Here is a 56960-nt window from a genome sequence, read left to right on the forward strand (position 1 = left end):
TGGTTGATGTCATGCGCAACGCCAATCCTGCCTTCCGGTTCGCTCGGTCACGTTGCCGAAATCACCGGTCACGATCCCGAAACGGCCGGTCACGTTCGGCCGAAATACGCAGTATCGAAGGACTTCGTCTTGTCGCCCACCCACAGTCCGGTGGATGGATCGTTTCGGAGGTCCTCGCCAAAAATAACGCCGACGTAGTCGAACTCGAACCCTTGCGCTGTGTAGACGCAGCCCACCTGATTGATCCCCGTTGGGTGATAGGCCCAGAGGGAGGATTTGGGTATGCCCGCCGCGAGCCTTCCTGCGTCCGGTTTGGCATTCCACGGCCTCTGGAAAGTACCGAGGGTAACGTCATTCACTAGCGTTCCGTCGTTGTTTGGGGATGACCAAGGCCAACAAAAGCCAGCCACAAGCCGCCCGGTGTGGTCCTCGTCGACCCTAGCTTTGATTAGCGCCTCGAGATCCTCCGGCGAGGGGACAATGCGGAAATCGAAGCCATGCACCTCAGCTAGTTCAAATGGCTCGCTTGCCTCTTCTATGCCAAGTAGCGCGTTCGTCCAGCGGACAAATGCGTCAGAGCCATTGCAGCGGAACTGCGCTTCAAGTTCGAGCTCATGGATGACGCAGCCGTAGAGCTGTGCGTATTCCTTAATATAAGACGCGGCGCCAATCTCGCCAGGGCGGACCACCTGATGGTCGTCGATCATGAACACCGACACGCGCGCAGCGCGAATCAGTTCCTCAACCTGCTTCAGACCAGACTTCTTGTCTGCAGGCGTGAATCGATTGCTGCTGACGTCGCGGATGCGGTGCGCCTCATCGGTGACGAGCACATCGACAGAGTCTGGTTCCACTGCTACGTAACCGTTGGTGTACGTGAATAGATCTTGCCCTCGTGGGCCGATAACCTTGCGCAGGGTTTCGGTGAAGGCTTTGGACCCGGTCACATAGTGCGTTGAATAGTGCCTGGCAAGTAAGCTCCCCACCAGATTAATGGCAAGCACCGACTTGCCCGTACCGGGCCCGCCCTTGACGATGACTACATGCTTGCGTCGGTCGTGAACACCGCCCTTAGCCGCAGTCATGACGGCGTCGAACGCGACAAGCTGCTCGTCTAGAAGCGTGTACTCTGGCCTGTCCTTAATGACTGACGCCACGTGCTCCATGAGCTTCTTGCTCGCACGATAACGGTTCTCCTCAAGGCGGCTGAGTACTTCTAGGCCGTCCCCCTGGCCGACGTGTTTCGTAACAAACGCAACGAACGCATCAATGTCGTCAGCCGTGAATAGCGGGGCGTCTTCCCGCGCGTCAGCAAACTTGGGGGCCAATAATGGATCGTTCTGTTTAGCGAAGTAGTTATGAAGATAGGCGCATGCCTTGACCTTGATGGGGTTGGAGTCGACATGACATGCTTCATGATTGTCCCGAAGGAATTCGGCGTACCTACCGACTTGAACGGAAGGGTGAAGGACATCTCGGACACAGCCGCCCACAAAAGTCGCAACTTCGTGATCGCCAGCGGAGTCCTCGCACGTTTCCCATTGCTTGAGCTCGATTGCAATGGCGGTCGGGACGCCTTCGGACCCATACCCACTCAGAAGACAATCCACGCGTTTTGACGTCAATGGGAGTTGAAACTCCAGCATGACACCTTGATTCGTTAAGCTTGCCCTTGAAAAAACCATGGCCAAGGTTCGCAGCGAATTTCGCCAGGATTGAACCTCGGCTGGGCTCGGCGAGTAGCCAAATGCTTCACAGAATCCTTGACGGAGCTTCTCGGAGATCTGGTTGCGTTCGCAGTCTTCGATGAACGTCTTGCAGTGGTTTGCGTATAGCCGCATTTTCTTTTTGTGTGGTCGATGCTCTGGTGACGCCAAACGGGGATGGCGGTGGGCTCATTCAGACGGTCTCCGTCGTGGCTGCCCGTCGGGTATCTCACGCTGGCTGGAGTCACTCGTTTGCAGCGCACTCAACCTGTAGGCTGAGCGAGGGGGCGCAAGGGAGTTCGCTTGCAAATGGTGAATCGCTATTCTCGAAACTCTCGCACAATCCCGGCACCCCTCTCGGGGAGGGTGAAAGATTCGAGTTTGGCAGGTCGCTGTTAGGTTGGAGCCCATACCTCCTATTGAAGAGAGCTCTTTTTTCGATTGTCCGTCTCCAATCTCCACGCACAATGCCGATATCAAATTGCATCGCGACTGAGTAACCCAGTGAGGCACAATGGATATCGATACATTCGCGAAGTTGGCTATCCCGCTCTTTACCGCCGCAACGGCCGTCATTTTTCAGCTGCCGGGAATTCGAAAAGCTTGGGATGAGGTGAAGCATCTACGTAAGGACAGGCGAAAGAAGGAGGCAGAATTTGCGGCCAAGTTCTTCGAACATTGTGGTGATCCTCACGTAAAGCGATACGCGGAGCATCTTGGCTACGCCGCCTTGGTAGGTGATAACACCCTCAATCATGACGAGAGGCGCTTCTTGCTGTCGACAGTTGACCCTCAGCGAGCGATTGAGCTGTACTTGCGCGCATTCCCGTGGATTCGAATCGATCTGGACGAAGGACGGATAGGTTGGAAGCGGCGGCGCCACGAATCAGGCTTCTACCGCATCATCGCCAGCGTTGGGTACTTGCTTGCATATGTAGCGTGGGCGTTCTTTGCGGGCGCTCCTGTGATTTTTCGAGACGACTACGATCCTCAGCATAAGCTCGGCTTCGTGGTGATCACCATACTCGCAGCCTACTGTATGACCATCGGCTTGCCGCTCTCGCTTATTGGTCTGCGCCGGTTCTTCCATCTGCAAAGTGCAAGAGAGCTTGTGCAAGGTTGCGATTACCCGGCCCGCGCCCAGCCACAAGCACTCCACCCTCTGACCGATGAACAAATGTCGGACGACGCTCGCGCCCAGACTCTCGTTCGCTCCGCTAAGTGTTAGCTGATTTGCTCGGGTTTTATCGCAGCATGTTTGAGAACCGTTAGCGCCGCTCTGCGTCTGCACTGACATTCGCTGCGCCGTCGCGAATCCTCTCGCTTCAACCTTGCTTCGCCGCCGCGTGGTCGAGGATTAGCGCGAAGCGTTCGAAGGTGAACGCGACTTCGGCGAATCGCAAGGCTATAACGTAAAAGAGTCCCGCGATGGCTGCAGCAGTGCACCACCATAGATACGTCGTGCCGCCTTTATTAAAATTAGCCAAGGCAAATGCTGTTGTGCCTACTAGAGGGATAGCGCCGACCTTGTCGAACGCCCCGATGATGAACGCAAGCCTTCCACGCAGTTGGGATGCGACCTCCGACACGTATCGTTTGGCGAACGACAACTGGTCTTGCGTGTAAGTCCTCCGAATATGCAGAATGGCGGTATGCCAGCGAGCTAGATTTTTTCCCACCGCGGCAATTGTGTCCGCTTCGAGCGTTCTCCATTCGCGGATTGATCGAATCGCGGACGGCGCTCCGAGGATGACGGTCGACACCACTCCGCATACGAGGATTAAGAGCGCCCAGGGCGCCAGTTGGGGGGAGTAGCCTAGCGAAGTCAGCACGGTCGCTAGCCAGCCTGCTATGAGTGTGATGACACTGAGCCGGTGGAAGAGCCCGGCTCTCTTTGTGGATTCGAGTGACTCGGCTTGAGCTTCGATCACTACGCGATGTAGCTCGGCGAGGAGGCCATCGATGGGGGGCGACCCTTGATCGGATATGTGGTCGCGAAGGTGAGGCGCGGCAAGAGACGTGTGCGCGTTTAACATGGGACCTCTGTTCTACGACTGTTCGAAGCCGTGGCGATCGCGATGCAGCGCCATGTACCTTCGATTCTCAGCCGTGATGTGCCGTAGCTTTGTGTACTTATCCAGCGCGAGCAGTTCGCAGTCTCCCTGTTTAAGCGTTGGACTAATCAGCAGTTGGCCGTCATCGTCGAACGAAATCAGTCCTCGATCAAATAATCGATCGATGTGAGGCGCGAGCAGCAGCCCATTGTCCGGATCGATCCGCTGGTCGTTGTCGCTTAACGTCCAAGCATGGATATGCGAAGCGATGAGAAGGTCAGTGTTTGATAGGCCCGTAAGGGAGCATTTGCGATTCCACCTACGGAGTAGATCCGCCCGGAAGGGGCCTTGGCCGATGCGGGCCCTAACTATCGTCTCTTTAGTTGTCTTACTCAGCTTTCTTTTGGCGACAACTCGATCCACAAAATCCGCTTCGAACTGCTTCATAAGATCGGCGAGCTCAAGCAAGTACACCCCTGCTTCCTTTGGCAGCATAGACATATAGATCTGCGTGATAGTGGCGTCGCGCGTGAAGATACTGGGTTTGCACTGCTGATCGTAGAGGGATACGAACCCAGCGGCTATGTCATCTCGGTGTATTGGAGTCTCCAGCTTATGGAGTTCCACGTCGACGCGGTTGCCGGTCTTTTCCCATTCAGAAAAGGATCGCGTTGCAGGGCGTTCTTTCGAATACGCGTTGTGGGTCGCTTGTGCGATGTGACTGATTACTTGGTCATGGCAACAGAAGATGATATCGCCAGATCTCACTGTTGCGACGTTATCCCAATGTTCCAGACGCCTCGGCTTGCCGGATTTTGTCCTGGACTCTTTTGGCGCCCAGAGGAAGCTGCCCTTCAGTACCTCCTTGATCGTCTTTCCGACATTGACCCAATAAAAGGCTATCGCTCCGTCGCGTTCCAGCTCTTGTCCCATACCCGTTGTCCTTAGCTTGTTCTTATTTGGCCCAGATTGCCGTTCAACAGCGAGCCGAACTCGGAAAACTCCGATCTTAGCCTAAGACAAATCCCACCCTTTGTGACTCCCCTCTGTCACATTGATGTAGCCCTTCAATCACGCCCCTGTCACAACCCCTCCCTAAACTCCACCCCGCCTTACATGTCCCTCCCATAAAACATCCCAACACGATTGACCTGATCAATCGCCCGACACCATGTTTGTCCGTCTCTCTCTCAAGACATTGCTCGCCTCACTGTTCGTGACGGCGGTGCTCGCCGCCTGTGGCGGTGATGACAGCGCGCCGACCGCTCCGGCGGCGCCTAACCAGCCCAATCAGCCTGCCCAGCCGGCAGCCACCAAGAGCTGCGCGCCCGACTGATCGGAAAACAGGCCGGGTCGCGCCCGAGATCGCGTACCCATCCCTGCGCTGCACCCCATCCCCGCAATCCCTCGCACGAAAGACGAGCAATGAATTCACGTCGCAATTTTCTGAAGACGGCAGCTGGTGGCGGTATCGCCGCGGCTACGCTGGCTGCGTTCCCGCCGGCCATTCGCAAGGCGCTGGCCATTCCCGCTAACAACGCCACGGGCACCATCAAGGATGTCGAGCACGTCGTTATCCTGATGCAGGAGAATCGTTCGTTCGATCAATACTTCGGCACGCTGCCAGGCGTCCGGGGCTTTGGCGATCGGATGACGATTCCGATGGTCAATGGTCGCAAGGTGTGGCAGCAGGCGCGCGCCAACGGCACGCTGATTACGCCGTATCACCTCGACAGCACGGCCAATAACGCGCAGCGCGTTGCCGGCACGCCGCACTCGTGGGCCGATAGCCAGAATGCGTGGGACTCCGGTCGGATGAGCAACTGGGCGCAGTTCAAGAACGACGCCTCCATGGGGTACTTCAAGGAGAAGGAAGTCCCGTTCCATTTCGCGCTCGCCAATGCGTTCACGCTGTGCGACTCGTATCACTGCTCGATGCACACGGGCACCGACGCGAACCGTACGTTCCATCTGACTGGCACCAACGGCCCGACCGCGCAGAACGTTTCGTATGTGGTCAACGAATGGGACGCCATCGATGGTCTGCCTGCTTCGGCCAATACGGGCTACACGTGGAAGACTTACGCCGAGCGTCTGGAAGAAGCCGGTGTGAACTGGATCTGCTACCAGAACATGCCGGACGAGTGGGGCGACAACATGCTCGGCGCGTTCCAGCAATTCCGTAAGGCCAATCTGGCTTCCGGTTTCCCGGTTTCGAGCGGCGGTTCGCCGAACACGCCTTACGCCAACACGGGCCAGGCGCTGCCGTACAAGGCGTACAACGCGGCTACCGACAATCCGGGCAATCCGCTGTACAAGGGCGTTGCCAATACGCTGCCGGGCACTACGCCGGACACGTACCTCGACGCGTTCAAGGCCGATATCGCGGCGGGCAAGCTGCCGCAGGTGAGCTGGATCAGCGCGCCGTCGATCTACTGCGAGCATCCGGGGCCGTCGAGCCCGGTGCAGGGTGGCTGGTTTATCCAGCAGATCCTCGAAGCGCTGACGGCGAACCCTGAGGTCTGGAGCAAGACCGTGCTGCTCGTCAATTACGACGAGAACGACGGCTACTTCGATCACGTGCCGTCGCCGTCGCCAGCGTCGCGCAATCCTGATGGCTCGCTTGCAGGCAAGTCGACGCTGTCCGACGACGACATGAAGTACGAGTACTACAACTTCGAACCGCCGGTTGGCAGCACGAATCAGCCGAAGCGCGATGGCAAGGTGTTTGGGCCGGGTCCGCGTGTGCCGATGTTCGTGATTTCGCCTTGGAGCCGTGGTGGTTGGGTGAACTCGCAGGTGTTCGATCACACGTCGGTGCTGCGTTTCCTCGAGGCTCGCTTTGGTGTGAAGGAGCCGAACATCAGCCCGTTCCGTCGCACGGTTTGCGGCGATCTGACGAGCGCGTTCAACTTCGCGACACCGAATGCCGAGGCGCTCACGGGGCTGGGTGGCAGTATCAACCGTTCTACGGCTGACACGCTACGGAATGCGCAGGCTGCATTGCCGGCCGTGCCGGTGCCGGTAGAGGTGCGGCTGCCGGTGCAGCCCACCGGTACGCGTCCTTCGCGGGCGTTGCCGTATGAGCTGCACACGACCGCGCATGCCAGCGCCCTGGGGACGGTCGAGCTGGTGTTTGCCAACTCGGGCAAGCAGGGTGCCGTGTTCCACGTCTACGATCGTCTGAACCTCTCGCGTTTGCCGCGTCGTTATGTGGTGGAAGCGGGCAAGACGTTGGCGGATACGTGGAATGCGCGTGCTGACAACCTTGGGATGTATGACCTGTGGGTGTTGGGGCCGAATGGTTACCACCGTCACTTCAAGGGCGATCTGAACCGCCTCGTGGGCAACGTCGCGCCTGAGGTTCGGGTTTGCTACGACACGAATGGTGATGTGTATGTCGACCTGAAGAACGCTGGTAAGGCGGGTTGCACTTATACGGTTACGCCGTTGGCGTATCGCAGCGAAGGTCCGGTGCAGGTGGCTGTGGCGGCTGGGGCGGTGGTGACGCGCCAGTGGTCGCTGGCGGACAGCGGGCACTGGTATGACTTTGGTGTGACGTGCGATAGCGACCCGGCGTTTTATCGTCGTTTTGCTGGCCGTGTTGAGAATGGTCAGCACACGGTGAGTGATCCGGCGATGGGGATTGTGCAGGGTTGATTGAGGCGGGGGTGGGCCCTCACCCCCGGCCCCTCTCCCCGAGGGAGAGGGGAGAAAACACTAGAGTGAGATCGATACCCCTCTCCCCCGGCCCCTCTCCCCAAGGGGAGAGGGGAGAAAACAGTAGGTAGGTTGATCTCACCCTCTCCCCCGGCCCCTCTCCCTCTAGGGAGAGGGGAGCAGACCGTTTGTGTGCTGGCCCTCAACGCATACGAGTAATCGTTGGCAGCTCGCTTGGCCTTAACCCAGCTCCAACGCTCGGCACAATGCCGTCAGATCGGACACGATCAGGTGCGGTGCTGGCGTGTTGCGTTCCCATTTCGCTGGTGTTGCGGTAGCGCCTGCTTCCGCGCGCACGACCCATGCGGCGTGCATGCCTGCGCTTATTGCTCCCACTACATCTAAATCGGCATCGTCGCCGACGTGCAGGATTCGCTCGGGCGCTACGCCTACCGCTTCCGCGGCTGCATGGAAGATTGCCGCTTCGGGTTTGCCGCTGCCGAAGGTCTGCGCGCTGAATGCCGCTTTGAAATACTCATGACCGCCCGTCACCTGCAGGTTGGCATTGCCATTGGAAATCGCCACCAGCGGATAACGTTCGCTCAGCCATTGCAACGCCGGTAACGCGTCCTCGTAGAACGCCACGCGTTGGCGTGCGGCGAAGAATACGTCGTACGCGGCTTCGGCCAGGGCGATGTCTTCTTCGGCGTGTTCGAGTGCCCAGCGGATCGAGCCGAGGCGCAATGCGCGCATATCGTGCCCAAGATCTGGTCGCTCTTCCTGAAACCTGATGCGCAGCTCGCGCAGGGTTTGCGGCGTGGTCAGCGTGCGGGAGGTGCCCGGCGCGTTCGTCAGCAACCAGTCGTGGAGCGCCTGCTCGGCACCTAGCACTGCGGGCAGAAATGGCCACAGCGTGTCGTCGAGGTCGAGGGAAATGGCGGCGATGTGTTTCAGAGGCATGCGGTGACGATACTGAGTCGGCGCCGAGGGCAGGCACCGTTGCAGGAAGCGGAAAAGCATCGACAGTGTAAACGTTTAAGGATTGCCCGATGGATTGCCTCTGGCGTGCTCCCTAGAGTGGAAGCATTTTTTCCAGAGGGCGGCCATCAGCAGTGCCGTTACATCAATGTTCGGCAAGCTTCCGCTGTTGTTTCTGATCGCTTCGGCGTCTTTCGTGGCCACTTCGGCCTTTAGCAAGGATTACTGGAAGTATCTGCTGCGTGCGATGGCGTCGTATCGCCTGTCATGCGCGTGGGCGCGTTTCGTTGTTGGGGACGCGCGCATGCGCGAGATTGCCCGGCATGAACCGTCGCTGATGTTTCGGTTGCAGCGCCCGTATCTGCGGGCCGGGCTGACCAAGACGCAGAAGCTTCGTTGTCTGACCGAGCACTATCGATGGCTGCTCGACGCGTGGCCGCAGACCTTGCTGACCGCGTTGTTGCATAAGGGGCGTGTCACGCTGGCGCGGATTCAGTGCGAGTCCGATTACCGCTATCGCATCGATTTGATGCCGGCGGGTCGCTATGGCAAAGAGGGCGAGCTCACAATGGCGTTGATGATCGACGACGAGCCGCTGATGCTCGCCGCGTTTGCGGTGCATCGCCTCGGACTTGGCCAGGCCCTGAATATCGGATGCCTGCAGGGCATTCGGCATGACGAGGCGCGTGCACTGCAGAGGCAGGCTACGCGCGATATGCATGGGTTGCGGCCGAAGCAGGCATTGCTTGTCGCGCTGTATGCGTTTGCTGAGCACCACGACATTCGCCAGATTCTCGGTGTGCCCAATGATGCGCATATCTATCAGGGCAACGCGCGCACGTGCGACCGGGTCCGCGCGGACTTCGATGACTTCTGGATCGAGATGGGGGCGTTTCGGGAAGGCTTTCACTTCCATCTGCCACCGACCCTGCCGCGCAAGCCGATCGAGGCCGTGCCTTCCCATAAGCGCGCGCAATATCGGCGCCGTTACGCGCTCGAGCAGTCGATGCAGGTGTCGATTCAGGAAAGCCTCGCGGCCGCGGCGATGGGCGTCGAGTGGACGCATGCTGTTGGATTATTGCCTCACCGCGCAGCCGCTTAAGTTCGCTGCCGCACCTTCCGTAAGACTCCCAATACATAATCGATCCCCAAATACCGGCGACCCATCCCGCGATCCCTGCGGACGACAGGATGGGCATTCACTATTCGGGGTTGTTATCGAAGGGGCGTTATGTTTGGCAAATTGGCAGGCCAGGCCTTGGTGTGCCTGGCGGGCGCGTGCGTCAGCACTGCGCTGACCGCCTGTGGCGGTGGCGGGGATGATTCCGGCGGCTCGACGGTGCGCGTCAGCGATACGTCAGGGGCGAATTCGGGTGCGACCTCCGGTGCCTCGAATGGCAGCGGAAATACCGGCAACACCGGTAACGGGACCAATTCCGGTAACGCCGGCAATACCGGCAACTCGGGTAACACCGGAAACCAGCCGACCACCTCGCGCTGGGCACCGCAGCTTGGCGATACGTGGCAACTGCAATTGCAGGGCACGGTCAATATCGCCTACAACGCGGCTGTGTACGACGTGGATATGTATGACACCCCGCAGGCCACGATCAACGCGATGAAGTCGCAGGGCAAGCGCGTGGTCTGTTATTTCTCGGCAGGCAGCAGCGAGAACTGGCGGGCGGACTTCAGCCAGTTTCAGCCGAGCGATATGGGCAACGGTCTTTCGGGTTGGCCCGGCGAGCGCTGGCTCGATACGCGTTCCGCCAATGTGCGCGCGATCATGGCCGCGCGGATGGACATGGCCAAGGCCAAGGGGTGCGATGGCATCGATACTGACAACGTTGATGGCTACACCAACAACACTGGCCTGCCGCTGACTGCGGCCACGCAACTCGACTACAACCGCTATCTGGCCGCGCAGGCGCATGCGCGCGGCATGGCCATCGGGCTCAAGAACGACGTGGATCAGGTGGCGCAACTGGCGTCGGACTTCGACTTTGCGGTCAACGAGCAGTGCTTTCAGTACAACGAGTGCGGCGTCTACTCGGCGTTCACGACGCAGGGCAAGCCTGTGTTCCAGGTGGAGTACGACACCAAGTACAAGGTCGATGCCACGCGTGCACCGTTGTGTTCGTCGGCCCGCGCGCAGAACCTGCGCACGCTGGTGCTGCCGCTGAGCCTCAACGACGCTTATCGCTACAGCTGCGATTAAGCCGTCGTATCTGAGCCCTTGCTCTGCGTGCTCTCGAGTTCGCGCCATGCCAGATACAGGCGGGTGTCGAACTCGAGCTGATGGTAGTGCGGCTCCATATGTTCGCAGAGCCGGTAGAACGCCTTGTTGTGATCGCTCTCTTTCAGGTGAGCGAGTTCATGCACGACGATCATGCGCAGGAACTCCGGCGGCGCGTCCTTGAATAGCGACGCTACGCGAATCTCCTTCTTGGCCTTGAGCTTGCCACCCTGCACACGCGAGATCGCGGTATGCAGGCCGAGCGCATGCTGCGCGGTATCGAGCCGCGCGTCGTACCCCACCTTGTGCAGCGGCGGCGCGCTGCGCAGGAATTCCTGCTTGAGCTCGGTGGTGTAGTCGTAGAGCGCACGATCCGTCTGTACGGTGTGCCGCTGCGGATAGCGCCGCGCGATATGCGCACCGAGCTTGTCGGCAGCCACCATCGCGCGAACCTGGTCGAGCACGTCCGCCGGATATCCCCCGAGAAAACGCATCGGATCTTTCGCGGTGGCGCGCCAGGGTTCAGTTACACCCGCGGTCACGGTCGGCTGCTGCTTAGTGGTGGTGATGGTGGTGGTGCATCCAGCTGTTGTCGAACGAGTTCACGAACGACTCCACAGCGTCCTTGTCACCGGTGGCATGACGCATCAGCTCGCCACACTTGCAGATGCCCTGATAGGGCGTGATATGCGAGCAGGCGGAGGTCTTTTGCAGATACAGCGTGACGGGCTTCGTGCACTTCTTGCACTTGAACTTAAGGGTCAGGGCGGGCTTCATTGAGTGTGTCGTGTGATGCAGATCAAAAATTCAACGGATCGTATTGTAATGGGGGCGGGCGATCGTTGACGCAAGGGCGCTAGGTCACCTAGGCTCTCTGAGCGATGCATTGGGCATCTTTCATGTGGAGGGACATTGATGTGCTTTGATCTGCGACCTCCGGGCTGGTGATCGGCCCGCGAGCCGCTGCACCACAGCGGCTCGGCATATGACCTGCCTTCACGATCCAACGAGTCGGGCGAACTTGCGCATATCTGCCCTCCGTAGGGATGCCAGATCGGGGTCCTTCAGTGCTGTAGCACAGATGCTAGGCAACTTCTCCAGCGACCTTTCCAGAAAACGAAAGCCATCGGCAATGTTCCCATTCGCCGCGTGATAGCAGCCTAGGTTGTAAAGGATATAGGGGTCCTGCTCATTGAGTTCGAGCGCCTTCATCAGATGAATGATTGCCAGCTCGATCTTGCCCTGCCGCTTTGCACACCAGCCAAGCGTGAGATAAATCCGGGATTTCGCCAAATGGCGTATCGGAGCATTGTCCGTCGAGTCATATTTCCCCTGTGGACCGCCGAGCGACGCTAGCACTTGCTCGCTCACACTATCGACGAGCGTTAGTGCTGTCTCCAGATGCTCGACTGCACCGTTCATCAGTGCGGCCATATCGCCGATGAGAGTGGCCTTCTCGATTTCAAGCTTCGCCAGCGCTTCGTTCCGCCTGATCGTTATGCAATGGGTTGACCAGAGCATCTCGCGACATCGGCGGTGTGAACAGGAGACGATTCTCAAAATGCGCTCTGCGGCTCGCCTGCTACACTTCGGCCATTGCAATTCCACCCAATACCGCTGCCATGGCTCAGTACGTTTTCACCATGAATCGCGTGGGCAAGATCGTTCCGCCCAAGCGTCACATTCTCAAGGACATTTCGTTGTCGTTTTTCCCGGGTGCCAAGATTGGCGTGCTGGGTCTCAACGGCTCCGGTAAGTCCACGCTGCTGAAGATCATGGCGGGCATCGATCAGGAGATCGAGGGCGAAGCGACGCCGATGCCTAACCTGAACATCGGCTATCTGTCGCAGGAGCCCGAGCTCGATCCCGAGCAGACCGTGCGTGAGTCCGTGGAAGCGGCGCTGGGCGGTGTGTTCGAGGCGCGCAAGAAGCTCGACGAGATCTATGCCGCGTATGCCGAGCCCGATGCGGACTTCGACGCGCTGGCGGCTGAACAGGCCAAGTACGAGGCGATCCTCTCCGCCAGCGATGGCAACAACGCCGAACTGCAACTCGATATCGCCGCCGACGCGCTGCGTCTGCCGCCGTGGGAAGCCAAGGTCGGCAACCTCTCCGGTGGCGAGAAGCGCCGCGTGGCGCTGTGCCGCCTGCTGCTGTCGCGCCCCGACATGCTGCTGCTCGACGAACCGACCAACCACCTGGACGCGGAATCCGTCGATTGGCTCGAGCAGTTCCTCACGCGCTTCCCTGGCACCGTGGTCGCGGTGACCCACGATCGCTACTTCCTCGACAACGCGGCCGAGTGGATTCTCGAACTCGACCGTGGCCATGGCATTCCCTGGAAGGGCAACTACAGCTCGTGGCTGGACCAGAAGGAGAATCGTCTCAAGCAGGAAGAGTCGAGCGAGTCCGCGCGTCAGAAGGCCCTGCAGAAGGAACTGGAGTGGGTGCGCCAGAACCCGAAGGGGCGTCAGGCCAAGTCGAAGGCGCGTCTGGCGCGCTTTGACGAGCTGAACAGCCAGGAATACCAGAAGCGCAACGAGACCTCGGAAATCTTTATCCCGGTCGGCGAGCGTCTGGGTAACGAAGTCATCGAGTTCGATGGCGTGAGCAAGGCGTATGGCGATCGGCTGCTGATCGACAACCTGAGCTTCAAGGTGCCGCCTGGCGCGATCGTCGGCATCATCGGGCCGAACGGCGCCGGTAAGTCGACGTTCTTCCGCATGATCACGGGCAAGGAAACGCCGGACAGCGGCGAGATCAAGATCGGGCCGACCGTGAAGCTCGCATACGTGGATCAGAGCCGCGATGCGCTGGTGGGCGACAAGACCGTGTTCGAGGAAATCTCGGGCGGTGCGGACGTGCTGACGGTGGGCCGTTACGAAACGCCTTCGCGCGCGTACATTGGCCGCTTCAACTTCAAGGGCGGAGATCAGCAGAAGCAGGTGGGCACGCTGTCGGGCGGTGAACGCGGCCGTCTGCATATGGCCAAGACGCTGATCGCCGGCGGCAACGTACTGCTGCTCGATGAACCGTCGAACGATCTCGACGTGGAAACGCTGCGCGCGCTGGAAGATGCGTTGCTGGAGTTCGCGGGCTGCGTGATGGTGATCTCGCACGATCGCTGGTTCCTCGATCGTATCGCCACGCACATCCTCGCGTTCGAAGGCGATTCGCACGTCGAGTTCTTCCCGGGCAACTATCAGGAGTACGAGGCCGACAAGAAGCGCCGCCTCGGCGAGGAAGCTGCCAAGCCGAAGCGTATCCGCTACAAGCCCATCACGCGCTGACCAGCCGCACCTTTGTGATCTCCGACGGGGCACCGAAACGTTTCGGTGGCCCCCAGTAGCCGGTACCCCGGCTCACGTAGATCCACATCCGTTCGTGCCGTTTGAGGCCGTGCACATACGGCTGCTGCATCGGCACAAACAGGTTCCATGGCCAGAACTGGCCGCCATGCGTGTGGCCCGACAGCTGGAGGTCGAAGCCCGCGGCCGCCGCTGCCGGCGCGCTGCGCGGTTGATGAGCCAGCAGCACGCGTACCGCCGCGGAAGCCGGCGCGCCCGCCAATGCCTGGACCGGATCGCTGCGATGACTCGCGATGAACTGTCCGGCCGTGAAGTCCGTTACCCCACCCAGCACCAGCGACGCCCCGTCGCGCTCCACCACCACGTGTTCATTGAGCAGGACGCGCAGGCCCATGCGCCGCAGCTCCTCGATCCACGCTTCCGCGCCCGCGTAATACTCATGATTGCCCGTCACGACGAACGTGCCGTGGCGCGATGCCAGTCGTCCGAGCGGCGCGGTATGCGGCGACAGGTCGCGCACGCTGCCGTCGACGAGGTCTCCGGTAATCGCCACCGCATCGGCTTTCAGGCTGTTCACGCGATCGACGATGCGATCGATATAAGGCCCCTTGATGGTCGGCCCCACGTGAATATCGCTGATCTGCGCGATGGTGAAGCCGTGCAGTGCCTGCGGCAGGCCGGCGACGGGCACATCTACCTCGACCACTTTCGCCACACCGCGCGCGTTGAAGAAGCCAATCAGGCTGACCACCAGCGCCAGCACGGGTGGCACCACCGCGCTGTTCGCGAGCAGCGTCGGCGTGTGCCAGCCGGCGAGCAGCGTCACCAGCAGGAAGATGTCACGCAGGAATGTGAGCACCAGCAGCGATGAGAACAATCCCATCGTCAGCATGCCGATCCAGCTGATGCGGTCCGCCCAGGGCGGCTCGTAACGGCGCGCGCGCATGCCCAAGGGCACGAGCAGCGCGGAGATCGCGAGCCAGATCGCAAATGCGATCTTGAGCCACAGCGGTCCGGGGAGATCGGGCACGAGCCGGAAGCCGATATAGGAGTGCAACAAAATCGGGGTCAGCGCGGAGAACAGAATCGCGCGGCGCGGACGCATGGAGCTCATGGTGCTTCCACGAGAGGAGACATTCTGCGTAGATGAGGCCGCGTATGGGTGGCTTCAAGGGGATACCCGAATTTGTCTGAGGCGAGGGACCGTGTCGCTGGCCCCGCACCCCTGGCCGCACCGGTTTGGCGCCGATTGAAACAAGCGCGTGGCGATCTGTCGGTTTTTGGGCAGGGTCTGAAGTTTTTTATGCCTCATTGTTCCGAAATGCACGCTAATTTAGATTGAGCGGGCGACATATCTTGTGTCGCGGCACTGTCTATGGGAGCGCCATTTCGTATGTCTCGTTTCTATCGCCAACCTCCCGTCTATGCGTGCCTGATGGCTGCACTGCTCTGGCTGACGCCGCCGTTCGCCACAGCCGCACCGACCGCAAAACCAAGCGCCACAGCGGCGCGCGCGTCGTTGCAATGGCCACGCCAGTTCGATGCCGCGGGCCAGCATATCGAGGTCTATCAGCCGCAGATCGAACGCTGGGAAGGCAACCGCCTTGGTGGCCGGGCTGCGGTGGCTGTGGGCCCGAAGGACGGTGCGCCCACCTATGGCGTGGTTCAATTCTCGGCCACAGCCGATATCGACAAACCTACCGGGCTGGTGCAACTGTCACAGCTCCGTATCGATAGCGTGGAGGTGCCCACGCGGCCCGATGCGGCCGACATGGTGCGCCAGGCGTTGAATGCGCAGTTGCCGCCCCAGGGGCTGACGGTGCCGCTCGAGCAGTTGCAGGCCAGCTATGCGGTAGCGCAGCAGATTGCGCAAAGCCAGCGCGTACCGGTGCGCAACGAGGTGCCGCAGATCCTGTTTGCGACCACGCCGACGGTGCTGGTGCTCGTCGATGGCGATCCGGCGTGGCGCAAGGTGGCCGGTACCGATTTCGAACGCGCGATCAACAGCCGCGCGTTGCTGATGCGCGATGCGGGCGGCGAGTTGTTCCTGCAGGCCGCGGGCTATTGGTATCGCTCCGAATCCGCGGGCGGCGCGTGGGAGGTGTTGCAGACGCCAGCGGCGTCGCTGATATCGGCAGCGAGCAAAGCTGCGGGCGGCACCCCGAAGCCCGATCCTATGCTGCCCGCCAACGGTCGCAAGCCCGCCACCGCGCCGGCGGTGCTGCTAGCCACGCGGCCGGCCGAGCTGATCGTCACCAACGGCGCGCCGCAGATGATGCCGGTGGATGGCGTGGGGCTGCTGACCGTGGCCAACTCCGATCACGCGGTGTTCGTCGATCCCAGCTCGAACCTGTCCTATGTGTTGCTGTCGGGCCGCTGGTTTCGCGCGCCGATGCTGACGGGGCCGTGGGAGTACGTGCCCGGCGAACAGTTGCCGGCCGCGTTCGCCAGGATTTCGCCGAGCGATCCGAAGGCCAATGTGCTGGTGTCAGTGCCGGGCACTCCGCAGGCGCGCGAAGCGGAGATCGCCGCCAATATTCCGCAGACTGCCTCGGTGTCGCGCGCGAAGGCCTCGCTGACCATCGCCTATGACGGTGCGCCGCGGTTCGAGGCGATCGACGGCACTTCGCTCAAGTTCGCGGCCAATACCGGCACGCCCGTGATCGATGCCGGCGGTCGCTACTTCGCGGTGGCCAATGGCATCTGGTTTGTCGCGCCGACGCCATCAGGTCCGTGGAGCGTGGCCACCGAAGTCCCATCGGCGATCTATACGATTCCGCCGAGCTCGCCGCTGTATTACGTGACCTACGTGCGCATCTACTCGTTCACGCCCGAGACCGTGGTGGTGGGTTATACGCCGGGCTATATGGGTGTAGTGGTCGGGCCGGGCGGCACCGTGGTCTACGGCACTGGCTATGTATATCCGCCCTACGTGGGCGCCGTGTATTACGGCTATCCCGTGACGTACGGTTATGGCGCCGGGTTTGGCATCGGCATGGCGGAAGGGTTTGCGTTCGGCTTTGCGGCGGGCGCGATCTGGGGTTCGGCGTCGCCTTACTGGGGACCGTACTGGGGTGGCGCGTATGGTGGCAATTTCGTCAACGTGAATCAGACCAATGTGTATGGCCGCTGGGGGCAGGGCACCGTTACGCATGCACAGGGTTACAACGCGTGGACCGGCACGCAATGGCGCGGCTCGGCCGCATCGGGCTACAACCCCGCAACGGGCGCGCAGTTTCAGGGCAGCCGTGGCGCCGCGTTCAATCCGTACTCGGGCAACTATGCGGCGGGGCGGCAGGGTTCGTTCTCGAATCCGTCCACCGGCAGCGCGGGCGCGGGGCGTGGTGGCGTGGTGGGCAATGCGGCCACCGGCGACTATGCGGCCGGACGACAGGTGGCGGGCTACAACGCGCAGACCGGGCGCGTCGGTGCCGCGGAAGCGGGCGTCACCGGCAACACGCAGACCGGCGTGCAGAGCGCGGGCAGCCGCGGCGTGGTGGCCAATCCGGGCAAGGACAACGCGGTGGCCTGGAACAACGGCAACGTCTATGCGGGGCACGATGGCAATGTCTATCAGCACACCGATGACGGCTGGCAGAAACACACGTCGAGCGGTTGGGAACCGGTGCAGCCGAATAGCGAAGTCAATCGCGAAACCACCAGCGGGCTGAACGCGCAGCAGCAGGCGCGCGACCTCGGAAGCCAACGCACCGCGGGCGCATCGCAGGGATGGCAAGGGCGGTTCGGCGGCGGTGAGGGTGGACGATTTGGAGGCGGCGGTGGCGGAAGATTTGGCGGCGGCGGCTTCCACGGCCGGCGTTAATGCGACCCCCGCAGCGTCGAAACAATTTAACTCGATACCGAAAGTTTTGAATGGTGGCACGGGCGGCGCGGACGTAACCTCGACAGGTGCGAGCGCGGGCTCGGCGTTACCCAATTGCCGCGCCGAATAACGAGGGAGCGGTCAATGAAGCGGCAAGTCCGATCGGCGCCGGTAGCACAGGCAATGCGCGCTGGCGTGGCTTTGCGTCTGCGCCTGCGTCTGTGCATGCTCGGTTGCGTGGCATTGTGCATCAGCGCTTGTGGCAAGCAGGAGCCGCCTGCGGCCGCCGCGCAGGCGGTACCGGTCCAGGTGTTCCAGACCCGCGCGCAGGACATGCCGGTGACCTTCGAGTTTGTCGGTCAGACACAGAGCGATCAGGCCGTCGATGTGCGCGCCCGCGTGGCCGGTTTTCTGATCAAGCGCAATTATGTGGAAGGCGCGATGGTCAAGGAAAACCAGGTCCTGTTCGAGATCGACCACAAGCCGTTCCAGGCGCAGCTCGACGCCGCGCAGGCGCAATTGTCACAGCAGAAGGCGCGGCTCGACGTGGCACGTTCGAACCTCGCGCGCGTGAAGCCGCTGGCTCAACAGAATGCGCTGTCGCAGAAAGATCTCGACGATGCCACCGGGCAGTTCCACTCGGCCGCCGCCGGGGTAGAGCAGGCCACGGCCGAGGTGGAAACGCAGAAACTGAACCTGTCATATACGTACGTGCGCGCGCCGGTCGATGGCGTATCGAGTTTTGGCGTATTGCCGGTAGGCGCCTATGTCAGCACGACCAATAGCCTGCTGACCACGGTCTCGACGCTGACGCCGATGCGCATCAACTTCAGCATCTCCGAGCCGCAGACGCTCGAGTTCCGCGCGCAGCAGCAGAACAAGTCGCTGACGGTGCCGCCGGACCGCCACTACGCGGTATCGATCGTGCTGGCCGATGGCACCGAGTATCCGCACAAGGGTCGCATCACGTTCGCCGATGCCACTTACAGCCCGCAGACCGGCACCTTCCTCGTGCGTGCGGAGATGCCGAATCCGAACAAGGAGTTGCAGCCGGGTCAGTTTGTGCGCGTGCTGGTGGGCGGCGCCACGCGACCCAATGCGATCGTGGTGCCGCAGCGTGCGGTCATGCATGGCCCCAAGGGTGACCTTGTGTTTATCGTCGACAAGGAAGGCAAGGCACAGCCGCGGCCAGTGACGGTGGGCGAGCTGTCAGGACCGATGTGGCGCATCGCGCAGGGACTGAATGCGGACGAGACCGTGGTTGTCGACGGCGCGGGCAAGCTGACTGCGGGCGCGCCCGTGAAGGTCACGGGCGAAGCGCCGCTCGCGGCGGTGGGGGCGGGCAGCACACCGGTGGGGACACCGGCGGCGGCGTCCGGTCCTGCCGCGGCACCGCCTGCCTCCGCACCCGCCTCGACTCCCCAACCCGCGCCAACGCGCTAGGCCCAAGCCACCATGATCTCCGCCTTCTGCGTCCGGCGCCCGATCTTCGCGATGGTGCTGTCGCTGATCATCGTCATTGGCGGTGGTGTGGCGATGTTCGCGTTGCCCATCGCGCAATATCCCGACATCACGCCGCCTCAGGTCACAGTCACCGCCACCTACGCGGGCGCCGATTCCGAGACGGTGGCCCAGACCGTGGCCGCGCCGATCGAGACGCAGGTCAACGGCGCCGACAACATGATCTACATGCAGTCGACCTCGTCGCCGACCGGTTCGATGACGCTCAATGTGTTCTTCGATATCGGCACCGACCCCGATACCGCGCAGGTGCAGGTGCAGAACCGCGTGAACCTCGCGCTGCCCCAGTTGCCGGATACCGTGCAGAAGACCGGCATCAACGTACAGAAGCGGTCGTCGAGCTTTCTGCTGCTGATTGCGGTGCATTCGCCCGATGGTCGCTTTGACCAGCAGTACATCAACAACTACTCGAACCTGTACGTGCTCGATGCGATCAAGCGCATCAACGGCGCCAACCAGGCGCAGATCATGGGCTCGGCCGACCTTGCCATGCGTATCTGGCTCAAGCCCGATCGCATGGCCGCGCTGAGCATCACCGCGCAGGATGTGCAGCGCGCGGTGCAGAGCCAGAACGAGCAGTTTGGCGCGGGCAGCGTCGGCCAGGCACCGAATGCGCGCCCGGTGGAGCTGTCGTTCCCGCTCGTCACGCCGGGGCGGCTGACCACGCCCGAGCAGTTCGACAACATCATCCTGCGCGCGGACAACACCGGCGCGGCGATCGTGCGGCTGCGCGATGTGGGCCACGCCGAGGTGGGGCAGCAACTCTATACGTTGCGCTCTTCGCTGAATGGGGCGCCCGCGACGATCATCGCGGTCTATCAGCAGCCTGGCTCGAATGCGATTCAGGTGGCCAAGGATGTGCGGCGCGCGCTCGACGATATGTCGAAGACGTTCCCGCCTGGCATCGCGTACAAGGTATCGCTCGATACCACCGAGTTTGTCAGCGCATCGATCGAGGAGGTCGTGCACACGCTGGCCGAGGCAGTGATCCTCGTGGTGCTGGTGGTGTTCATCTTCCTGCAGAACGTGCGCGCGACGGTGATCCCCGTGCTTGCGGTGTTCGTGTCGATCATCGGCACCTTTGCCGGGCTGCTCGCGCTTGGCTTCTCGATCAATCTGCTGACGCTATTCGCATTGGTGCTGGCGATCGGAATCGTCGTCGACGATGCGATCGTGGTGGTGGAGAACGTCGAGCGCAATATGGCCGAGTTCCATCTGTCGCCGCGTGACGCGACGTTGCGCGCGATGGAGGAAGTGACCGGTCCCGTGATCGCCATCGTGCTGGTGCTGTCGGCCGTGTTTATTCCGGTGGCGTTCGTATCGGGCACCACGGGTCAGTTGTATCGGCAGTTCGCGCTGACGATCGTGGTGTCGGTGGTGATCTCGGGCTTCTGCGCGCTGACGCTATCGCCGGCGCTGGCGGCGATGATCCTCAAGCCCGGACATCACACACCATGGCGCGGCTTCGTCTGGTTCAACAAGAAGTTTGACCGGCTGGTGCAGCATTACGGCAACTGGGTACGCGCGTTTATGCGGCGCGCGGTGGTGGCGCTGCTGGTGTTCGTGATCATGCTGCTGGCGGTGTGGCAGTTGTTCGCGCGCATTCCCACGGCGTTCGTGCCGCCGGAGGATCAGGGCTACCTGCTGGTCGCCGTGATGATGCCGGACTCGGCCAGCCTCGATCGCACTGACAAGGTCACGCAGCAGGTGGCGGCGTTGTTCCGCGAGCATCCCGCGGTGGAGGACGCGTCGGCGCTGTCGGGCTACAGCTTTATCGACAGCCAGTACAAGACCAACGCGGGCACGGTGTTCGTCGGGCTCAAGAGTTTCAAGCAGCGCGGCACTCGCGATCTGTCGGTGCGCGCGGTGATCGGGTCGTTGATCGGCAAGCTACGCGCGATTCCGGAGGCGGTGATCATTCCGGTCAATCCGCCATCGATCCCGGGGCTCGGGTCGCAGGGCGGCTTCGAGTTCTGGATCCAGAATCGCGGCACCGGCAATTCGGCTGAGCTGGAAGGCGTGACGCGTAACTTCATCAAAGCGGCGGCGGAGCATCCCGAGCTCGGGCGACTGACTAGCACGATTCAAGCTGCATCGCGGCAGATGCGCGTCGAAGTCGACAAGGAAAAAGCCGAGACCATGGGCGTGCCGATTGCCGATGTCTACGGCACGCTGCAGACGCAGTTCGGCTCGCTCTATGTGAGCCAGTTCTCGCAGTACAGCCGCGTGTGGCAAGTGATTCTTCAGGCGGAGCCGCAATATCGCGCGAATCCAGATGATCTACAGTTCCTGTATGTGCGACAGGCCAGCGGCAAGATGGTGCCGGTGACGGGCCTGCTGAAGACGCGTTATGCGAGCGGCCCCGATCTGCTGTCGCGGTTCAACAATTTCCCGGCGGCCAAGATCACCGGCGATGCGGCGGCGGGCTACAGCTCGGGGCAAGCCCTGGCCGCGATGGAAGCGGTGGCGCGCGAAACACTTCCCGCGAGCTACAGCTTTGCGTGGAGTGGGGAGGCGTTCGAACAGAAGAAATCCGGCAACACGACGACGATCGTGTTTGTGTTTGGCATCGTGATGGTGTTTCTGATTCTGGCCGCGCAGTACGAGTCATGGTCGCTGCCGGTATCAATCCTGAGCGCGGTGCCGTTCGGCATTTTTGGCGCGTTGCTGGCAATCCTGCTGCGCGGACTGTCGAACGACGTGTACTTCCAGATTGGCATGGTCACGCTGATCGGGCTTGCGGCGAAGAACGCGATTCTGATCGTCGAGTTTGCCGTGCTCAAGCAGAAGGAAGGCATGTCACATGCGGACGCCGCGGTGGAAGCGGCCAAGCTGCGCCTGCGACCGATCGTGATGACGTCGCTGGCGTTTATTCTCGGGGCGGTGCCGCTGTTTATCGCGGCGGGCGCGGGTGCGAATTCGCGGCATTCGATCGGCACCGGCATCATCGGCGGCATGCTTGCCGCCACGACGCTGGCGTTGCTGTTCGTGCCGCTGTTCTCGTGGCTGATCGGCACCGGAGTGGACAAATGGAGTGCGCGGGCCGGCAAGACTGCGGCTGCGTCACCGGTGGTGCCACCGACGGGAGAAACATCATGAACGATCATCATCACCATCATGCGCTGCAGGTGGCGGTTGTCGCCACCGTGCTGGGGGGCTGTGCGATCGGTCCCGATTACCAGCGGCCCGAGGTGGCCTCGCCGCCTTACTATCGGCTCGATACCGGCGCGCTGACGATCGAGGCGGACAACGCATGGTGGAACTCGTTCGACGACCCGGTGCTGACCAGGCTCGTCGATACCGCGCTGCGCAACAGCTATGACGTGCGCATTGCCACCGCGCGCATCGACGAATTTCGCGGGCAGTTGATGGTCGCGCGTTCGGCGTTCTTCCCGCAGATCAACGCCACGGCATCGGCCGCGCGCCAGCGTACCGGTGCTTTCAACACGCTCGGCGGAACGCCCTTCTCGGCCTTCAGCGGTCCGCACAATAACTACCAGATGCTGGCCAACGCAAGCTGGGAGATCGACGTGTGGGGCCGCATCCGCCGTCAGGCCGAGGGCGCGGAAGCCGATCTATGGAACGCGGAGTACACGCGGCGCGGCACCGTGCTCGCGCTGGCGGCATCGGTGATGCAGGGCTATGCCACGCTGCGCGGACTCGATGCGCAGCTCGACATCGCGCGGCAGACGCTGGAGGTGCGCGCCAAGGCGACCGATATCTTCCGGCAGCGCTACGAGGGTGGCGTGGTGTCGCAGGTGGAACTGGTGCAGGCAGAGAACGATTACTACGCGGCCGAGGCGTCGATCCCGCCGATTCGGACTTCGATCTCGCAGACCGAGAATGCGTTGTCGGTGCTGCTCGGCGTGGAGCCGGGGCCGATCGAGCGCGGCAAGCCTTACGATGCGCTGCTGGCGCCGGCTGTCGGCCCCGATATGCCGGCGATGCTGCTCTCGCGCCGGCCCGATGTGCTGGAGGCCGAGCAGGCCGCGGTGGCCGCCAACGCGCGGCTGGGCGCGGCGGAGGCGCTCTATCTGCCGGCCGTCGACCTGTCCGCGATGTTCGGCGCGATTGCCGCCACGCCTGCGGGGTTGTGGCAGAGCGCGTCGCGCGTATGGGGTGTGGGTGCGGGGCTCACGCAGCCGATTTTTCAGGGCGGCGCGATTCGTGGCCAGGTGCAGAGCGCGGGTGCCGTGCGCACGCAGGCGATGCTCGCATATCAAGCCAGCGTGCTCAATGCGCTGGCGGATGTGAACAACGCGCTCGTGGCCAATATGGAAGCGCGCATTCGCGTAGCAAGCCTGAGGCGGCAGGAGCAGGCGCTCGAGATCTACGCGGATCAGGCCAACGCCCGTTACGAAGGTGGCTACACCAGCTATCTGGAGGTCACCGATGCGCGCGAGAAGCTGTTCAATGCGCAACTTGCCGCGGTGCAGGGGCAGGTCGATGTGCTGACGGGTGTGGCCGCGTTGTACAAGTCGCTCGGTGGCGGTTGGCCCGCGGTGCCGGCCGAGGTGCGGGATGGGGGCATGGTCGGCGATGCGCGGCAGTTGCCGGCGTCATCGCAGGCGACAAAACCCCCAACGCAGCCAACCACGCAGCCAACCACGCAGCCCACGCTGCAGACTAGTCCGCAGGCCGCAACACTGACCACGCGCGAACGCCAGGCGTCGCGCTGAGGTTATTCGTCGTCGGTGGTAAATGCGGCGGCCACTGCGGCGGTGTCATTGAACCGTTCCAACTCATGCCGAAACACCTTGGCGCCCGGTCCCGGCACGATCTCGACGTCGCCGAGCGTGATCTCGCTGCCATCGCGTCGCAGCAGCCGCGGCGGCGCGATTTCGCTGCCGTCCTGACCGTCGATCAAGATGGTCAGTGGCCCGTGCTCGGTGGCGCGCCAGCGATCGGCCCATCCCTTCAGCGAAACGAACACCGGAAAGAACTCGCGACCGGACTCGGTCAGTTGATAGACATGCCGCGCGCCGCCGCCGGGCGTGTGGGTCCGGTCGAGCAGGCCATGCTCGACCAGCGCCTTGAGGCGGTTGCTCAGAATATTCGGCGCGATGCCAAGCCGGCGCTCGAATTCGTCGAAGCGCGTGCTGCCGTAGAACGCTTCGCGCAGGATCAGCATGGCCCAGCGTTCACCCAGCACGCTCAACGCGCGGGCAATCGGGCAGGGCATGGCTGAAAAATCGGTGGATGCCATGACATCATCACTTTTTAATGCAAGTCAGAGTCATATTAACTTGCGTCATGAAAGTCTGCTGATGCTGTTTTTTCGTTGCCGCATGAACTAGGGCGAAATCGACCGATGACGGCGCGATATGTCGGGCGCGCGGCATGCGCGCGTATAGTGGCAGGGGCCTGTCCGACACGCGTTGCCACCTCATGACCGAACCGACCGAACCGACCGATGCACCTTCATCCGAATCTGCTGCAGCCGCCGAGGCGCGCGGCATACGTCACCGCGCGCGACATGTCATGGCAAAGAAGTCCCGCCAGGCCGGCCGTATCTCGCGGACCACGATGCGCTATGCGGTGTTCATGTGCGGGGCCGCGGGCGTGGCGCTGTTCTCGCTCGTATTCGCGTGGATCGCGGAACTGGCGCTGCGCTGGAACGCCAAGCTCACCACCGCCACACCATGGCTCGCGTTTATCCTGCTGCCATTCGGGCTGGCCGCGCTGCGCTGGGTGACCCTTCGCTTTGCCGCGCAGGCACGTGGCAGCGGCATCCCGCAGGTGCTGGCATCCATCGCACTGCCGCCGGACAGCCCCGCGCAAAACGTGCTGGTGTCGTTCCGGCAGCAGATGTGGAAGGTGGTGCTGACCACGGGCGCGTTGCTGGCGGGTGCATCGGTCGGGCGCGAAGGGCCGTCGGTGCAGGTTGGCGCCGCGGCGATGCTGTCATGGGGACGCTGGTGCGAGCGCAAGCTGCGCTTCCGCACCGGCTTTCATCCGAACGCGTTGATCGTCGCCGGTGCCGCGGGTGGTCTGGCCTCGGCCTTCAATACGCCGCTGGCGGGCGTGGTATTCGCGATCGAGGAGCTGGGTCGCGGTGCCGCCGTGCGCTGGGACCGGCTGGTGCTGTCGGGCGTGCTGACCGCGGGCTTTCTCACGCTCTCGCTGCTCGGCAACAATCCGTACTTCAGCATCAAGGTACCGATCCTCGCGCTGCATGACGCATGGGGGCCGGTGCTGCTCTGCGCGGCCGTCAACGGCGTGCTCGGCGGTTTGTTTGCCAAGCTGCTGATCGCGGGTGTGCCGGGCCTGCTGCCGGGACGCTCGCGCAAATGGTCGGAGCGGCATCCGATCTGGGTGGCCTTCGGCTGCGGCCTGATCGTTGCCGCGATTGGCTGGGGCACCGCGGGTGCGACCTTTGGCACCGGCTACGAGCAGGCCTCGGCACTGATCAACGGTCATGGCGAAAGCACCGCGTGGTTTGGCGTGGGCAAGTTCTTCGCGACCGTGCTGTCGTACTTCGCGGGGATTCCGGGCGGCATCTTCACGCCCGCACTGGCGATCGGCGCAGGCATCGGCGACAACGTCGCGCACTTTCTCGGCTTTCTGCCAGAGCCGCGCATGCTCGCGCTGATCTCGATGGCCGCGTTCCTCGCGGCCGCCACGCAGGCGCCGATTACCGCAAGCGTGATCGTGATGGAAATGACGCGCACGCAGGACCTGACGGTGTTCCTGCTGGCTGCTTCGCTGTTCGCTTCGTTCCTTGCGCGGCAGTTTTGCCCGCACCCGTTCTATCACCATATGGGTCACGCATTCCGCCGTGAAGCCGTCGCAGCCACGCGTTCCACCACAGGGCGCCCATCGTCGGCGGAGTGAGTGCTCAGGGCTTTTAGTGCGTCATTCGAAACGTGCGGAAGCGCATGGATTTCCGTAAGACTTTGCCCTACCATGTGCCGCGCACGTACCCGTGGCAACAGATCCGGGACGCGCGTGTGTTCCGGCGGCACACCCTTCGCGCCGGCATGCCTTTCGAAGCACTCGGGGGAGCGCAAGATGGCCACGCAACGACCAGGCGGCAGGGGACAGCCGCAACCGCAATCACCAAAGCAATCGCAACCGCAATCGCAACCTCAGCGACAGCCGGCGCAATCCAGCCGACAACCCGAGGTCGATCCGCTTAGCGCCGACAGCATGTGGCACACGCGCGGGCTGCAGAGCAACACACGCATGCGCGCTCCACTCGCGCGCCGCACGCCGCCGCGCCAGCTACCGCCGAGCCGCCTGCCTCGCCTGCTGTTGTGGGCTGTACTGCTCGCGGTGGCCGGCATGCTCGGGAACGCCGCGATGCATATGCTGCGCTAGCCGCCTTGCGGGCATATACGGCACATACGCCACTTACGGTCGCATACAAACGGGCACGGAACATCCGGCTTCAGGCAAACTCCAACCCGAGCCATTTCCTGGAGTTCCGTTTTGAAATTCTCAGTTGCCGCGCTCGCGGCCGCCGGCCTGATTGCGGCTGGCACCTCTGTGGGCGCCAACGCGCAGGCCCCTGGCCAAGGCGATGCGCTCTCGGCCATGTTGTCCACGTTCGAGATCGGCAGCCCGCTGCCTGACCTTCCCGATTGTGCGGATCACCGCACGCCCAACGGCCGTGACGTTACCGCGCTATGCGTGGAGTTGCGTGGCGACGGCACCCAGCGCCAGATTGGCCTGCCGCGCGACAAGCGTCCCGTGTTCATGGATGGTCCGCACCTGCTCGCGTTCGTCGATGGCAATGCGCTGGTCGGCGTGATCATTCCGACTGACGGCATCCGCTCGCAGGACGCGGCGTTTCAGAGCCTGAGCGCGCGCTACGGCAAGCCGTTCCGTCAGGAGCAGGAAGACCTGCGCGACAAGTCCGGTAAGGCGGTCAAGGCCACGCACGCGGGCTGGATCAAGAAGCCGCTGACCATCGAGTTGTATGCGATTCCCGATGATCCGTCCGAAGGCACGATCGAGTTGCTGCTGCCACGTGCGCGCGCGCTGATGGCGATGCAGGATGCCGAGGTGGCGAAGTCGCTGAATCCGGCGTCGGCGCCGGGTGCCAAGGGTAAGGGCGATGCAGCGAAGGCGGATGCCAAGCCCGCGGAGAAGGCCAGCGACAAGCCGGCCGACAAGAAGGCACCCGCCAAGCCCGTTGATCCGGGCAAATGGTGACGAAATGCGGGTAATGCCGCGCTAGTCCGCCGCGCGCCGGCGATCGATCTTGCGCGCCAGCACGATCGACGTCGTCGTGTGATTGACCCCATCGAGCATGCCGATCTCGTCGAGCAGCTTGTCGAGTCGCGCATGCGTGTCGCAGCGGATCACGGCCATATAGTCCACTGGCCCGCTGACCGAATTCAGCTCTTCCACTTCCGGTAGCCGCTGCAGCGCCCGCACCACCGTTGGCGCGGCCTTCGGCTGTACCGACAGTCCGCAGAACGCGAGGATCGCGCTGTCCTCCATCTGCCGGCCCAGCCGTACACCATAGCCGGCCACCACCCCCGTTTTTTCGAGTCGCGCGATGCGGGCCACCACCGTCGTGCGCGCGATACCAAGCGCGCGCGCAAGGTTGGCGGCGGACTCGCGCGCATTGCCCTGCAGCAATGATAGCAGGTGCCGGTCGATTTGGTCGAGTTCCGTCATTTCGTCAGGAATGGTCGTCGTATCGGCAAATTATGCGGGGCATTCGTCAATCTTGTCTCTACATTTCGTTTGCGGCGTTGTCCATACTTGAGCATGAAACGACGCATACGAACCGGAGCCGCTCATGCAACCCTCGACCCTTGCCCGCCCCTCCCATGACCTGTCGCATCGCCCAGTTCCAGTCGTCGTGCTCGGCGCCGGCAATATCGGCCGCATTATCGCGGCGATGCTGCACGACAGTGGCGACTATCGCGTGACCCTCGTCGATCGCGACGCGCACCGGCTCACTGGATTGCCCGACGGCATTGCCGTGCGCACCGCCGATCCGACCGAGCCTGCCACCTGCGCCGCGTTACTGGCCGGCGCCGATGCGGTGCTCAACGCGCTGCCGTTTCATGCTGCCATCGGCGTCGCCACCGTGGCCGCGCAACTCGGCGTGCATTACTTCGACCTGACTGAAGATGTCGCTGCCACGCACGCCATCGGCATCCTCGCGCATGGCGCGCGCGCGGTGCTGATGCCGCAGTGTGGCCTGGCGCCAGGCTTTATCGGCGTGGTGGGCAACGACCTCGCGCGGCGCTTTCTCGATGGTGGCGAACTGCTCGACCTGCGCATGCGCGTGGGGGCGCTGCCGCGCTATCCAGACAACGCGCTCAAGTACAACCTCACGTGGAGCACGGAGGGATTGATCAACGAGTACTGCAACCCGTGCGAGGCTATCGTCGATGGCCGGCGCGTCGAACTCCCCGCGCTCGAAGGGCTCGAGAGCTTTGCGGTGGACGGCGTCGAATACGAGGCGTTTAATACGTCAGGAGGCCTCGGCACGCTGCCAGAAACGCTGGCCGGCCGCGCACGCCATGTCGATTACAAGTCGATCCGCTATCCCGGACATTGCGCTCAGATGAAGCTGCTGCTCAACGACCTGCGCCTGCGCGAACGGCGCGACTGGCTGCGCGAGATTTTCGAGCGCGCGATTCCGGTCACGGAGCAGGACGTGGTGATCGTGTTCGCCAGTGCGACCGGATATCCCGCGGTGGATAGCGAAGGCCGGCGGGGGCCGCTCACGCAGGCGTCGTTCTCCACCAGCATCGGCGGCATGGATGCACCGGGCGGCGGGCACGTCAACGCGATCCAGCTGACCACTGCCGCCGGCATCTGCACCGCGCTCGACCTCGTCGTCTCGGGCGAGCTGCCGCAGTCCGGCTTCGTGCGGCAGGAGGCCATGCCGCTCGATCGCTTTCTCGCCAATCGTTTTGGCCAGCACTACGCGCACCATCCACTACGGGAAACCATTGCATGAACGCCCCTGCCATGAAAGCTCAAGACATCGCGGCCTGCTGGCAGGCTATGGCATTGCCACCTGCGTGGGAGGTGAGCGCCGATGCCAGCCAGCACGGCGGCCGCCGCCCGGGCATGCTGCCGTTGCGTTCGCCGGTCGATGGCGAAGTGTTTGGCCATCTGCCTGAATGCACGATCGAGGAAGCCGACGTGCGCATCGCGCGCGCGCACGCGGCGCTGAGCACATGGGCCCTTGCGCCCGCGCCGGCGCGCGGCGAACTCGTGCGTCGTTTCGGCGAAACGCTGCGCCGCTACAAGGAACCGCTGGGCCGGCTCGTCTCGCTCGAGTCAGGAAAGATCTTGCAGGAAGGCCTTGGCGAAGTGCAGGAGATGATCGATATCTGCGACTTCGCGGTGGGGTTGTCGCGACAGTTGCATGGGCTGACCATCGCGTCCGAACGTCCGCGCCATGCGATGCGCGAGACGTGGCATCCGTACGGCCTCTGCGGCGTGATCTCCGCATTCAATTTCCCGGTGGCGGTATGGGCGTGGAATGCCGCGCTTGCTTTGGTCTGTGGCAATGGCGTGGTATGGAAGCCGTCGGAAAAGACGCCGCTGTGCGCGCTGGCCGCGCAGGGCTTGCTCGAGCGCGTGGTGCAGGCGGAGGCGTCGCAGTACGCGGGCATTGCCACGGTGCTGCCCGGTGGGCGCGCGCTGGGCCACCACCTCGTACAGCATCCGGCGGTGCGGCTGATCAGCGCGACTGGGTCCACGCGCATGGGGCGCGAGGTCGGCGCCGTGTGCGCGGGGCTGTTCAAGCGCACGATTCTGGAACTCGGTGGCAACAATGCGGCGATCGTCGCGCCGTCGGCTGACCTCGAACTGGCCATCCGCGCGATGACCTTCTCCGCTGCCGGCACCGCCGGGCAGCGCTGCACCACGCTGCGCCGCGCGTTCGTGCATGTGGATCTCGTCGAAACTGTGGTCGAGCGACTGCGCCAGGTCTATGCACGGTTGCCGGTAGGCGATCCGTTGCAGGACGGCACGCTGGTTGGGCCGCTGATCGACGCCGCGGCCGGCGATGCGATGGCCAACGCGCTGGCGAGTTGTCGCGCGCAGGGCAATATCGTCCATGGCGGCGAGCGGCTGCTCGGCGATCGTTTGCCGCATGCATGCTACGTCCGGCCCGCACTGGTGCTGACGGATACGCAGCACGACACCATGCTGACCGAAACCTTCGCGCCGATTCTCTACGTCATGCCATACACATCGCTCGATGAAGCGATCGCGCTCAACAACGCGTCGGCGCACGGGTTGTCGTCGTGCATCTTCACGGAGTCTCTGCGCGAGGCGGAATACTTTCTGTCGTCGGCCGGCAGCGACTGCGGCATTGCCAACGTCAACATCGGTACCAGCGGCGCGGAGATTGGCGGTGCGTTCGGCGGGGAGAAAGCGACTGGCGGCGGCCGCGAATCGGGCTCCGATGCATGGAAGGGCTATATGCGCCGCGCCACCAATACGATCAACTATGGCGATGCGTTGCCGCTTGCGCAGGGCATTCGCTTTGACGTTTAGCTACGTAGGATGTAGCGGATGGTAACAATGGTTACAGCGCCTTGACGCTGTATTACCAAGTGCACCCGTATAACGTTCTTGAAGGCGAGGGCTTCACAAACGCCCGCCTGCCCCCAAGGACGAAAAGATGAAAACAATACTGACTGGCATGGTCGTTACCGGTGCCGCGCTGCTGATGAGTGGATGCGCGGTCTATCCCACGCCTGGTGGACCGGTGGTTGCGCCGGCGCCAGTGTATGTGGGCCCGCCCGCGGTCGTGGTGACACCACGGCCGTACTACTACGGTGGCTATGGTTACGGTGGTGGTTATTACGGCCGCCGCTATTACCGCGGTTGGTAACCTCAGGCGTCGTTTGAAGTCGTCGGGTTGAGCCCGCCCCAGCCCGGCGTCAGCTTTTCACCAACGTGCGGAAGGTCGACCAGATCGAGCACGCGGCCCACGGTGTGGTCGACCATCTCATCGAGCGTGCACGGTTTCTGATAGAAGCCCGGCACCGGCGGAAACACAATGCCGCCCATTTCGGTGACCGCCGTCATATTGCGCAGATGGGCAAGATTGAGCGGCGTTTCGCGAACCATCAACACGAGCTTGCGCCGCTCCTTGAGCGTGACATCGGCAGCGCGCGTGATCAGGTTATCGGAGAGGCCATGCGCTACCGCGGCAAGCGTGCGCATCGAGCAGGGCGCGACAACCATCGCATGCGCGCGGAACGATCCGCTGGCGATGGTCGCGCCAACATCGCGCACGTTGTGCACGACGTCGGCCAGCGCTTCCACTTCCGCGCGGCCGATTTCGAGTTCGTGCTGCAGATTCATGACGCCGGCAGGGGAGATCAGCAGATGCGTCTCCACCTCCGGAACCTCGCGCAGAACCTGCAGCAGCCGGACGCCGTAGATGGCGCCGGTGGCGCCCGTGATGGCGACGATCAATCGTTGCGGCACGGGCATGGATGCATCAACCCTTGAGCAGGGTTTGCATTTCGCCGTTCTGGTACATCTCCATCATGATGTCCGAGCCGCCGACGAATTCGCCATTCACGTAGAGCTGCGGAATGGTGGGCCAGTTGGAGTAGGTCTTGATGCCCTGGCGGATACCGTCGTCCTCGAGCACGTTCACCGTGGTCGGGGCGTCCACGCCGCAGGCCTTCAGGATCTGGATGGCGCGGCCCGAGAAACCGCACATCGGAAACTGCGCGGTGCCCTTCATGAACAGCACGACGGGGCTGCCCTTGACGATCTGGTCGATCTGTTGCTGTACGTCACTCATGATTTTGCGATGTTGCGGTAGCCGATGTTGGGGACACTGGCCGACCTGGGGGTATGGAACGGCATTGGAAAACCGCGATGGACGGATTTTACCGGAATCACGGTTTTACTTCAGACGCTGCGCAGATGGCGGCTGGGAGTCCCAACTTCAAGCTGAAACTTCAAGCACCCAGGCGGCCGCCGGTGCAGCGTTCGTGGCCGCCGAGGTCGCGTGCGCTGAAGACCTCAGCGAAGCCCGACTGTTCTAGCAGCGCGCGCGTGGCCTCGGCCTGATCGTAGCCGTGCTCCAGCAGCAGCCAGCCGCCCCGTCGCAGCCGCGCCGCGGCGCCTGCGATGATGGCCGCCAGGTCGGTCAGGCCATCGCCGTGGTCGGTCAGCGCGTCGATCGGCTCGAAACGCAGGTCGCCCTCGCCCAGATGCGGATCGCCGGCTGCGATATACGGCGGGTTGCTGACAATCAGGTCGAACTGCAAATCCGCCGGTAGCGCCGCGTACCAGTCCGAGATCAGAAAGTGCATGTTGCCCGCGCCGAGCAGCCGGGCATTTCCCTGCGCGACTGCCAGCGCGCCCTCGGAGATATCGGTCGCCCAGACGTCGGCGTCGGTGCGCTCGCAGGCGATCGTCACGGCCAGCGCGCCCGAGCCGGTGCCGAGGTCGAGTACACGCGGCGCGCGCACGGACGCCAGACGTGCCAGCACCGCTTCCACGGCAACCTCGGTATCGGGACGCGGGATCAGCACGTCGGGCGTCACATGGAACGGGCGTCCGAAAAATTCGCGCTCGCCCAGCAGGTAGGCCATCGGCTCGCCGGCCAGCCGTCGCGCCAGCAGCGTGGCGAGAGTATCGCGCTGCGCGGGCGTCAGATGCTCGCCATCGCGCGTAATCAGCTGCGTGCGCGACAGGCCGGTGACGTGGGTCAGGAGCATGCGCGCCTCCAGCGTGGGCAGCCCGGCCATGGCGGCGAGGGTCTGCGCTTCGCGCACGGTGGGCGGGCTGTCGGGAGAAGGCGTCATATCGGACGGCGAGGGCATTGCGGGGTGTTCGTGGAGCAGAGGTGGGGAAGGATAACGCTTAACTGAGCTCGGGCGTTCGGAACGGAACCGAGCGCTCTAACTAGTTGGCAGGCTATGCGAAACGCCGCCGAAAAACAAAGCGCCCCGCCGGGCTGAGCCGGGCGGGGCGCTTCTCGGGTGATCGGACGTTACTTGTTGACGGCGTCCTTGGCCTTGTCGGCGGTGGTGTTCACCGCATCGCGCGCGGCATCCTTGGCGTTGGCCATGGCGTTGCCGGCATCGACCTTGGCGCGCTCGGCTGCGGCGGACACATCCGATGCCACGCCGCTGGCCGCGGACTTGGCCGCATCGGCGGCGTTGGCGGCTGCTGCCGCAGCATCGCTGGCGGCGGCCTTCGCGGATTCCGCGGCGCTTTGCATAGCAGCGTCCGCGTTCGTGGCGGGCGCTTCGTCTTTCTTGCCGCAGGCGGCGAGCGCAGTGGTGATCATCAGCAGCGCGAGGAGTTTCTTCATGATTTCATCCTTGTGTCTGTTTTCGGGAGTCGACATCCGCCGGGCCATGCGTACATCCCTGCCGAACACTGTTATCTGACTATGCAGACGAAGTGACGAGGGAGGCGGCCCGATCGAAATCGATTATAGACACCGGCTTTTTGACAGCTAGTGCTGTTTCAAGCATTTACAACAGATACAAAGATGTGAAGGCAGGGCGAAACGGGTCTGGTTATGCATCCTCGCCGAGCGCTGCCAGTTGGTCGGCCTGATGCTCCGAGGACAGCGCGGACAGCAGTTCTTCCATATCGCCGTCCATGATCATGTCGATCTTGTAGAGCGTCAGGTTGATGCGATGGTCGGTCACGCGGCCCTGCGGAAAGTTGTACGTGCGAATGCGGTCGCTACGGTCGCCGGAGCCGATCAGGTTGCGGCGCGTGTTCGCTTCCTTGGCCTGCGCGGCACGCAGCTGCATGTCCTTGATGCGCGCGGCCAGTACCTTCATCGCCTTGTCCTTGTTGCGATGCTGGCTGCGGTCGTCCTGGCACTCGACCACGATGCCGGTGGGCAGGTGGGTCAGGCGCACGGCCGAATCGGTCTTGTTGATGTGCTGGCCCCCGGCGCCCGACGCGCGGAACGTATCGACGCGCAGATCGGCTGGATTGATCTCGACCTCGCCGACTTCATCGGCTTCCGGCATTACCGCAACCGTGCACGCCGAGGTATGGATGCGACCCTGAGTCTCGGTGGCTGGCACACGCTGCACGCGATGACCACCGGACTCGAACTTGAGCCGCGAGAACGCCGCCGTGCCCGCAATGCGCACGATCACTTCCCGGTAGCCGCCGAGGTCCGACGGCGACTCGCTCATGACCTCGACCTGCCAGCGCTGGCGCTCCGCGAAGCGCGTGTACATGCGTAGCAGATCGGCCGCGAACAGCGCGCTTTCCTCGCCGCCGGTGCCGGCCCGGATTTCCAGCAGCAGATTGCGGTCGTCGTTGGGATCCTTCGGCAGCAGCAGCGTCTGCAGCGCTTTCTCGAGCGCTTCCAGCCGGTCGCGCGCGGCGGCGATTTCGTCGGCCGCGAAGTCCTTCATCTCGGGGTCGGACAGCAGCGCCTGCGCGGTGTCCAGGTCTTCCTGCGCCTGCCGGTACTGCCCGTATTGCTCGGCCACCGGCGACAGCTCGGCATGCTCGCGCGAGAGCTTGCGGTACTGGTCGATATTGGCGGTGGCATCCTCGCGCGCAAGCAGCGCGTTGACTTCGTCGAGCCGCTCGGCCAATTGGTCGAGCTTGTTGAGCATGCTGGCTTTCATGGCAGTCCGGGGGTGACATCGCTAAGTGGCGTGGCCAGGTAGCGGTGCGATGTATCTGGGGGTGTTGGCCGGGTGTGGCCTGTTTTGGACGGATATCGCCGGGTGCGGCTTGATGCGTCTGGGTACGGCTTGGGGCAGCTGCCGGGCGGCAGCGATCGAGGCGCCGTGAGCGGGGCTAGCGCTCGGAGTGGCTGCTGTGGCGGAACAGACCGGGCACGAGGCGCAGCAGCGCTTCGCGGTCGTCGCCTTGCGTGTGATTGAGCGCGTGCGTCGGGCCGTGCAGGAACTTGCGCGTGAGCGCGCCGGACAACGCTTCGAGCACGGCATCGGGATCGTCACCGCGCGCGAGCATGCGGCGTGCGCGCTCGAGTTCGGCCTGGCGCATCGACTCGCCCTGCACCTGCAGGTCGCGAATCACGGGCACCACGCTGCGTGTTTCCAGCCAGTGCATGAAGTTCTGCACGCGCGTCTCGATGATCGCCTCGGCTTGCGCCACAGCGGCCTGACGCATCGCGTTGCCTTCACGCACGATCGCGCCGAGGTCATCGACGGTGTACAGGAACACGTCGTTGAGGCGGGCCACTTCCGGTTCCACGTCGCGCGGCACGGCCAGATCGACCATCATGATCGGGCGATGCTTGCGGCGCTTGACCGCGCGCTCCACGGCACCCAGGCCGATGATCGGCAGCGAGCTTGCGGTGCAGGACACGACGATATCGAACTCGTGCAGGCGATCGCCCAATTCCGACAGCCGAATCGCTTCCGTGGTCAGACCCTGGCCGGCGAGTTGCTCGGCCAGTCGTTCGCCGCGCTCGACGGTTCGGTTGGCCACGACGATCTGGCGCGGCTGCTGCGCGGCAAAGTGCGTCGCGCACAATTCGATCATCTCGCCCGCGCCGATAAACAGCACGCGTTGCGTCGACACCGATTCAAAAATCCGCTGCGCGAGGCGCACGGCCGCGGCTGCCATCGACACCGAATGCGCGCCGATCTCGGTCTGGCCACGGACTTCCTTGGCCACCGCGAACGTGCGCTGGAATAGCTGATTCAGGTACGTACCGAGCGCACCGGCTTCTCCCGCCGTGCGCACCGCATCCTTGAGCTGGCCAAGGATCTGCGTCTCGCCGAGCACCATCGAGTCCAGCCCGCTGGCCACGCGGAACGCGTGACGTACGGCTTCCGACTGCGGCAGCGAATACAGGTGCGGGGCCAGATCGCTGGCCGGCACGCTATGGTGCTGGGCCAGCCAGTGCAGCGTGTGCTCGAAACCTTCGACGCCGGGCTTGAGGATATCCGTGGCGCAGTAGATCTCGGTGCGGTTGCAGGTGGAGAGGATGGCGGCTTCGGTGCCACTGCGGCCTGCCAGGTGCGCGCGCAGCGCACCAAGAGCGGGTTTGATCTGCTCGAGCGGAAACGCCACCCGTTCGCGTAGCGAGACGGGCGCCGTGGTGTGATTGATTCCGATCGCGAGCAGTTGCATTTGTGGGGGAATGTCGTGCTTGATCCGGGACGTAGCCGGAGCGGTGGTCATTATACCGCCCGGTGTCATTCTTGCAGGGCTGAGCTGCAATCCGCGATATATGCAGTATCGTATGGGCGCGACACCTGTTGTGGTGTTTTAGACACAAATCGAGACGAAACTGAGGCGGGAGAGGCGATGTTGGGCTTGTTGGTGGTCGGTGCGCTGGTGGGGTTTGCGGCTCGGATCTTCCATCCGTCGGGGCGGGTCGTCAGCCTGCCGGCGGCGCCAGTGCTGGGGGCGGCCGGGGCGCTGCTCGCGTTCTACAGTGGCCGCGCCCTGCATCTGTTCACCGACGGCCAACTGATGGGCTGGAGCGCCGCAATCCTCGGGGCGGCGTTGCTGGTCGCGCTCTGGGGCCTGATCCGCCCGCGACGTTAAGTGGCTTGCAGGCCTCTTTCCAGCGTGGCCTTGGCGGCCTCGAGCCAACCGGCGGCCGCTGGCGTGGCGGAGGTCAGCGCAAGGTGCATTTCGCCGTCGAGCGTGGCGACGCCGAGCATATGGTCACCCTTGTCGCCGGTCTGCACGAACGGTCCCCATAGCGCTGTCATGCGGTAGGTGCCGATGCGCGTACCAAAGCGCAGCGGGCCGAGATTCGACACGATGAAATCGCGTGCCTGCCCGATGCGGCGCGCCTTGGCCACACCCGTGGCGTCGAGTCCGTCGTTGAGCTGGCCGCGCAGGTCGCGCGTCTCGAAGCGCACGGCGGCGCGCGTACCGGCGACGTCGGTCTCTCGCAGGACCCGGCGCGCCATCTCCCAGAAGCTCAGTGTTTCGCCGGCCTCGATCAGCGCGCGGCCGACGGTCACGTACACGCCGCAATCTTCTTCCATGCCCAGTTGGCGCCGCAGATCGATCGGCGTGACCAGCTTGATTGCCGCGCCTTGCCAGTCCTGCAGATACTGACGTCCGCTCAGCAGCATCGCGGCGGACAACGCGCCGTGCACCGTGGTGTTGGCCGCGCGGGCGCGGATACGCAGCGCGCCGGTCAACGTGCGCGACAGCCGCAGGCGGTGTACGACCGGGGCGCCGGCATCGGGCGAAGGTGATGCCGCCAGCGAGACCGCGTGTGAGGGCGCACGGGCGGCGGCGACATTGACGATCTGGTTGAGCGAGGGCGGCATCGGCAGCGGCTCCAGCGTTTCACCCGCCAGGGCATGCAGCACGTCGCGGATGCATCCGGCGAGTCCGATGCCGTCGCAGATCGCATGACTGGCAGCCACGATCAGCAGCGAACGATTGCTGGCCCCTTCGTCCCCGCCATCGCTGGCGACGATGGCGCGCATCAGCGGCGCGTGGTTGGGATCGATCGGTTCCGCAAGTTCACGTGTCAGTTCGCGATCGAGCCAGTCTGGGTCGATGCCATCGTGAGTCCAGCGCGCCGCGTTCGTGAAGTGCACGGGAATCGGCCGATCTTCGCTCGCTTCGAAGTACGGAAAGCCGTTCGGCGTGGCCGGAATGCCTACCCGCAGCAGCGGATGACGGCGCCGCAGCGCGTCGAACGCCGCGCGCCACGCCTGTGGCGGGGCGGTGCCGTCGATCTCTACGGCGTAGATGATGTGGTTGCTCGTCCCGTGGCCGAGCAGCCAGAAACAGTGTTCGAGGGATCCAAGTGGTCGAAGCATGGCCGGCACATCCATCGTGACAGATGGCATCGTGATTGATGACGGCCAGCGTGCCATCGCGTCCGACTTCGACTGTTCACGAAGACATGGTCTTGTTCCAAATACCGAAGGCGATACAAAGCGATACATCTGTGTCGTCGTGGACCGGCAACACATTCTCACTGCGCCTTAAGAAAGGCGCGTGTGTTTCGTTTTTGCCGTTATGGCTTCGCGAGTTGCCGCGCGCGCAAAAACCGTTCGAGTACGCCTGCGGAGTAATGACTGGCCACGTCCTTGAGGAACGATGCGAAGTCGATATGCGCGCTGTCGTCCGCGCGATCCGAAATCGTGCGCATGACTGCGTACGGCACGCCGAACTCGTGGCAGACCTGCGCGAGCGCTGCGCCTTCCATCTCCACGGCCTCCAGCGCGGGCAGTCGCGCGCGTAGTTCGCCCACCGCGGCCGGGGCATTGATGAACTGGTCGCCGCTGGCGATCATGCCAACGTGCAGACGCGGCTCGCTGACGCCGAAGCGCGCGCGCACTTCTGTTGGTACGGCGGTCGGTAGGTCGTCGCGCAGGAAGTCTTCCACCGCGCGGCAGAGTTGCGCGGTCAGTTCGGCATCGGCGGGGAATTCGGCGCGGTCCAGTAGCGGCACCTCGTGGCGCGCAAAGAACGGGCGGGCATCGAGGTCGTGCTGGATGGTGCGATCGGCCACGACCACATCGCCGACGCGGGTCTGCGGACCCACGCCGCCGGCGAGGCCGGTGAAGACGATCTCGTCCACCTTGAACTCGCGGATCAGCGTGACCGTTGTGGCGGCGGCCGCTACCTTGCCCATGCGCGCGAGGACGAGCACCACGGGGTGGCCGTGCAGATGGCCGACGTGATAGTCGCGCATGCCGATCGTATGCACGGTCGCGCGCGCGTCTTCGTGGCGCATGGCGGCGATCAGGTCGTCAACTTCGTCGTGGATGGCGGCAAGAATTCCAAGGGTCATGGTGGTGTTCGTAGCGGGGGATCAACTGCCGCGAGCATACCCGCGCGGCGGCATCTGGCCCAACGATTTTGACCTATCCGCACGGCCTGCTACATTGCGATCCATACCGATACACGGGGGGATCGCAGGTTGGAAACGATTTCACATCGCACCTTTGCTCGACGAACCTTTGCCCAACGCAGCTTCGCTACCGGTCGCGTCATTCGGCAGGCATTGGCCGACTGGCGCGCGCAGGGGCGTCTGGCATCGCAGGAGGTTGAGGCGGTCTGGCAGGCCTCGCTGCCCACGCGTGCGGACTGGCATGACTGGCTCGACCGTGCCTTGCTGATCCTCGGGGCCGCGCTGATCTGCGCGGGCGTCATTGTCTTCTTTGCGTTCAACTGGGCCGCGCTGCACAAGTTTGCGCGGTTCGGCCTGCTGGCTGGCGCGCTGACCCTGCTGGCGGCGTTTGCGATGTGGCGGCCGACTGGCGATCTGTCTGGTCGCGCGGCGCTGGCTGGCGCGCAGGTGCTGTCCGGCGTGCTGATGGCGGTGATCGGCCAGACCTACCAGACCGGTGCCGATGCCTGGCAATTGTTCGCGTGGTGGGCGGTGCTGGCGGTGCCCTGGGCGCTGGCCGCGCGCGCCGCGCCGCATTGGTGGATCGTGCTGGTGGTGGGCAACGTGGCGTTGCTGCGCTATTTCAGCGTGAATCTTGGCGTGGGTGGCATGTTCGAACTGCTGTTCTCGGCGGATCGCGCGGGTGGCACGATGCGAATCCTGCTGGCTGCGACGGTGGTGCAACTGGCGCTCTGGTATCTGCTGGCCGCGAGTGCGGCTAGCTTAGGCTTTCGCGGTATGACGGGTCCCCGGTTGCTCGGCTTGCTGATCTGCGGTTATGCGGGATGGATCGGCTTGCTCGCGTTGATCGGCACACGGCTCGACGAACTCGAACCGCTGATGAACCTGCTGCTCGCCGGCGTCGCGCTGGCGGCATTGATCGCATGGTTCCGCTGGCGCGACTTCGACATCGTGGTCCTGAGCTTCGCGTGCCTGTCGGCAATCGGCGTGATCGTGACGGCGGTAGGCCGCTGGCTGATGGCGGTGACCAACGATATCGGTGGCTTCCTGCTGCTGACCGTGATCGTCGTGGGTTTGGCTGCGGCTGCTGGCAGCTGGCTCATGCGCGCGTGGCGCAGCCATGTCTCGGGTTCGGGTGAAGCGCTGGAGGGTGCCGTATGAACGCCGACCACATTGAACGCACCGAACGCGAACTCTGGGCCGAGCTCGCGGCACGCGACGCGGTGCAGGGCGAGTACGCGCCGACCATCCGCACGCCTTGGCCGATCCGACTGCTGATGGGTGCCGCGGGCTGGCTCGGCGCGATCTTCTGCCAGTTGTTCGTCTACGGCTTCGTGTTCGCGTTCACGCGCAGCAATGGCGCGGCGATGTTCGTCGTCGGTCTCGTCATGGTCGCGCTGGCAGCCGCGTTCTATCGTTCGTCGCGCGCCCGCACGGGCATCGCCGCCGGGCAATTCGCGCTCGCGCTGAGCCTGAGCGGGCAGGGCATGATGTTCGCGGGCCTGAGCCTGGTCATGGGCAGCGGCATCGCCATCCGCGACAGTGGCTTCTGGCTGATTCTCGCCGCCATGCAGGCGGTGCTCTATTGGGTCGTGCCCAATCGGCTGCACCGCTTCCTCGCCGCGCTCGGCACATGGAGCGCGCTGACGGTGGCGCTGTCGCTGCTGCTCGGCCATCTGATCGGCCAGCGCTGGATGATGTTGCCGGTGTCGGTGGGCGTACCCGCCGCTGCGGCACTGGCGGTCGTGGCGGTGTTCGTCGGCAAGGAGTCGCGACTAGCCGCCGCCGCACGACACGGTATGTGGGTGCCTGCAGTCGATGCCTCACTGCTGTTCGGCCTGGGCGCCGCGTTGTTCGTGACGGGAGCGGCCCATCCCGCCGCGCTGCTGTTCGGCACCGGCGCGCCGTGGCCGGTGCCGGGCGCATGGGCGTGCGGCGCACTGCTGGGCCTCGTGCTGGTCGCGTTCGCAGCTACCGAATGCCAACGGTTGACGGTCTCTGCGCGCATGCAAGCCGGTGTGCTCGGCGTGATCACCGTGTTCAGCATCCTGATGATCTTCGCCCCGGCCGTAACCTCCGGCGTCCTCGGCCTCGCGCTGGCCCTGCGACGCGGCGCGCTGCCGTGGCTCGGCCTGTCGATCGCAACGATCTTGATGGGCTTCATCTGGTACTACAGCACGCTGCAATGGACACTGCTGGCCAAGTCGATCACGCTGGTCGCGGCCGGCGTGCTGCTGCTGATCGCACGGCAAGCACTGGCACGCAGCGTCGGCAGCGTCGGCAGCGTGAAAGGGGAAGGGAGGGCCACGCCATGAAGATCGCGCAAACGAAAATCTGGATCGCACTGGCGTGGCTGCTGACGCTGACCATAGCGACAGTAGGCGTTGCCGCCAACGAACGCGTCATCCGCGATGGCGATTTGGTGTACCTGCGCCTGGCCCCGGTGGATCCGCGCTCTCTGATGCAGGGCGACTACATGGCCCTCAACTTCTCCGTCGCCATCGAAATCACCGCCGCGCAGGGCAACCGCAAACAAGCCAACCTCCAACGCGATGCCACCGTCGTCATCCGCCGCGACACGAACCACATCGGCCAATTCGTCCGCCTGCACGACGGTACTCCGCTAGCCGAAGGCGAACACCTGCTGCGCGTACAAAACGTCCCCACCCGCTGGGGCGGCAACGGCGTCCAGGTCTCCACGGACGCGTGGTTCTTCGAAGAAGGCCAGGCCAAACGCTACGAACGCGCCCAATACGGCGAATTCCGCGTAGACCCCAACGGGCACGCGTTGCTGGTGGGGATGAAGGGGGAAGGGTTGGGGGAGCTTTGATTGAGACGAAAAAAAGCCCGGCGAGTAGCCGGGCTTTTTGCATCTTGCTGCGCAGTCGTCAGACGTTGAACAGGAAGTTCATCACGTCGCCGTCGTGCACCACGTATTCCTTGCCTTCAGCGCGCATCTTGCCGTTTTCCTTCGCGCCTTGCTCGCCCTTGAACGCGATGTAGTCGTCGTAGGCGATCGTTTGCGCGCGGATGAAGCCGCGTTCGAAGTCGGTGTGGATCACGCCTGCCGCCTTCGGGGCGGTGTCGCCGACGTGGATGGTCCACGCGCGCACTTCCTTCACGCCTGCGGTGAAGTACGTCTGCAGGCCCAGCAGCTTGAAGCCTGCGCGGATCACGCGGTCGAGGCCCGGTTCTTCCATGCCGAGGTCGGCCAGGAATTCGGCCTTGTCGGCGTCGTCGAGGTCGGCGATCTCGGCTTCGATGGCGGCGCACACGGCCACCACCGGCGAGCCCGTGGTCTTGGCGTATTCGCGCACCGCGTCGAGGTGCGGGTTGTTCTCGAAGCCGTCTTCACGCACGTTGGCCACGTACATCGTCGGCTTGGCGGTGATCAGGCAGAACGGGCGCAGCGCTTCCCATTCTTCCGGCGACAGGTCCAGCGTGCGCACGGCCTTGGCCTGATCGAGCACGGCCTGGGCCTTCTCGAGCACGGCCACCAGGCGAATCGCTTCCTTGTCGCCGGCGCGGGCCGGCTTGACGTAGCGGGCGTGCGCCTTCTCGACGGTCGCCAGATCGGCCAGCGCGAGTTCGGTGTTGATGACTTCGATGTCCGACAGCGGATCGACGCGGCCAGCCACGTGGATCACGTTTTCGTCCTCGAAGCAGCGCACCACGTGCGTGATCGCGTCCGTTTCACGGATATTGGCGAGGAACTGGTTGCCCAGGCCTTCGCCCTTGGAGGCACCAGCCACCAGGCCGGCGATATCGACGAACTCGACCGTCGCCGGCAGCACGCGCTCGGGCTTGACGATCTCGGCCAGCTTCGCGAGCCTCGCATCCGGCACTTCCACCACGCCCACATTGGGCTCGATGGTGCAGAACGGATAGTTTTCGGCGGCGATGCCGGCCTTGGTCAGGGCATTGAACAGCGTGGACTTGCCGACGTTGGGCAGGCCGACGATGCCGCATTTGAGGCTCATGGGTGTCAGGCGGTAAATAGCAAAGGCTGTATTCTAGCGGATGGCCGCCTTCCGGCCGTCAGTCCGGTCGCCCAACAGTGCGCGGGCCACGCGCAGGGCACGTCGCTATAATCCCCCTCATGATCAGTCCGGCCTTGCCGGTGTGCCGCGCGCACCTGTCCGCGCGTGTACCCGCTGGCCCTCACTCCATGTCATCGACGTCCTCTTCTCGTTTCCAGATTGCCGTGGTCGGTGGCGGTATCGTCGGCAAGGCCTGCGCCTTGCTGCTCGCGCAACAGGGCATGCAGGTGGCGCTGATCGCGCCGCGGCCGGCCGGCGACACCGCGCGGACCAGCGAGGATGAATGGGACAGCCGCATCTACGCGTTCTCGTCCAGCTCCCAGGCGTTGCTCGAACGCCTGCGCGTGTGGGAAGCGCTGGACCCCGCCCGCATGCAGCCCGTACGCGACATGCGCGTGTTCGGCGATCAAAGCGCCTGCGAGTCCGATCCCACGCCGCATGGCGACCTCCATTTCTCGTCATATGCCGCCGCCGTGCCGCAACTGGCCTGGATCATCGAGTCCAGCCACGTGGAACGGACGCTGGACACCGCGCTGCGTTTTCAGCATCAGGTGCAATGGTTCGACGACACCGGCGAGGGGTTCGAACGTGATTGCGATGGCGTGACGCTCACGCTGGCCAGCGGCGCGCGCGTGCGGGCCGCCTGTGTAGTCGGTGCTGACGGCGCGCGCTCATGGGTGCGCCAGCAAGCCCATATCTGTACGACCACGCGCCGCTATCGTCAGCTCGGCGTGGTCGCCAACTTCCGCTGCGAACTGCCGCATCAGGACACCGCCTGGCAGTGGTTCCTCGGCTGCCCGCAGAAGCTCATGGCCGACGAGGAAGCCGAAAACGGCGAGATCCTCGCGCTGCTGCCGCTGCCCGGCAACCGCGTGTCGATGGTCTGGTCCGCCGAGGAAGGCCACGCGCGAGAACTGGTCGGACTGTCGCCCGAGGCACTGGCCGCCACCGTCATGCAGGCGGCCTCAGGCGCTGTGGGCGCTCGCTTCGGCACGTTGCGCTGCATCACCCCGGCGCAAGGTTTCCCGCTGGTGCTGCAACGCGCGGAGCAGTTCGTGCAGCCGCACGTGGCGCTGGTCGGAGATGCCGCCCACGTCATTCACCCGCTGGCCGGCCAGGGCATGAACCTCGGGTTACGTGACGTTACGGAACTTGGGCGCGTGATGGCCGACAAAGAAGCGTTTCGTGCCGAAGGCGATCTGCGCCTGCTGCGTCGATACGAGCGCGCCCGCGCGACGGACCTGCTTTCCCTCACCGCGGCGACGGACGGCCTGCATCGCCTGTTCTCGCTGCCCGGCAGCCCGGCACGCGTCATGCGCAATCTGGGCATCCGCGCGGTGGGCAGGCAGTCGACGCTCAAACAGTTTCTGATCGGTCGCGCATTGGGCTAGGGCGCCCCGCAAGGGCGCCTCAAAACACGCGAACGGCAAACGGATATCCCATCAATATCAATCGGACGGGCCAGCAGGCCCGCCGACCTCTGGAGTCACCATGTTGCAAATGTTCCGCCGCAAATCGCTCCGCGCGACCGCGGCCGTCACCCTGGTGGGCGGACTCGCCGCCGCCGGCTATGCGCTGCACGCACTGGCCGCGGACGAGCCGAGCACCGCGAGCATCAAGGCGACCATCGAGAAAATGGTGGGCGGCCGCGCCGAAGTGCGCAGCGTGACCAAGACCCCGGTGCCGGGTCTGTATGAAGTGAGCCTCGGCAACCAGGTGGTGTACACCGACGCCACCGGCCGCTACATCCTCAACGGCGAGCTGATCGACACCAAGACCAGCACGAATCTGACCGAGGAGCGTGTGGCGGAACTGAATCGCATCAAATGGTCGGACCTGCCGCTGTCGCGCGCCGTGAAATGGTCGAAGGGCGATGGCAGCCGCACGATCGCCGTATTCTCGGATCCGAACTGCCCGTATTGCAAGCGCATCGAACAGACCTTCCAGCAGATGGACAACATCACGGTGTACACCTTCCTGTACCCGGTGCTGTCGCCGGACTCCACGCAGAAGTCCAAGCAGATCTGGTGCGCGAGCGACCGTTCCAAGGCCTGGCGCGACTGGATGCTGAACCATGTGGCGGTGACCGGAAAATCGGACTGCAAGAACCCGATCGACGATAACCTCAAGCTCGGCCAGGGCATGAACGTCACCGGCACGCCGGCGATCTTCTTCACCGACGGCTCGCGCATTCCGGGCGCCGCGGACGTGGCCACGCTGGAGCGCAAGTTCGCCAGTCTGAAGAAGTAAGCAGCACTCACAAGAGGAGACACCATGACGTTCAACGCGCTGCTGCTGACGCAGGCCGATGGCAAGACGCAGGCCGCGGTTACCGCGCTCGACGAGAGCCAGTTGCCTGAGGATGGCGACGTTGTCGTCGCGGTCGATTACTCAACCATCAATTACAAAGATGGGCTCGCGATCACGGGCCGCGCGCCGGTCGTGCGCAAGTGGCCGATGGTCGCTGGCATCGACGGCGCGGGCACGGTGGTGTCGTCGAGCCATCCCAAGTGGAAAACCGGCGACAAGGTCGTACTGAACGGCTTTGGCGTCGGCGAGACTCACTGGGGCTGCCTCGCACAACGCGCGAAGCTCAAGGGCGACTGGCTGGTAAAACTGCCTGACGCGTTCACCGCGCGCCAGGCCATGGCAATTGGCACGGCCGGTTACACGGCGATGCTGTCGGTGCTCGCGCTCGAACGTGGCGGCGTCAATGGCCCGGTGCGGCCCGGCGATGGCGACATTCTCGTGACGGGTGCGTCGGGCGGAGTTGGCTCGGTGGCGATCGCGGTGCTGTCGAAGCTTGGCTATCGCGTCACCGCGTCCACCGGCAAGACCGCCGAAGCGGACTTCCTGCGCGCGCTGGGCGCGACCGACGTGATCGATCGCACCGAACTTGGCGCACCCAACAAGCCATTGCAGAAGGAACGCTGGGCTGCGGTGATCGATTCCGTGGGCTCGCACACGCTCGTCAACGCGTGCGCGCAGGTACGCTACGGCGGCGTCGTCACCGCATGCGGCCTCGCGCAGGGCATGGATTTCCCGGCGTCGGTGGCGCCGTTCATCCTGCGCGGCGTCACGCTCGCCGGCATCGACAGCGTGATGGCCGCGATGCCGCTGCGCGAACGCGCATGGCAGCGGCTCGCGCAGGATCTGGCACCAGACCGGCTGCAGGCGATCACGCATGAGGTCAAGCTCGCCGACGCCGTCGAGGCCGGCCATAAGATCGTCGATGGTGGCATGCGTGGCCGCGTGGTCGTCAACGTGAATGGCTGAGCAGCCGCGCGCCTGAGTCCGTCCGGGCGGGTTGTCCGGGCAGTGCGGACGGGCGTGACGCTACAATCGTGGCCATGACGCCGATCCGCTACGCCATCGCCCCCCTCCATCCGGAAGCGCATCTGTTCGCCGTGACCGTCACGGTGGACGCGCCGGATCCCGAAGGCCAGACCTTCTCGCTGCCTGCCTGGATTCCGGGTAGCTACATGATTCGCGAGTTCGCGCGCAATATCGTCCGCATCCGTGCCGACGATGCGCGCGGCAAAGTCGCGCTGACGAAGGTCGACAAGCAGACCTGGCAAGCCGCGCCCTGCGAAGGTCCGCTTGCGCTGCGCTACGAGGTCTACGCCTGGGACCTGTCGGTTCGCAGCGCGCACCTCGACACCACGCATGGTTTCTTCAACGGCAGCTCGGTGTTTCTGCGCGTCGATGGCCAGGATGACCAACCTTGTATCGTCGAGATCACGGCGCCGGCCGGCGAGGCCTATGCGAACTGGCGCGTCGCCACCGCGATGCCCGAGGCACGCGGCCGCGACGGGGCCAAGCGTTATGGCTTTGGTCGCTATCAGGTAGCCAACTACGACGAGCTGGTCGATCATCCCGTGGAAATGGGCGAGTTCGCGCTGGCGAGCTTCAAGGCCTGCGGCGCCCAGCACGACGTGGTGTTCACGGGCCGCGTACCCGGCCTCGACCTGCAGCGCATCAGCCGCGACCTGAAGCAGATCTGCGAGGCACAGATCCGCTTGTTCGAGCCGCGCTCGGCGCGCGCGCCGTTCCTCGACAGCAACCGCCGCTATGTGTTCATGACGATGGTCACGACCGATGGCTACGGCGGCCTCGAGCATCGCGCGAGTACCGCGCTGATGTGCGCGCGCGGCGATCTGCCGGTGCGCGGCAACAGCGAGACCAGCGAGGGCTACCGGACCTTCCTCGGCTTATGCAGCCACGAGTACTTCCATACTTGGAACGTCAAGCGCATCAAGCCGGCGGCGTTCGTACCGTATCGGCTCGATCAGGAAAGTTACACGCCGTTGCTGTGGCTGTTCGAAGGGTTCACGAGCTACTACGACGATCTGATTCTCGCGCGCACTGGCCTGATCGACGACAAGCAATACGTCGAGATGATCACCAAGACGTGGAATGGCGTGCTGCGCGGCAACGGTCGCACCAAGCAGAGCGTGGCCGCGAGTTCGTTCGACGCATGGACCAAGTACTACCGGCAGGACGAGAACGCACCCAACGCGATCGTCAGCTATTACACCAAGGGCTCGCTGGTCGCACTCGCGCTGGATCTGACGATTCGCGAGAAGACCGCCGGCCGCCGCTCGCTCGATGACATCATGCGCGCGCTGTGGCAACGCTACGGGCGCGAGTTCTATGCGCCGGGCGCGGTCCAGCGTGGCGTGACCGAAGCCGAGGTCTATGCGCTGTTCGATGAAATCTCCGGCCTGCGGCTCGGCGCGCTGCTGCGCGCGCTGACTGAAGGCACCGGCGAGATCGGACTGGTGCCGCTGCTGCGTGCGTTCGGCATCAAGGCCGAGGCGCAGAAGGCCCCGGCCGCGATGACGGCGGCCGCGCTCGGTATCAAGACGCGCGTGGAAGATGGTTGGGTGCGGGTGACGCAGGTGCTCGACGATAGCGCGGGCCAGGCCGCCGGCGTGTCGGCTGGCGATCTGCTGGTGGCGTTCGATGGCCTGCGCGTAACGGGCGGCCAGCTCGACAAGCTGCTGGCGCGCTACCGTGCCGGCGACCAGGCCGAGCTGCATGTGTTCCGTCGCGACGAACTACACGTAATGCAACTGAAGCTGGGCCGTGAACCGGCCACGCAGTATCGCGTCACGGTCGAGGAAGGCCGTCACGCGTTGCGCGCGCGCTGGCTCGGACAATAAACCCCCGGGCGGCCTGCTCCATGAGCGTAGCCGCCTGAATGCCCCACGCCATGGAATACGCGCACGATCCTCGCACGTTCCTGTTTTCGCACTATATCTACCGTGGCCTGCGTTCGGCCACGGGCGTCATCGGCATTACGCTGCTCGCGATGCAGGTCATGGATCTGCCGAGCGCGATGGTGGTGTCGATCGGTGCGCTCTGCACGAGCCTGATGGACCTGCCGAGCCCGCTGAACCACAAGTTCAACGAGATGCTGGCCAGCGTGCTGCTATGTACCGCGGTGGCGCTGATCGTTGCGCTGGCGGTGCCGTTCCCGCGCGTGATGCCGTTCGTGCTGGTGGCGGTGACATTCTTCGCCGGCATGCTCACCGTCTATGGCAACAAGACGATGTCGCTGCAGTTTTCGGCGCTGTTCGTCATGACGCTGACCGTCAACGAGGAATTCGTGGTGCGCAAGGCGCTCGAGCACGCGGGTTTGTTCGGCGCGGGCGCGTTGGCGTACATGATCTACGCGATGGTGGTCAGCTGGATCACCGAGCAGCGCACGCGGCAGCAGATCCTCGCCGAGGCGCTCTATGAAATCGCGGGCTATCTCGAGATCAAGTCCGCGTTCTACGATGCCGGCAATGACTTCGACGAGCAGTTCAATCAGCTCGTGCGTCAGCAGATCGTGGTGGCGGAGCGGCAGCAGGCCGCGCGCGACCTCGTCCTGCGCGGCAACAAGACCATGCACGACGGGTTGCTCATGCAGGTGCACCTGCGCATGCTCGACCTCTATGAGTACGTGCTGTCGACGAACACCGACTATCAGATGCTGCGGCAGACCTTTGGCGGCACACCGGTGCTCGACCAATTGCGCGATCTGGTGCGCATGATGTCGCAGGATGTGGAGGAGGTTGCGTTCGACGTGACGCGGGGGCGGCCGTCGTACGCCACCGTCGATTACGCGCCGACGATCAAGCGCGTGGAGCACGAGATCGCGCAGCTGCGCCATCACCATGTTCCCGCGGCCGCGATGACGGCACTGGCCGACACGCTCGAGATGATCAAGGGTGCGATCACGCTGATCGGGCAGATTCACGAGGCTTCGCGCACGCCGGTGGAGCCGGCCAAGCTGCTGCCCGGCCTGGACATGACGCCGTTTCTGACGCGCCAGAAGTACGAGTTTGGCGTGATCCGCGACAACCTGCACTGGCGTTCGCCAGCGTTCCGCTTCTCGCTGCGGATTACGATGGCAGTCGCTGTCGGACTCTGGATTGGCGATCATTTACCGTACGCGTCGCACGGCTACTGGATTCTGCTGACGATCGTGGTGATCCTCAAGCCGAATTTCAGCATGACCAAGCAGCGCTACAACGATCGTCTGATCGGTACGTTGATCGGCTGCATCATCAGCGTGGTGATCCTGCGCTTTATTCACGATCCGCTGCTGCTGCTTGGGGTGCTGTTTCTCGCGCTGGTGGCGAGCGCGACGTTTGTCACCATCAAGTACCGCTACACGGCCATCGCGGCGTGCGTGCAGGTGCTGATTCAGATCAACCTGCTGGCGCCGGGCAGCCAGACCGTGGTGGGCGAGCGGCTGATCGACACCGTGATCGGTGGCGTGGTGGCGTCGATTTTCAGCTTCGTGTTGCCAAGCTGGGAGTACCGCGCGATTCCCAAGCTGGTCGAGAGCGTATTGCAGGCCAATCGACGCTATATCGCGGCCACGCGCGATCTGCTGTTGCGCAAGAGCACCGACGATTATGCGTATCGCGTGCAGCGCAAGCAGTTCATGGACAGCCTGTCCGCACTGATCTCGTCGTTCCAGCGCATGCTCGATGAACCGCGTAGCCGGCATCGCGCGGTGGACAACCTCAACCGCTTTATCCTGCAGAACTACCTCGTGGCCGCGCATATCGCCGCCGCGCGCATTCAGGTACGACAGCACTACGGCGAGCTGGATCTGCCCGCGGCGGAAGCGGCGGTGTCGCAAGCGACCGAAGCCGCAACACGCAGTCTTGAGCTCGCGAGCGAGCGGCTGGCGGGTGAGGAGTTGCATGGCCAGCGCGGTGTGGGTTTTATTCGTACGCCCGCGGAAGTCGCGGTAGCCGGCCTGGCCGCTACCGAGGCGGGGGTGGCCGATGTGTTGATGCCGAGCGCGGAAGCTCAGGTGGCACAGACTGAAGCGAGGGAGGCGGAAGCACAGGCGGCGCAGGTCGCGCAGGCCGAGAGCGAAGCGCGCCAGGCGGAGGCCGAAGCCGACGCCGCCAGCGAACGCCGCGCCCGCCTCGCCGACTCGGCGGACCGCCGCAAGGCGGAGGTATTGGTGCAGGCCGCCACCTCGGGCGAACTCGGCGCGAACGAGATCTCGCACTTTGCGCCCGACGGCGGCTCCACCGCCAGCTCAACCGGCCGCGCCGCTAATGCTCTGCTAGAACGCCGCCTGCGCGCGCTGCGCGAGGACACCGCCAAGATCGCGTTACGCACGGGCGCGATCGGCCGCGCGATGCGGAAGGAGGATTGACGCTGTTGGTCTATGCGGCGTCGTCGCCCGGCAGCGTCAACATCCCACTGTTGTACTGGTACGCATAAATCTCCCCATACCGCCCCCAGGCAATCGCTACCGTCAGCAGCCGCTCGGCTTCCTCGGGCTTCAGAAACGCCTCGAGTTCGCGCAGCACCTGTTCTTCACCGATCTCGCCATCATCGGCAGCTTCGAGCTCGCGACGAATATGGGCGGCCAGCGCCACGTGCAACAGTAACTGTCGGCCAAACAGCACCTTGCGATCACCCGCCTCAGCCTCGTAATACGCGCGACCCAGCGCAGTCGCCGTGATATCCCCGCGTTCGAGCGTCGCCAGTTGCAGCAACTGCAATGCCTCGCACGCCGGCAGCAGTTCATCGTCAGTCAGGCCCGCCTCGCCCGCGAGATGCGGCAGGTCGGCGCGGCCGAGGAATGGCGCCTCGAGCAGCAGATCGAGAATCGCCTCCATCTGGCTGATATCGGCATTGGGCAACCGGAACCCGATCTCCTGCGCCGCCAGCGCGGCAACACGCGGACCCATCGCCGCAGGCGAGGTCATCAGCGCATACACCTCGTCGATCAGCGCGCGCACATGCGCATCGTCGCGATTGCGCGGCCGCGGAAATGACACCTGAACCTCCGCCCGCACGCGGCCAGGATCGCTCGAAAGAATCACGATCCGATCCGCCATCATCACCGCTTCCTCGATGTTGTGCGACACGATCAGGATGCTGCGAATATTCGCGCGGCCCGACTCCCACAGCTCGATCATCTCGTCGCGCAACGTCTCGCCGGTCAGCACATCGAGCGCGGAGAACGCTTCATCCATCAGCAGCAGATCGGGCTCGGTCACCAGCGCACGGGCAATGCCCACGCGCTGCCGCATGCCACCGGACAACTCGCGCGGCAACGCGCTGTTGAAGCCGGACAGCCCGATCATATCGATCGCCGCCTCCGCGCGCCGCGCGCGCTCGGCCTTGAGCACACCCTGCGCCTCGAGCCCAAGCTCCACGTTCTGCTGTACGGACAACCACGGAAACAGCGCGAACGACTGGAACACCATCGCAATACCCTCAGCCGCCCCCTGCAGCGGCTGCGCGCGAAACTGCACCTCGCCGTGATCGCTCGCCACCAGCCCCGCCATGATCCGCAGCAAGGTGGACTTCCCCGACCCCGAGCGCCCGAGCATCGCCACAATCTCGCCCTCGCGCAGCGTCAGGTTCACACCCTCGAGCACCGCACGGTCGGTATGGTCGGCGGTGCGAAACACCTTGCCGACATTGCGCAGTTCGATCACGGGCACCGTGGCCAGCTTGTCGTGTTCAGCCATCATGTCTTCCTCGATGAGGCTCAGAGTCGATTGCGCGATTGCGCAATGTCATACAGCCGGTTCCACAGCAGCCGGTTGAAGCCGACCACGAACAGCGCCATCACGCCAATGCCAAGCGCGATGCGCGGAAAATCGCCACGCGCGGTCATCTCGGCAATATAGCTGCCGAGCCCGGTCGCCACGAGCGTGCGATCGCCCCACGTCACGTACTCGGACACGATGCTGGCATTCCATGACCCGCCCGCGGCCGTGACCAACCCCGTCAGCAAACTGGGAAACACGGCCGGCAGCAGGAAGCGCCGCCATACCAGCCAGCCACGCAGCCCAAAGTTGCGCGCGGCCAGCCGCAGCTCGGTCGGAATGCCTGATGCGCCGGCCACCACGTTGAACAGGATGTACCACTGTGTGCCAAAGATCATCAGCGGGCTGAGCCAGATCTCGGGATTGAGACCGAACTTCACGATCGCCATCACCGCGATCGGAAACATCAGGTTCGCCGGGAACGCGGCGAGGAACTGCGCGATCGGCTGGGCAATGCGCGCCGCCGCGGGATTGAGGCCGATACGAATGCCGATCGGCACCCAGATCACGGCGGCGATCGCAATCAGCACGACCACGCGCACCATCGTCAGCACGCCGAGCCACAACACATGCGCGGCCTCGGCCCAGCCCACCTCGCCGTGGACGAACCACAGGATGCGGCCGAGCGCGGCCAGCGCCACCAGCGCGATGATCGTGTCGCGTAGCCGATCGTGCCACGGCGTCCGTGCTCGTACCGGCGCGCTCCGCGCGGCACGGCGATGGCGCGCGCTCCACGCCAGCGAGCGGCCGGCCAGCGCGGCGCTGGCCTTCAGCAATGCATGCACCCACGAGGAACGCCGTAGCAGGTTCAGCACCCACGACTGCGGTGCGTCGTCCTGCGCGAGCGTCTCGAAGCGAAAACGATCGGCCCACGCGACCAGCGGCCGGAACAGCAACTGGTCGTACACCACGATGCCGACCAGCATCGCCACGATCGCCCAGCCGATCGCTGCAAGGTTCTGCTGCTGAATCGCGAGCGCAATATACGAGCCGATGCCCGGCAGCCGAATGTCGTGACCGGAGACCGAGATCGCCTCCGAGGCCACCACAAAGAACCAGCCGCCCGACATCGACATCATCATGTTCCACAGCAGTCCGGGCATCGCGTAGGGCACCTCGAGGCGCCAGAAGCGCTGCCACGCGGACAGCCGCAACATGGTCGCGGCCTCGATCAGATCGCCCGGAATCGTGCGGAACGACTGATGCAGGCTGAAGGCCATATTCCACGCCTGCGACGTGAAGATCGCGAAGATCGCCGCGCATTCCACGCCCACCAGACTGCCGGGGAACAGCGCGATAAAGCCCGTGACGGTAATCGACAGAAAGCCGAGCACCGGGATCGATTGCAGGATATCGAGCGCCGGCACGAGGATTTTCTCGGCCGTGCGGTTCTTCGAGGCCAGCGCGGCGAAGGCGAACGAGAACAGCAGCGACGCACCAAGCGCGGCCAGCATGCGGATGCTCGTGCGCATCAGGTAGTAGGGCAGCTCGGCTACGTCGAGCCGCACGTCCAGCGCCTGGCCGGGCTGGTACGGCACGTTCATCTGCTGCGCGGCATACGCGACGATGACAATCACCGCGAGGATGATCGGCAGCAACGCGAAGTCGAAGCGATTCGGCGGCGCGGTCAGCAGTTGCCCGTCGTAGCCGGGCGCAGCGGTACGGTTTTGATTCGTTGGCATGGGAGGCACCGCTGGCGGTGTAAAGAAGCCGAAAGTCGCGCAAAGCGGCGTCCGGCGCACGCAAGTTGCGCGATGTCATTCCCATAACGCGTGAACAGGCTAGGTAGTTTACCTAGGCAGATGGCGTATGCTGCCGATCATCCCCACTCGCGCTGACATCCCGATGACACAAGAGATCTGGCATCTGACCGCCCATGGCGTCGTGCAGGGCGTGGGCTACCGCGCTGCCTGCCTGGATCGCGCCACGGCGCTGGGCCTGACCGGCTGGGTCCGCAACCGGACCGACGGCACGGTCGAGGTCATGGCCGCCGGACCGATCGACCGGCTCGAAGCATTGCGGCAATGGATGCAGGAAGGACCGCCCGCCGCGCGAGTTTCGCGTGTAGACGCCATGGCAGGCGAGGGCAGCTTCGATCGGTTCGACTGGCGACCGACCGCCTGAAGATTGACGTGGCCTAGCTGGCCACCCAGTCGATTCCCGGCCGCGCGTGCCGCGCGAGAAAGTCGTTGGCCGCGCGGAAATGCCCGCAGCCGAGAAAGCCGCGATGCGCGGACAGCGGCGAGGGGTGCGGGGCCTCCAGCACGCAATGGCCATTGCCATCGAGCAGCGCGCGCTTGGCCTGCGCATGGCTGCCCCACAGCATAAAGACGAGATTGGGGCGCGCGGCGGCCAACGCGTGAATCAGGCAATCGGTCACCGCTTCCCAGCCTCGCTTTGCATGGCTGGCAGCCTGACCCTGCTCGACCGTCAACACGGTGTTCAGCAGCAACACACCCTGACGCGCCCAGCCTTCGAGGTTGCCCGAGCCGCGGACCGCTTCCACGCCGTATTCCGCGCCGATTTCCTTGAAGATATTGCGCAGGCTCGGCGGTACCTTGACGCCCGCGGGGACCGAGAACGCCAGCCCGTGCGCCTGCGGCACCTCGGCGCCACCGACCGTGCCGGTGCCGTGGTACGGATCCTGACCGAGAATTACCACCTGCACCGCATCGGGCGGCGTCAGATGCAGCGCGTGAAACACCGCATGCGGAAACACCGGCTTGCCGGCCGCGCGTTCGCCATCGACAAAGCGGCACAGGTCGTCCCATGCGCTGCCCGTCAGGCACGGCGCCAGCAAGGCGCGCCATGCGGCGGGCAGGGCATCGACCTGCGCTTGCAGGCCATCGATGCGGGTCGGTGTGGACGTGGATGTGGGCGTGGATGGGGGCGCGGCGAACAAATCAGCTTGCATGCGGAAGGGGAGAAGAGGGGAAGGTCAGTCGGGCGTCGTCAGACGATAGCCGCGCGCGGCCTTGCTGAGATCGGACGGCGTCAGCGGGGCCACCGCACGCAACCGTTCGCCCAGCGCGCGCAACGCCGTCTCGGCGTTTGCTTCGTCGCCGGACAGCCATTCGAGCTCGAGCTCCTGAATCGGGTCGATGGCCGCCACACCCGCCGCGCTGATCGTGCCCGTATCGAGAGCGGCCTCGATGCGCTCGCCATCCTGCTCGACGATCCACGTCCGGCGCACGAAATCGGTCCGAAACGCCGGCGCAAGCTGCGCCATCAGCGGCGCCAGCACCTTGCGCGCATCGTCCGGAAAGCGATGCAGCTCGATTGCCTCGTCAGCCACCGGCGTCTCCCATTCGTTGCGCGCGCTCATGCCGCCCGAGCTATGCCCAACAGTCTTCAGCGTCTGCAGCCACTGTGTGTCTTTTCGTCGCAGCCGTAGCGCGGCACGCGCCCGCGCCAGATCGCGCGCGGGCGTGTCGAGGTACACGTTGAGCATGGTCACCTCGCCCTGCGCTTCGCCATGCTGGTCCAGCCAGCTGGCGACGACGGTCAGCGCGTCATCAGGCACCGCCAGCTTCAGTTCGATCTCTCGACCCATTGCGTGCATTGCGTGCGGCTCGACTTACGCGAACAGACGCGCGAGTTCCACGCCCGGATCGGGCGCGCGCATAAACGCCTCGCCCACGAGGAACGCGTGGACATCGGACTCGCGCATGCGCTTGACGTCGTCGGGTCCGAGAATGCCGGACTCGGTAACGACCAGCCGTTCCGCAGGCATGCGCGGCAGCAGGTCGAGCGTGTTGTCGAGCGACACTTCGAACGTGCGCAGATTGCGGTTGTTCACGCCCAGCAACGGCGTCTTGAGCCGCAGCGCGCGATCGAGTTCTTCGGGGCCATGCACTTCCACCAGCACGTCCATGCCGAGTTCGTGCGCGCATGCCTCAAGCTCGGCCATCAGGCCCGGGTCCAGCGCGGCGACGATCAGCAGAATGCAGTCGGCGCCCCAGCTACGCGCTTCATAGACCTGATACAGATCGATCATGAAGTCCTTGCGCAACGCCGGCAGATCGCACGCGCCACGCGCGCGCTTGAGGAAGTCCGCATGGCCCTGGAAGAAGTTCACGTCGGTCAGTACCGACAGGCACGCCGCGCCATGCGTGGCATAGCTCTCGGCAATGGCCTCGGGCACGAAATTCTCGCGCAGCACACCCTTGGAGGGCGATGCCTTCTTGACCTCGGCGATCACGCCCGCATGGCCTGCCGCGATCTTCTCGCGGATCGCGCGCTCGAAGCCGCGCGGCGCGAAGCCTGCCTCGTTGCGCAGGCTCTCGGCCTCCGCGCGCAGGCTCGGCAGATCGCGCACCTTGCGCGCGGCATTCACTTCGTCGGCCTTCACGGCCAGGATTTTCTGCAGGATGTCTGACATGGCAATACTCTTCGATGTGGACCCGACCGGGTTGGTGGGTCCACGGGGCGACGTGGTTCCCGCCGAGGTTACCAAATTAGGTTACGGCAGCGACCGGTCTTATCGGAACTGCTGGGTGGCGCGCACGAACTGGTCGAGCTTCTCGCGCGCGGCGCCGCTTGCGATGGCTTCGCGCGCACGGCGAATGCCGTCTTCGATCGAAGACGCCACGTTGGCCGCATACAGCGCGGTGCCCGCATTCAGCGTCACAATCTCGCGCGGCGTGCCGGCCACGTTGGTCAGCGCTTCCAGCACCATCTCCTTGGACTCGGTCGCGTCCGCCACCTTGAGGCCTCGGTTCGAGATCATCGACAGGCCGAAGTCCTCGGGATGGATCTCGTACTCGCGTACCTCGCCGTCCTTGAGCTCGCCGACCATCGTGGC

Annotated in this window: 51 protein-coding genes (1 of these 51 running past the window's edge); 26 read left to right on the forward strand and 25 right to left on the reverse strand. The window is 64.0% G+C overall.

Features of this window, described 5'->3' with window-relative positions; genetic code table 11:
• Positions 1–89 precede the first annotated feature (89 nt).
• Complete coding sequence (locus LDO41_RS33090) at positions 90–1841, reverse strand: DUF2075 domain-containing protein (RefSeq protein ID WP_223995744.1); 1752 nt, start codon at positions 1839–1841, stop codon at positions 90–92.
• Between the two features lie 379 nt (positions 1842–2220).
• Here LDO41_RS33090 and LDO41_RS33095 point away from each other — a divergent pair, with 379 nt between their 5' ends.
• A complete protein-coding gene (locus LDO41_RS33095; RefSeq protein WP_223995745.1) occupies positions 2221–2934 on the forward strand; it encodes a hypothetical protein in 714 nt (237 codons plus the stop codon).
• 97 nt (positions 2935–3031) lie between these two features.
• Here the strand turns inward: LDO41_RS33095 and LDO41_RS33100 are convergent, their stop codons facing one another.
• The gene (locus tag LDO41_RS33100; RefSeq protein ID WP_223995746.1) at positions 3032–3469 is read right to left on the reverse strand and encodes a hypothetical protein; all 438 of its coding nucleotides are present in this window, start codon (positions 3467–3469) and stop codon (positions 3032–3034) included.
• A gap of 285 nt (positions 3470–3754) precedes the next feature.
• A complete protein-coding gene (locus LDO41_RS33105; RefSeq protein WP_223995747.1) occupies positions 3755–4693 on the reverse strand; it encodes an HNH endonuclease in 939 nt (312 codons plus the stop codon).
• 238 nt (positions 4694–4931) lie between these two features.
• Between LDO41_RS33105 and LDO41_RS33110 the strand changes: the two genes are divergently transcribed.
• Positions 4932–5096 carry a hypothetical protein gene (locus LDO41_RS33110; RefSeq protein WP_223995748.1) on the forward strand — a complete coding sequence of 55 codons (165 nt, stop codon included), beginning with the start codon at positions 4932–4934 and terminating at the stop codon, positions 5094–5096.
• A gap of 89 nt (positions 5097–5185) precedes the next feature.
• Positions 5186–7420 (forward strand): phosphocholine-specific phospholipase C, encoded by a 2235-nt coding sequence (locus LDO41_RS33115; RefSeq protein ID WP_223995749.1) that lies wholly within the window; start codon positions 5186–5188, stop codon positions 7418–7420.
• 240 nt (positions 7421–7660) lie between these two features.
• Here LDO41_RS33115 and LDO41_RS33120 read toward each other — a convergent pair whose 3' ends face one another.
• Entirely contained in the window at positions 7661–8380 is a 720-nt protein-coding gene (locus tag LDO41_RS33120; RefSeq protein ID WP_223995750.1) for an HAD family hydrolase, read from the reverse strand.
• A 166-nt stretch (positions 8381–8546) separates the two neighbouring features.
• Here LDO41_RS33120 and LDO41_RS33125 point away from each other — a divergent pair, with 166 nt between their 5' ends.
• Both LDO41_RS33125 and LDO41_RS33130 read left to right on the forward strand, forming a co-directional pair.
• A complete protein-coding gene (locus LDO41_RS33125; protein WP_223995751.1) occupies positions 8547–9500 on the forward strand; it encodes a VirK/YbjX family protein in 954 nt (317 codons plus the stop codon).
• Between the two features lie 129 nt (positions 9501–9629).
• The gene (locus LDO41_RS33130; protein WP_223995752.1) at positions 9630–10613 is read left to right on the forward strand and encodes an endo alpha-1,4 polygalactosaminidase; all 984 of its coding nucleotides are present in this window, start codon (positions 9630–9632) and stop codon (positions 10611–10613) included.
• On the opposite strand, the gene LDO41_RS33135 is transcribed toward LDO41_RS33130, so the two are convergent.
• The 3 genes from LDO41_RS33135 to LDO41_RS33145 all read right to left on the reverse strand — a co-directional run bounded on the left by LDO41_RS33135 (position 10610) and on the right by LDO41_RS33145 (position 12152).
• Positions 10610–11125, reverse strand: a complete 516-nt coding sequence (locus LDO41_RS33135; RefSeq protein ID WP_223995795.1) for a M48 family metallopeptidase — start codon at positions 11123–11125, stop codon at positions 10610–10612. The two genes, LDO41_RS33130 and LDO41_RS33135, sit on opposite strands and share 4 nt — an antisense overlap.
• Positions 11126–11186: 61 nt before the next feature.
• On the reverse strand, positions 11187–11408 hold the full coding sequence (locus tag LDO41_RS33140; protein ID WP_223995753.1) for a hypothetical protein: 222 nt from the start codon (positions 11406–11408) through the stop codon (positions 11187–11189).
• Between the two features lie 219 nt (positions 11409–11627).
• On the reverse strand, positions 11628–12152 hold the full coding sequence (locus tag LDO41_RS33145) for a tetratricopeptide repeat protein (protein ID WP_223995754.1): 525 nt from the start codon (positions 12150–12152) through the stop codon (positions 11628–11630).
• A gap of 101 nt (positions 12153–12253) precedes the next feature.
• Between LDO41_RS33145 and ettA the strand changes: the two genes are divergently transcribed.
• Entirely contained in the window at positions 12254–13921 is a 1668-nt protein-coding gene (gene ettA, locus LDO41_RS33150; RefSeq protein ID WP_223995755.1) for an energy-dependent translational throttle protein EttA, read from the forward strand.
• On the opposite strand, the gene LDO41_RS33155 is transcribed toward ettA, so the two are convergent.
• Positions 13911–15044 carry a metallophosphoesterase gene (locus tag LDO41_RS33155; protein WP_223995796.1) on the reverse strand — a complete coding sequence of 378 codons (1134 nt, stop codon included), beginning with the start codon at positions 15042–15044 and terminating at the stop codon, positions 13911–13913. The genes ettA and LDO41_RS33155 overlap by 11 nt on opposite strands.
• A 330-nt stretch (positions 15045–15374) precedes the next feature.
• Between LDO41_RS33155 and LDO41_RS33160 the strand changes: the two genes are divergently transcribed.
• The 4 genes from LDO41_RS33160 to LDO41_RS33175 all read left to right on the forward strand — a co-directional run bounded on the left by LDO41_RS33160 (position 15375) and on the right by LDO41_RS33175 (position 23962).
• Positions 15375–17762: a carbohydrate-binding family V/XII gene (locus tag LDO41_RS33160; protein ID WP_223995756.1), complete on the forward strand. Its 2388-nt coding sequence runs from the start codon at positions 15375–15377 to the stop codon at positions 17760–17762.
• A 144-nt stretch (positions 17763–17906) separates the two neighbouring features.
• Positions 17907–19205, forward strand: coding sequence for an efflux RND transporter periplasmic adaptor subunit (locus LDO41_RS33165; protein ID WP_318036310.1), 1299 nt, complete (start codon positions 17907–17909; stop codon positions 19203–19205).
• A 12-nt stretch (positions 19206–19217) separates the two neighbouring features.
• Entirely contained in the window at positions 19218–22382 is a 3165-nt protein-coding gene (locus LDO41_RS33170) for an efflux RND transporter permease subunit (protein WP_223995757.1), read from the forward strand.
• The gene (locus tag LDO41_RS33175) at positions 22379–23962 is read left to right on the forward strand and encodes an efflux transporter outer membrane subunit (protein WP_223995758.1); all 1584 of its coding nucleotides are present in this window, start codon (positions 22379–22381) and stop codon (positions 23960–23962) included. The genes LDO41_RS33170 and LDO41_RS33175 overlap by 4 nt, the downstream gene beginning before the upstream one ends.
• 2 nt (positions 23963–23964) lie before the next feature.
• Here the strand turns inward: LDO41_RS33175 and LDO41_RS33180 are convergent, their stop codons facing one another.
• Positions 23965–24489 (reverse strand): winged helix-turn-helix transcriptional regulator, encoded by a 525-nt coding sequence (locus LDO41_RS33180; RefSeq protein ID WP_223995759.1) that lies wholly within the window; start codon positions 24487–24489, stop codon positions 23965–23967.
• A 275-nt stretch (positions 24490–24764) separates the two neighbouring features.
• Between LDO41_RS33180 and LDO41_RS33185 the strand changes: the two genes are divergently transcribed.
• The 3 genes from LDO41_RS33185 (at position 24765) to LDO41_RS33190 (ending at position 27440) form a co-directional block, all read left to right on the forward strand.
• Positions 24765–26117, forward strand: a complete 1353-nt coding sequence (locus tag LDO41_RS33185; protein ID WP_223995760.1) for a chloride channel protein — start codon at positions 24765–24767, stop codon at positions 26115–26117.
• 351 nt (positions 26118–26468) lie between these two features.
• Complete coding sequence (locus LDO41_RS34295) at positions 26469–26603, forward strand: hypothetical protein (protein WP_290370940.1); 135 nt, start codon at positions 26469–26471, stop codon at positions 26601–26603.
• A gap of 111 nt (positions 26604–26714) precedes the next feature.
• Entirely contained in the window at positions 26715–27440 is a 726-nt protein-coding gene (locus tag LDO41_RS33190) for a hypothetical protein (protein WP_223995761.1), read from the forward strand.
• A gap of 21 nt (positions 27441–27461) precedes the next feature.
• On the opposite strand, the gene LDO41_RS33195 is transcribed toward LDO41_RS33190, so the two are convergent.
• Positions 27462–27911: an Lrp/AsnC family transcriptional regulator gene (locus LDO41_RS33195; protein ID WP_223995762.1), complete on the reverse strand. Its 450-nt coding sequence runs from the start codon at positions 27909–27911 to the stop codon at positions 27462–27464.
• A gap of 124 nt (positions 27912–28035) precedes the next feature.
• On the opposite strand from LDO41_RS33195, the gene LDO41_RS33200 reads away from it, so the two are divergent.
• The 3 genes from LDO41_RS33200 (at position 28036) to LDO41_RS33210 (ending at position 31104) form a co-directional block, all read left to right on the forward strand.
• On the forward strand, positions 28036–29211 hold the full coding sequence (locus tag LDO41_RS33200; RefSeq protein WP_223995763.1) for a saccharopine dehydrogenase family protein: 1176 nt from the start codon (positions 28036–28038) through the stop codon (positions 29209–29211).
• 11 nt (positions 29212–29222) lie between these two features.
• The gene (gene amaB / locus LDO41_RS33205) at positions 29223–30764 is read left to right on the forward strand and encodes an L-piperidine-6-carboxylate dehydrogenase (protein ID WP_223995798.1); all 1542 of its coding nucleotides are present in this window, start codon (positions 29223–29225) and stop codon (positions 30762–30764) included.
• A gap of 127 nt (positions 30765–30891) precedes the next feature.
• Entirely contained in the window at positions 30892–31104 is a 213-nt protein-coding gene (locus LDO41_RS33210; protein WP_223995764.1) for a hypothetical protein, read from the forward strand.
• Between the two features lie 2 nt (positions 31105–31106).
• Here the strand turns inward: LDO41_RS33210 and LDO41_RS33215 are convergent, their stop codons facing one another.
• From LDO41_RS33215 to hemA, 6 genes are all read right to left on the reverse strand, one after another.
• Complete coding sequence (locus tag LDO41_RS33215) at positions 31107–31712, reverse strand: UbiX family flavin prenyltransferase (protein WP_223995765.1); 606 nt, start codon at positions 31710–31712, stop codon at positions 31107–31109.
• 7 nt (positions 31713–31719) lie between these two features.
• Positions 31720–32031, reverse strand: a complete 312-nt coding sequence (grxD, locus tag LDO41_RS33220; RefSeq protein WP_223995766.1) for a Grx4 family monothiol glutaredoxin — start codon at positions 32029–32031, stop codon at positions 31720–31722.
• Between the two features lie 160 nt (positions 32032–32191).
• A complete protein-coding gene (prmC, locus tag LDO41_RS33225; RefSeq protein WP_223995767.1) occupies positions 32192–33061 on the reverse strand; it encodes a peptide chain release factor N(5)-glutamine methyltransferase in 870 nt (289 codons plus the stop codon).
• 170 nt (positions 33062–33231) lie between these two features.
• On the reverse strand, positions 33232–33555 hold the full coding sequence (locus tag LDO41_RS33230; RefSeq protein WP_223995768.1) for a hypothetical protein: 324 nt from the start codon (positions 33553–33555) through the stop codon (positions 33232–33234).
• A gap of 211 nt (positions 33556–33766) precedes the next feature.
• Positions 33767–34849 (reverse strand): peptide chain release factor 1, encoded by a 1083-nt coding sequence (gene prfA, locus LDO41_RS33235; protein WP_223995769.1) that lies wholly within the window; start codon positions 34847–34849, stop codon positions 33767–33769.
• A 175-nt stretch (positions 34850–35024) separates the two neighbouring features.
• Complete coding sequence (gene hemA, locus LDO41_RS33240; RefSeq protein WP_223995770.1) at positions 35025–36329, reverse strand: glutamyl-tRNA reductase; 1305 nt, start codon at positions 36327–36329, stop codon at positions 35025–35027.
• A gap of 177 nt (positions 36330–36506) precedes the next feature.
• On the opposite strand from hemA, the gene LDO41_RS33245 reads away from it, so the two are divergent.
• Positions 36507–36749 carry a GlsB/YeaQ/YmgE family stress response membrane protein gene (locus LDO41_RS33245; RefSeq protein ID WP_223995771.1) on the forward strand — a complete coding sequence of 81 codons (243 nt, stop codon included), beginning with the start codon at positions 36507–36509 and terminating at the stop codon, positions 36747–36749.
• On the opposite strand, the gene LDO41_RS33250 is transcribed toward LDO41_RS33245, so the two are convergent.
• Both LDO41_RS33250 and LDO41_RS33255 read right to left on the reverse strand, forming a co-directional pair.
• Positions 36746–37993, reverse strand: a complete 1248-nt coding sequence (locus LDO41_RS33250) for a phthiocerol/phthiodiolone dimycocerosyl transferase family protein (RefSeq protein ID WP_223995772.1) — start codon at positions 37991–37993, stop codon at positions 36746–36748. The two genes, LDO41_RS33245 and LDO41_RS33250, sit on opposite strands and share 4 nt — an antisense overlap.
• Before the next feature lie 200 nt (positions 37994–38193).
• Complete coding sequence (locus tag LDO41_RS33255; RefSeq protein WP_223995773.1) at positions 38194–38973, reverse strand: 5'-methylthioadenosine/adenosylhomocysteine nucleosidase; 780 nt, start codon at positions 38971–38973, stop codon at positions 38194–38196.
• A 138-nt stretch (positions 38974–39111) separates the two neighbouring features.
• On the opposite strand from LDO41_RS33255, the gene LDO41_RS33260 reads away from it, so the two are divergent.
• Genes LDO41_RS33260 through LDO41_RS33270 form a run of 3 tightly spaced genes read left to right on the forward strand, consistent with a single transcriptional unit; the run spans position 39112 to position 41863 of the window.
• Entirely contained in the window at positions 39112–40194 is a 1083-nt protein-coding gene (locus LDO41_RS33260) for a DUF2157 domain-containing protein (RefSeq protein WP_223995799.1), read from the forward strand.
• Positions 40191–41348 carry a DUF4401 domain-containing protein gene (locus LDO41_RS33265; RefSeq protein ID WP_223995774.1) on the forward strand — a complete coding sequence of 386 codons (1158 nt, stop codon included), beginning with the start codon at positions 40191–40193 and terminating at the stop codon, positions 41346–41348. Before LDO41_RS33260 ends, LDO41_RS33265 begins: the two co-directional genes overlap by 4 nt.
• Entirely contained in the window at positions 41345–41863 is a 519-nt protein-coding gene (locus LDO41_RS33270; RefSeq protein ID WP_223995775.1) for a GDYXXLXY domain-containing protein, read from the forward strand. Before LDO41_RS33265 ends, LDO41_RS33270 begins: the two co-directional genes overlap by 4 nt.
• A gap of 58 nt (positions 41864–41921) precedes the next feature.
• Here LDO41_RS33270 and ychF read toward each other — a convergent pair whose 3' ends face one another.
• Complete coding sequence (gene ychF / locus LDO41_RS33275; RefSeq protein WP_223995776.1) at positions 41922–43013, reverse strand: redox-regulated ATPase YchF; 1092 nt, start codon at positions 43011–43013, stop codon at positions 41922–41924.
• A 188-nt stretch (positions 43014–43201) separates the two neighbouring features.
• On the opposite strand from ychF, the gene LDO41_RS33280 reads away from it, so the two are divergent.
• The 5 genes from LDO41_RS33280 to LDO41_RS33300 all read left to right on the forward strand — a co-directional run bounded on the left by LDO41_RS33280 (position 43202) and on the right by LDO41_RS33300 (position 50745).
• A complete protein-coding gene (locus tag LDO41_RS33280; RefSeq protein WP_223995777.1) occupies positions 43202–44464 on the forward strand; it encodes a UbiH/UbiF family hydroxylase in 1263 nt (420 codons plus the stop codon).
• A 100-nt stretch (positions 44465–44564) separates the two neighbouring features.
• Positions 44565–45323, forward strand: coding sequence for a DsbC family protein (locus tag LDO41_RS33285; RefSeq protein WP_377745380.1), 759 nt, complete (start codon positions 44565–44567; stop codon positions 45321–45323).
• Positions 45324–45347: 24 nt separating this feature from the next.
• On the forward strand, positions 45348–46349 hold the full coding sequence (gene acuI / locus LDO41_RS33290) for an acrylyl-CoA reductase (NADPH) (RefSeq protein WP_223995778.1): 1002 nt from the start codon (positions 45348–45350) through the stop codon (positions 46347–46349).
• 74 nt (positions 46350–46423) lie between these two features.
• A complete protein-coding gene (locus tag LDO41_RS33295; protein ID WP_223995779.1) occupies positions 46424–48238 on the forward strand; it encodes a M61 family metallopeptidase in 1815 nt (604 codons plus the stop codon).
• Positions 48239–48288: 50 nt separating this feature from the next.
• On the forward strand, positions 48289–50745 hold the full coding sequence (locus LDO41_RS33300; RefSeq protein ID WP_223995801.1) for an FUSC family protein: 2457 nt from the start codon (positions 48289–48291) through the stop codon (positions 50743–50745).
• Between the two features lie 10 nt (positions 50746–50755).
• Here the strand turns inward: LDO41_RS33300 and LDO41_RS33305 are convergent, their stop codons facing one another.
• Together LDO41_RS33305 and LDO41_RS33310 are read right to left on the reverse strand one after the other, a co-directional pair.
• Positions 50756–52075: an ABC transporter ATP-binding protein gene (locus LDO41_RS33305; protein WP_377745397.1), complete on the reverse strand. Its 1320-nt coding sequence runs from the start codon at positions 52073–52075 to the stop codon at positions 50756–50758.
• A gap of 20 nt (positions 52076–52095) precedes the next feature.
• Positions 52096–53838 carry an ABC transporter permease gene (locus LDO41_RS33310; RefSeq protein ID WP_223995781.1) on the reverse strand — a complete coding sequence of 581 codons (1743 nt, stop codon included), beginning with the start codon at positions 53836–53838 and terminating at the stop codon, positions 52096–52098.
• A gap of 163 nt (positions 53839–54001) precedes the next feature.
• On the opposite strand from LDO41_RS33310, the gene LDO41_RS33315 reads away from it, so the two are divergent.
• A complete protein-coding gene (locus LDO41_RS33315; RefSeq protein WP_377745376.1) occupies positions 54002–54280 on the forward strand; it encodes an acylphosphatase in 279 nt (92 codons plus the stop codon).
• Positions 54281–54293: 13 nt separating this feature from the next.
• Here the strand turns inward: LDO41_RS33315 and LDO41_RS33320 are convergent, their stop codons facing one another.
• From LDO41_RS33320 to trpD, 4 genes are all read right to left on the reverse strand, one after another.
• On the reverse strand, positions 54294–55070 hold the full coding sequence (locus tag LDO41_RS33320) for a uracil-DNA glycosylase (protein WP_223995782.1): 777 nt from the start codon (positions 55068–55070) through the stop codon (positions 54294–54296).
• Positions 55071–55094: 24 nt separating this feature from the next.
• On the reverse strand, positions 55095–55709 hold the full coding sequence (locus tag LDO41_RS33325) for a CYTH domain-containing protein (RefSeq protein WP_223995803.1): 615 nt from the start codon (positions 55707–55709) through the stop codon (positions 55095–55097).
• A gap of 24 nt (positions 55710–55733) precedes the next feature.
• Positions 55734–56537, reverse strand: a complete 804-nt coding sequence (gene trpC, locus LDO41_RS33330; protein WP_223995783.1) for an indole-3-glycerol phosphate synthase TrpC — start codon at positions 56535–56537, stop codon at positions 55734–55736.
• A gap of 99 nt (positions 56538–56636) precedes the next feature.
• On the reverse strand, positions 56637–56960 hold the 3' end of the coding sequence (gene trpD / locus LDO41_RS33335; RefSeq protein ID WP_223995804.1) for an anthranilate phosphoribosyltransferase. 705 nt of this gene lie beyond the right edge of the window; the window shows 324 of its 1029 coding nt (coding positions 706–1029); its start codon lies off the right edge, out of view; the stop codon is at positions 56637–56639.

Origin of the sequence: Cupriavidus pampae, assembly GCF_914271485.1 — a bacterium.
In the GTDB taxonomy this organism is placed as follows: Bacteria; Pseudomonadota; Gammaproteobacteria; order Burkholderiales; family Burkholderiaceae; genus Cupriavidus; species Cupriavidus pampae.

Coding starts and splice junctions, on each gene's coding strand:
- LDO41_RS33090 (WP_223995744.1), bottom strand. CDS start 1,841: ATGCGGCTATACGCAAACCACTGCAAGACGTTCATCGAAGACTGCGAA.
- LDO41_RS33095 (WP_223995745.1), top strand. CDS start 2,221: ATGGATATCGATACATTCGCGAAGTTGGCTATCCCGCTCTTTACCGCC.
- LDO41_RS33105 (WP_223995747.1), bottom strand. CDS start 4,693: ATGGGACAAGAGCTGGAACGCGACGGAGCGATAGCCTTTTATTGGGTC.
- LDO41_RS33110 (WP_223995748.1), top strand. CDS start 4,932: ATGTTTGTCCGTCTCTCTCTCAAGACATTGCTCGCCTCACTGTTCGTG.
- LDO41_RS33115 (WP_223995749.1), top strand. CDS start 5,186: ATGAATTCACGTCGCAATTTTCTGAAGACGGCAGCTGGTGGCGGTATC.
- LDO41_RS33120 (WP_223995750.1), bottom strand. CDS start 8,380: ATGCCTCTGAAACACATCGCCGCCATTTCCCTCGACCTCGACGACACG.
- LDO41_RS33125 (WP_223995751.1), top strand. CDS start 8,547: ATGTTCGGCAAGCTTCCGCTGTTGTTTCTGATCGCTTCGGCGTCTTTC.
- LDO41_RS33130 (WP_223995752.1), top strand. CDS start 9,630: ATGTTTGGCAAATTGGCAGGCCAGGCCTTGGTGTGCCTGGCGGGCGCG.
- LDO41_RS33135 (WP_223995795.1), bottom strand. CDS start 11,125: ATGCGTTTTCTCGGGGGATATCCGGCGGACGTGCTCGACCAGGTTCGC.
- LDO41_RS33140 (WP_223995753.1), bottom strand. CDS start 11,408: ATGAAGCCCGCCCTGACCCTTAAGTTCAAGTGCAAGAAGTGCACGAAG.
- LDO41_RS33145 (WP_223995754.1), bottom strand. CDS start 12,152: ATGCTCTGGTCAACCCATTGCATAACGATCAGGCGGAACGAAGCGCTG.
- ettA (WP_223995755.1), top strand. CDS start 12,254: ATGGCTCAGTACGTTTTCACCATGAATCGCGTGGGCAAGATCGTTCCG.
- LDO41_RS33155 (WP_223995796.1), bottom strand. CDS start 15,044: ATGCGTCCGCGCCGCGCGATTCTGTTCTCCGCGCTGACCCCGATTTTG.
- LDO41_RS33160 (WP_223995756.1), top strand. CDS start 15,375: ATGGCTGCACTGCTCTGGCTGACGCCGCCGTTCGCCACAGCCGCACCG.
- LDO41_RS33165 (WP_318036310.1), top strand. CDS start 17,907: ATGAAGCGGCAAGTCCGATCGGCGCCGGTAGCACAGGCAATGCGCGCT.
- LDO41_RS33170 (WP_223995757.1), top strand. CDS start 19,218: ATGATCTCCGCCTTCTGCGTCCGGCGCCCGATCTTCGCGATGGTGCTG.
- LDO41_RS33175 (WP_223995758.1), top strand. CDS start 22,379: ATGAACGATCATCATCACCATCATGCGCTGCAGGTGGCGGTTGTCGCC.
- LDO41_RS33180 (WP_223995759.1), bottom strand. CDS start 24,489: ATGGCATCCACCGATTTTTCAGCCATGCCCTGCCCGATTGCCCGCGCG.
- LDO41_RS33185 (WP_223995760.1), top strand. CDS start 24,765: ATGGCAAAGAAGTCCCGCCAGGCCGGCCGTATCTCGCGGACCACGATG.
- LDO41_RS34295 (WP_290370940.1), top strand. CDS start 26,469: ATGCGCGCTCCACTCGCGCGCCGCACGCCGCCGCGCCAGCTACCGCCG.
- LDO41_RS33195 (WP_223995762.1), bottom strand. CDS start 27,911: ATGACGGAACTCGACCAAATCGACCGGCACCTGCTATCATTGCTGCAG.
- LDO41_RS33200 (WP_223995763.1), top strand. CDS start 28,036: ATGCAACCCTCGACCCTTGCCCGCCCCTCCCATGACCTGTCGCATCGC.
- amaB (WP_223995798.1), top strand. CDS start 29,223: ATGAAAGCTCAAGACATCGCGGCCTGCTGGCAGGCTATGGCATTGCCA.
- LDO41_RS33210 (WP_223995764.1), top strand. CDS start 30,892: ATGAAAACAATACTGACTGGCATGGTCGTTACCGGTGCCGCGCTGCTG.
- LDO41_RS33215 (WP_223995765.1), bottom strand. CDS start 31,712: ATGCCCGTGCCGCAACGATTGATCGTCGCCATCACGGGCGCCACCGGC.
- grxD (WP_223995766.1), bottom strand. CDS start 32,031: ATGAGTGACGTACAGCAACAGATCGACCAGATCGTCAAGGGCAGCCCC.
- prmC (WP_223995767.1), bottom strand. CDS start 33,061: ATGCCCTCGCCGTCCGATATGACGCCTTCTCCCGACAGCCCGCCCACC.
- LDO41_RS33230 (WP_223995768.1), bottom strand. CDS start 33,555: ATGAAGAAACTCCTCGCGCTGCTGATGATCACCACTGCGCTCGCCGCC.
- prfA (WP_223995769.1), bottom strand. CDS start 34,849: ATGAAAGCCAGCATGCTCAACAAGCTCGACCAATTGGCCGAGCGGCTC.
- hemA (WP_223995770.1), bottom strand. CDS start 36,329: ATGCAACTGCTCGCGATCGGAATCAATCACACCACGGCGCCCGTCTCG.
- LDO41_RS33245 (WP_223995771.1), top strand. CDS start 36,507: ATGTTGGGCTTGTTGGTGGTCGGTGCGCTGGTGGGGTTTGCGGCTCGG.
- LDO41_RS33250 (WP_223995772.1), bottom strand. CDS start 37,993: ATGCTTCGACCACTTGGATCCCTCGAACACTGTTTCTGGCTGCTCGGC.
- LDO41_RS33255 (WP_223995773.1), bottom strand. CDS start 38,973: ATGACCCTTGGAATTCTTGCCGCCATCCACGACGAAGTTGACGACCTG.
- LDO41_RS33265 (WP_223995774.1), top strand. CDS start 40,191: ATGAACGCCGACCACATTGAACGCACCGAACGCGAACTCTGGGCCGAG.
- LDO41_RS33270 (WP_223995775.1), top strand. CDS start 41,345: ATGAAGATCGCGCAAACGAAAATCTGGATCGCACTGGCGTGGCTGCTG.
- ychF (WP_223995776.1), bottom strand. CDS start 43,013: ATGAGCCTCAAATGCGGCATCGTCGGCCTGCCCAACGTCGGCAAGTCC.
- LDO41_RS33280 (WP_223995777.1), top strand. CDS start 43,202: ATGTCATCGACGTCCTCTTCTCGTTTCCAGATTGCCGTGGTCGGTGGC.
- LDO41_RS33285 (WP_377745380.1), top strand. CDS start 44,565: ATGTTGCAAATGTTCCGCCGCAAATCGCTCCGCGCGACCGCGGCCGTC.
- acuI (WP_223995778.1), top strand. CDS start 45,348: ATGACGTTCAACGCGCTGCTGCTGACGCAGGCCGATGGCAAGACGCAG.
- LDO41_RS33295 (WP_223995779.1), top strand. CDS start 46,424: ATGACGCCGATCCGCTACGCCATCGCCCCCCTCCATCCGGAAGCGCAT.
- LDO41_RS33300 (WP_223995801.1), top strand. CDS start 48,289: ATGGAATACGCGCACGATCCTCGCACGTTCCTGTTTTCGCACTATATC.
- LDO41_RS33305 (WP_377745397.1), bottom strand. CDS start 52,075: ATGGCTGAACACGACAAGCTGGCCACGGTGCCCGTGATCGAACTGCGC.
- LDO41_RS33310 (WP_223995781.1), bottom strand. CDS start 53,838: ATGCCAACGAATCAAAACCGTACCGCTGCGCCCGGCTACGACGGGCAA.
- LDO41_RS33315 (WP_377745376.1), top strand. CDS start 54,002: ATGACACAAGAGATCTGGCATCTGACCGCCCATGGCGTCGTGCAGGGC.
- LDO41_RS33320 (WP_223995782.1), bottom strand. CDS start 55,070: ATGCAAGCTGATTTGTTCGCCGCGCCCCCATCCACGCCCACATCCACG.
- LDO41_RS33325 (WP_223995803.1), bottom strand. CDS start 55,709: ATGGGTCGAGAGATCGAACTGAAGCTGGCGGTGCCTGATGACGCGCTG.
- trpC (WP_223995783.1), bottom strand. CDS start 56,537: ATGTCAGACATCCTGCAGAAAATCCTGGCCGTGAAGGCCGACGAAGTG.